Here is a 57671-nt window from a genome sequence, read left to right on the forward strand (position 1 = left end):
TCGCGGCGATGATCACGGCGCCCGTGACGACGACCCCGATGAGTATGCGGTGCGTGCGTGTCAGCTGCATCGCGGCCACCCGCGATCCCCTCCCGACACGCAGAATTGGGCAGGCGGCCTTTGCTGCCTGAGCTTCACGAACGGAGAGGCGACGTGGCGCAGCATCCGTGTCGAACCCGTAGAGGCTGGCCTGCTCCCGTTGAACACGGTGGCGGCGCCGACCACGGACTCGTCGCCCACTGGCGTCTCGCCCGTGAGGAGGCAGGGCAGCGGAATCGAGGCAGGCGACGCCGTCTGACAGGCGAAAGCCGCGTTCACCGTGCTCGGGGCTGTTCCGTTGCGCACACCGTGCAGACTCCGTCCCCAGCGGGATCGGCCCTGCGCGGCGTCGGTCCGGTGCACCGGGTACACGGCGGCCAGCCGAGGCAGGCCGGGCACAGCTCCGATCCAGGGGCTCTGCAGGGACTGCCGCAGCCAGTGCACTCGACCAACGCGCGGTAGGTGACGGCGTCGGGCACCGCGCGGCTCGCGGACGTCTGTCGCTCAGTCCGACCCACACCCCCGTCGACGAGGGGGCGGGAGGAGGCGTGGGGCGGCACCATGGCGCTCGCCGCCCTGAGGCGTGCTGCTACGACCGCCCCGACGGTAGTCCGGACCGGTATCGGCAGCGGACGCGAAGCGACTACGTGCTGCACCTGAGCTGCGGTCCACCCGGCATCGAGAAGTCCGTCTACGACCCGACCCTGGTCGTACAACACCTGCCCGGTCAAAAGAAGCTCGGGGTGCTCGACACCCACCGCGAGCAGAAGCTCGACTCCGCGCGCCGCCGCGGCGGGCTGGCCGCAGCTCCCCATCGGCGCAGGATCTTGCAGCTCCGGGAGTCGATCGCTGAGCGTGTTCGCTCTCTCGCGCGCCCCCTCGTCACGGAGGGGCGGAAGGACGAGTTGGCGGTTGTTGTGGAGAGTCTTCTTGGGGCTGGTGTTCTTTGTAGGCCGATCAGCCAAGCCTGGCCGGCCCAAGGCTGGATTCTCCGATCCAGGCTGCGACCTGCTGTTCTTCTGATTCTCCGCAGGGTCGCCTCCGAGCGCGTCGGCGTTCCCAGCGGTCGGAACGTCCGTGATGGAATAGACCACTTCCCCGAGAGTTCCGTCCGTCCTTCGCACCCTCTCCCGATTCAGGTAGCCAAAGCGCTCTAACTCCTTCAGACCGGCACTGACCGCGTCCCGCCCTTCACGTCCCAACTTCGCCAGGTCTCCCACCGACACCCGCCATCCCTCACGATGCGTCGAAATCAAACCGAAGATTCCCTTAGCCTTGAAGCTGATTCGACGGTCGCGAAAAAGCGCGTTCGCGATCTGCGTGAAATGATCTGCCGCCATCACGCCACGCCGGACGCCCACGCCATGCGCTTTCACGGCATCGCCCCCAAAAAACAGAACAGTCGAACAATCACAGACTCATCGGGCCACCCGAAGTGCCAGAACCACGCGCACGGGCGCACCGACACCACCTCGGGCAGCCCCCCTCCCACGAACGTCAGCCGTTCGAAGCCGGGCACGAAGACACCACCCGCCCCCCCTTCCAACCCAGCCACCGCACACCGCACCTGGGACATGGCCAGGTCTCCAGCAGTCCCGCAGAAACCGGTGGAACCCATAAGGAGGACCGCAGAGACGAACCCACCCTCACAGACACAGCTCCGGCCCCCGGCGCACGGATGGAACGACGGCATGACAGGCCAGAGAAATACACCCAAGCAACTCTCACGCGAAGAGAATCGAAAGCGCCTGCCGGGCATGTCACGCCGGGCTGCCAGCTGCAATGCCCGCAACGCACAACTTGAGCAGAACGAACCACCACCCCGATCACAAAGAGCCGAGGAAGACACCCTCCGGCCCGCGTGCCACAGATCTGCCCATCGAACGTCCGAACACCGTAGACACACCGACCAGAACCCAGCCACCACGCCAGTGCACAAATCCCACACGATCACCTTTAGGACGTGCACACCGCCCCCACACCCCAGGGAACGAGAAAACCCTCACCGCGCCACCCAAGCGATTGCTGCACCTGGCGACTCAGGAACCGCCTACCAGACGCGGGCACAAGGTGTCCACGCTGGCCGACCAACCGCTACAGCGGGATACCGACGGAATCTTCGACACACTCCCCCGGTGCCATGGACCCAAGACAATCGCCGACATCGACAGACGGCCCGAGCCCTCGACCTAGTACTGCAACGGTTCTTTTCGTGACTGTCGGCCAGTGCGGTCGTTGGTCAGGTCCTGGCTGGCTACCTTCGTGATGCCAGGATGTGGGCGACTGAACTGGATGCGGTGCACGAGCGGTCCGTGCACCGGCCTTCCAGTCCAGAGCCGCTGGAGTCCGCGTTGGCCTATATGCGGGGACTGGTCGCTCCGCTGGAACACAAGAACGCCTGGACACTGGCCGAACAGGCAGGTCACGCGGCTCCGGACCATGTCCACCGGCTGCTGAACCGGATCGGCTGGGCAGCTCACGGACATTTCCCGCGCGACGCCTTCAGCTTCCGTGGTTTCCGGCAGGAGGTGTGGTCGGTGAGATGACCGCGTCGCGTTCAAGGCAGCGGCGCAGCCGGCCCTCCCCCGCCTGCACTGCGCTCATCAGGTCACTGCGCAGGGGTTCCGGTATGGTCCCGGTGCCGAGACCTGCGGTGCGGACCAGGCTGGTCAGGGCCTGGCGCTGGCCAACTCTCATCGCACGTCGAAGCTGCGGGTGGGTGAGCGCGTCCCGGGCCGCGTAGGCGTCGGCGTGAGCCATGGCAAGGATGTCCGCCTGCAGCAGGGGAATCCGCTCATCCCGGTGGGATGCTGCCAGGGTCTGCGCGGTGATGCTGGCCCGGGTCCGAAAGACGATCGTGCCGGGGGCGGACTGCTGCTGCAAGGCGCGCACGGCGGTGAGCATGTCGCCTATGCGCGCCACCGGTACGGAACCGGCGTCTCGGTACGCGACGCGCAGCAGGCTCTGGACGGCTTCTTCCCAGGGCTCGGCTAGCCGGCTGTTCTCGATCAGTACGGTCGCCTCGTCGTGCTGTCCGTTCTGGGCGAGGGCGAGGATGGTGATCTGGCGGCCGTCGAGGAGCCGGGTGCCGACGCCGCGGTGGACGGCTGCCGCTGCGGCGGCTTCGCGCCAGCGGCCGGCCTGAGTCAGGGCGCGGGTGCCGTCGGCGAGAAGCGCCGCCCACACCAGGGTGCAGACGGCCTTATGGCCATCGGCGGAGTTGGTAAGCATGTGCAGGTTCACGCTGCGTCCGGCGATCTCGGTGGAGGTGCGGGCACGGGCGGCGCGGAAGAGGGCGTCGAGCATGGCGTGGGCGCTGGTGCCGTCGCCTTCGCGGATGAGTTGCCGGGCGATGTTGAGGAGCGGCTGGAGAGCGAGTTTCACCGCCCAGGCGGGCAGCGGCCGTGCCTGGTCGAACACCTTGTACTGGGACCAGCACAGCTGGCGGGCGAGGTCGGGGAGGGCGCAGTCGGAGGCGATGAGCGCGGCCTTGTTGCAGACCTCGGCGGCGCGGACGGCCTGCTGGTGGATGTCGCCAGCGGCGGGCTGCGCGGCCAGGTCCGTCAGCTGGCGGACCCGGGCCGCGAGAGGGAGCGCGTGCGGGCGGGGCCGCTGGACGAGCGGGAACCAGGCCAGGAGCCGGTCGTTCATGCCGCGGCTCCTGGCGCGCTTGGGTCCTCGCTGGTCGGGTCGGGACCGAAGACGACGGCTTTGGCGCCTGCGGCGAGGATGGCCTGGGCCGCGTGCGGGAGCCCGAGCCGGTTGAAAGCGAAGATGACATGGTGCGCCAAGACCTCACGCAGTCCGCGGTGCAGCCGGCCGGCGGCGGCGAGGGCGGCGAGCTCGCGGCCGGTGGTGGTGAAGGCGTGCGGCCAGGCGGCGGGGACGTTGAACGGGGCGTCTTCGCGGGTGAGCTGGGCGATGTCCGCGATCATCAGATGGCGCAGACCGTCGCGCAGCGTTTTCAGGCGGTCGGCGGGCTGAGGCCGGGGAGGGTCGCGGTGGTCGGCCACGCGTGCCCAGACATCGCCCTGCTCGTACCAGTCGAGGCCTGCGGCGCGGAGCAGCGCGGTGCACAGCAGGATCGACAGCTCGCGGCGGCGCGGCCGGTCGGGGTGGCGGGTGAGGTGGTCGATCAGGTGGCGGCTGTCGAGGTGGAAGAGCCGGTGGGCGCAGGTCATGGCCTCCGGTCCGCCGAAGGCGTGGGTTTCCGGCTCGTAGATCACCGGGGTGACGGCGGTGATGTGCTGGGCGTGCTGGAGGGGGCCGAGGGCTTTGAGGATGTGGGTCTCGGCCGTGGGCTGGTCGCCGGGTGGCTGGTAGCGGATGCGCCAGTGGGGGGCTTTGCGGAGGAAGAACCACGGGCCGATGAGGCGGGCGGCCTCGGCGGTGGCCAGGATCGGGGCAAGGCGGGTGAGGGCTGTGCGCTCGGCGCTGTCCCAGTCGGGGAAGGCGATTGTGATCTGCCGCCAGGGGGTGTCCATACGGGTTCGGCTCCGTCTCGTCTATGCCAGGAGGAGGAAGGTGTCCCAGCCCGATTCCGGGGGCGTGTCGGTGCCGAGGGTGTGCAGGGCGAGCGCGCTGCCGGCGGTGCCGTCCAGGAGTTCGGGGTCGCGCTGCGTGAGGCGGGTGATCTGGCGGGTGAGCCGGTCGGTCAGGCGGGGCAGTTCGGCGGTGAGGGCGGGCGTGGTCGCGTCGGTGGCCATGCGACAGGCGGCCTGGAGCAGTCCGGCGGTTCCGTGGCAGAGCCCGGTCTCGGTGAGCATGTTCAGCTGGGCCGGGTCCTGGAGGGTGGCGAGCATGGCGTGCTCGGCGGTCTGCTGGCGGGCGCCGTCGCCCAGGGCCATGCCGGCGAGTTGCTGGGCGCGGGCGGTGCCGGCGATGCCGTAGCACCACGAGGGCCTCGGCCGCAGCGCCGGATCGACCTGGTGGCGCCGGGCCTGGTCGAGGGTGATGAGGCCGGGCCACCAGAAGCCGGTGGCGTCGTGCTGCAGCCACCGATCCGTCCAGGCGCAGATCCGTTCCACCGCCTCGTGCGTGCCGGGGACGGCCGGGCCGTCGAGAAGGGTCAGGGAGAGCAGAGCGAGGACAGAGCCGATGCCGTGCGCCATGCCGAAGTTCCCGTGGCCACCCGGATAGTCGGGGCTGACCTCGCCGTCGGGCGCCACACCGGTCCACCACGCCGGGAGGCCGTGCTCCGGGGGACGGGGTCCGGTCAGGCGTACCAGGTAGGCGAGGACCTCGGCGGTGATCGGGTGGTCTGGGTGACGTTTGAGGTGGTATGCGCCCAGCCCTGCCAGCCCGCGGATCACGTCGAACTCCTTCATCGCCGGGGCTTCGCCGCTCTCGATGCGGGCGTGGGCCTGGGCTAGGCGCCGGCGGGTGACGGTGATCGTGGCGTCGTCCAGTTTCTTCAGGGCACGCTGGTACCGGCTGGAGTCCCCTGCGGCGGCGTTCATGGCGAACGCCAGGGCCGGGGCTCCCATGTAGAGGCTGGCGTTCGCGGCGGCGGTCAGGTCGCCGTGGGCGGCCGAGGCCAGCCAGTTGTGCACGGTGTCCCAGTCGCCCCGGCCGCAGTGGGCGCGCTCGATGTGGAGCAGGGCGATGCCCGCGGCGCCGCCCGCCAGGGACTGTGGCCACGCCCTTCCGCGCGGCGGCGCCGCATTCCAGGCGGTGCGCGGGTCGGACAGCTCTGTGGCCAGCGTATCGGCCAGGGCCAGCGCCTGCGGTATCGGCCTCACGGCGTTCTTCCCTCTCTGCGGGCGGTCCAGCTGAGGGCCGCGGCGCGGGCCAGGTGCACGCAGCGGCGTTCGGCCTCCATGTCGAGGCCGGCCATGCGGGTGTGGTGCAGGTGCAGCAGCTCCGGCAGCACGACGGTCGCTGTGCCTCCTCCCGCCTTCGCGAGGGCGCGGCGGTAGGCGGCCAGCGCGTCGCGCCGCCTCGTCCACCGGGCGATGACCTCCCCGCCCCCGGGCTGGCGGGCCAGGGCGGTGCGGTCGTGGGGGTTGGCCAGGGTGATCGCCTGGTCGTACAGGCCGCGGTCGGGTGCCGTGCCAGTGGTGCGGGAGCAGTCGATGAGCCACCGCATGGCCTCGCCCGGGTCGCCGATCAGGCCGATGGCCACATCGAGCATGCTGGCTGCGATCAGGGCCCGCTGGTCGGGCCCGTCCTGGGCCGCGCAGGCGGCCCGTTGCGCGGCGGCGGTCATCGAGTCCGCCTCGAAGTACGCCTCGGCGGCCTCCCACGCCTGGGGGCCTCCGAAGCGGGCGGTCTCGGAGAAGTCGGTGTCCCACTGCACCCGGGCCAGGAGCCCGGCCAGGCGCAGCCGCGCCGTCCAGGTGCCGATCGCCGCGGCGGCGTCGGCGGCCTGGCCGTCGGGGACGGTCAGACGCAGCCGCAGGTGATCGTCGGGGTCGCGGTAGGGCAGGAACCACCACCGCGCCTCGTCGCCCAGCCGGTGGAGCAGGTGGGGCAGATGACGGGTGAGGATGCTGGTGTGGCGGTCTGGGTGTGCGTAGAGCTTGATGAAGAACCGCCCGTCGCAGCCGGGCAGGCGGCCCGGCTCGCGCGCCGCCGCCAGGCCGGCGTGCAGCCAGTGCGGTGCCTTGACGGGGCTGTTGGCGGTGGTGAGGGGGATGACGACTTCGTGGCGGCGGCCGTCGATCCAGCCCGCGTCTGCGGCACTCTCGGCACGCAGAACCGCCGTACCGTCCCGCCGAAGCTGGGTGTGCAGCAGGGCCCGGTGCGAGGGTTCGGCCAGGTCTATGCGGAGGCGCTGGTCGCCGTCGCCCAGGTAGACGGTGCTCGGCACTGCGGCCAGCTCGCGCCATGCGGACAGGGACCGCTCCCACTGCCCCCAGTCGGCTGCGGGGTCGGCGAGGCCGGCGGCGGTGAGCCGCCACCGGGCCGGGGACAGGATCGTGCGCCCGTAGCGCAGCGCTGGCAGGAACGGCAGGCTGGCGGCTGCTCCCCAGTCGAAGGTGGTGCACGGGACGCTCAGCGCGTTGGTGGCTTCGGTGAGGAACCGCACCAGCGGATGGGTGCGGCGGGTCGGCTCCACCGCGTTCATGGTCACGAACTGAAGCGGCCGGCGCCGCGAGATCGACATCAGGCACAGGCGGTGGGCGTCCGCGGTGACGGCGACGTCCTCCACGGGCACCAGATCCGTGTCGCCGGGGTCGTGGCACTCGCCGAGGCGGAAGGCGGCGGTCATCACCTGAGGGGTCCGGGCGACGTTCTCGGTGCTGACGTACAGCGGGGGCGCACATGCCTGGACGTTCAGCGCATTCTCGGTCGCGGTGGACGCCGCCGCGTACGCCGCCGCCATCCGCTTGCGGTCGCAGGCGTCGAGCAGGCTCAGGAACCTGCCGGTCGTCGTCCCGGCGGACCGCGACACCCCCACGACCGCCAGCGTGAACTCCCCGGAATCCAGGGCCCGTACGCCGCGGGCCCCCATGCGTACTGTCAGTTCCGTCGTCGGCTGGATGCGTATCTCCGGGCCGGTCTTCTCGGCGAGGTCGGTGACCATGGCGTCGTCCAGCACGATCTCGTGGCAGCGGCGCAGGGCCGCGTTCTGCGCGAGCGTCAGGAGCTTGGTGTCCCGCTCGCTCAAGACGGCGGAGGGCGCGGCCGGTGGGCCGCCGAGGAAGCCGGCTGGGTAGCCCAGGCCCGTGTCGCTGTCCACCGCCTCAAGGAGCGGCACCACGGCGCGCGGGCCGTAGCGTTCCAGGAAGCGGCCGTGCCAGGCAACCCAGCCGTGGGACAGTGCGGGGCGGCCCGAGAGGCGGACGAGAGCGCTGGCCGCCCGCGCGGCCTCGGCCGCGACCGCGGCGGGGAGTGTCACGTCTGCGTCCAGGCGCAGATCGACCGACAGCACCGGCCCGGCCACCGGGCTGACGTCGCGCATCACCGCAGTGATGTCGGCGCGTTCGGCCTGGGCGGTCGACGGGTCGGTGGCGGTGTTGTGCCGTGCCAGCGCGCGGGTGATCTCGCGCAGTTTCCCCGTCGGCTCGGCCGCTGCGGAGGCGCCCTCGGCGGCGAGGACGGTCAGCACATGGGCGAGCGGGTCCGTCGCCGTCATCGGCGGGCGGAGGTTCGTGACCAGAAGCCGCTGGGCGATCAGGCCCGCCAGGAGCCGGCTGACGGTGGGTGCGGGGACGTGGGGGAAGTCGGCGGCCAGTTCGGCCGCGAGCTCCGCGGTGCGGATGAAGACGCGGGCCGCGTCCAGCGCCGCCTTGACGGGTGTGGTGAGGCGGACCTGCACCCGCTCGGGGGTGCCGCCGCCGCTGCCCGCGGGGCGGTGTTCCAGCACCACATGACCGTCCCGCTCCACCGCGAGCGGATGAGCCTGGACCGTTAAGCGGGGCTGGATTACCCGGTCGGCTTCCAGTCGTTCGATCACCGTCGCCAGCCAGGTGGCATCCGGCCTGGCGACGGCCTGGTGACCGGTGCCGATGCGGGCTGCCGACGCGCCGTCAATGCGGGCCGGCCCCACTCCGGCGAAGAGGCCGAAGGGGGTAGCCCGGCTCGAGGCGCGCAGCACATAGCGCAGGAGGGCGACCACCGCTTTGCGGATGGCCGGCTCGGGCAGCTGGCGCCCCTGACAGATCTGCTGGACGCGGTGTGCCAGCACCGGGCTGGCCTGCTCCACAGCGGCGGCGAAGCCGGGGACTTGCAGGGTCTCCTCCAGCCACGGCCGCCAAGATGCCGGGCCGTCGCCGTCGCCGGTCAGGTCGGGCCAGGACCGGATGCGGCGATCCGGTGGCCAGGCCGCCGCACGCAGCATGGCCGCATCGATGGACTCGTACACCAGCCACCCCTCGTATCGCCGCGTGGCGCCGGCCGCGAGCGCGGCCGGACACCACGGGTCTCTGACGCCGGACGGCCTACGGGCAGGTCGTCGAGCAGGCGGACTCGCAGGTCTGGCCGCAGCCGTCGTCGGTCATCTGGATGAGCCGGTCGGCCTCGGGGCCGGACTCGACGATGGAGACATCCAGGTCCCAGTCGTCGACGCTCCCCTCCAGGCCCTCCGCTGCCGCGGGGACGGTAGCCACTGCTTCCTCGGACTGCACGGACACAACAACCTCCATGAGAGTCGGGTGGTGCACACAGCCCCATCCCAGGCGATCTGCCAGGGGCGGGGAGCCTATGACCAGGAGACTTCGACGGCGCCGAGCCGCTTCGCCACGACCCGCTCGGACGGCTCGGCCACTCCCTCGGGCATCGGCACGTACCGGATGCGGGCGGCGCCGCGCCGCCGGTGATCGGTCGCCCACCGCCGCAGCAGTTCCGCGTACCGGGCGGCGACGGTCTCCGCCTCGGGCCCGTGAGCGAACACCCCGCTCTCGAAGCCGCCGGTCTCCTCGTTGGGCCGCTTGGTCCGGTACGCGAAGCTGCCGCCGGCCACCAGAGCCGGGACACCGCGCGTCACCGACGGCGCGAGCACGCCCTGGTCGACCAGGTCCTTGCTGCCGTGCAGCGTCACCATCTGGGGCGTGCTGGTCGCCAGGAACAGCTCCAGCTCGTCGGGCATGTCGAACGCGGCACCGGACCAGACCTCCAGCCGCGGCGCGTGCACAGCGGCGGCCAGGGCCTCGGCGTCGAACTCCTGCCGCTGGTCGTCGACCTGAAGAGCGACCCCGTCCGTGACCGGGAGGAGCCGCTCGGTGTAGGCGCCGCTGCCCTGCATCGGCACGAAGCCGCACAGCCGGTAGCTGGCGCTGACGAGGTCCTTGCCGTCGTGGTCGAACGCGAAGGAGCGGGTGATCCCCCGCATGCGCAGGGGGACGACGATCCTGCCCCGTTCGGACATCTGCTCCCGCCACGCCGGCGGGATGTCCCATGCTCCCGCTGTGACGATGATCCGGTCGAACGGCGCGTGCTCGGGCACACCGCCGTCGGCGTCGGCCAGCACCACCTGGACCCGGCCGTAGCCGGCCGCGTCCAGGCAGGCGCGGGCTCGTTCCACGATCTCCGCGTCGATGTCGGCGGTGACCACCGTGCCCGCCTCCCCGACGAGCTCGGCGATCAGGGCGGCGTTGTAGCCGCCGGAGCCCACTTCGAGCACGCGCATCCCCGGCTCGATCTCGGCCTGCTCCAGCATCACCGCCTGGATGTGCGTGGCCGACAGCGAGCTCAGCGCGTGGCCCTGCTCGTCGCGCTTGATCACCAGGGCCTTGTCAGCGGCATACGCCGCCTCCAGCGGCTCCCCCGTCGCGAACAGGTGCCGGGGCACCGTCGCGACAGCCTTCGCGACCGCCTCGGACTGGAACACGCCCATCTCGTGCAGCTCGCTCACCATGGCCGCGCGGAGCGAGGCCGCCTCATCGGTTTCTCGGACCGTAGTCATGACATCACCCTAGACATCTGTGATCGCGTTACGGGGACGGTTGGAAGAGCCGGATCCCCACTCGTATGGGGCGGCAAGTCCACGAAAGTTGACGCTGCTGTCGAGCGCGGCTGGTGGTGCCGGCCCGTCCCGCCCGGGCCACTGCTCTCCGGGCGGGACGGGACGGTGGTGCAGCCCACGCCGTAGCACGCGGGCTTCGCCGCCCTCGGGGGTAAGGCGGCATGAGCCGGTCCGCTGTCCTTCTTCGCGGGAACCGGACCGGCGTCCGGGGAGTCCTCGGCGGGCGGGGCGTCGAGGGCGACTGTCTCACTCGCTGAGTGCGGGGTCTGGCCGGCGACGATGACGCCGAAACCGAGCAGGTTCGCCGTGAGCAGGACGATCCCGGCGAACACGCCGTCCCCGTCCGGCCTCGGCGGCTTCGGCAGGCGGTGGCGGGCGCTCATTCCTCCACCGCCGCTGCGTCAGCCGGCGTGAGCAGCTCGGTCTCGCGGACGAGGGACTGACGCTCGGTGCCGTTCTCCAGCCGTGCCCACATCAAGGCGCGGTCCGCGTCCACCCCGGCATAGCCGCTGCCGAGCTGGACCACGGTGCCCTCGAACTCCTCCGGCTCCTCCCGGCCCCGCCGCTCGGGCGGCACGTAGGAGGCGCCGCGTACGCGGTCACCGATCCGGAAGGGCGCCGTCTCCTGCCCGCTCACACCGCATCGCCTCCAGCCGCGGCCGGGGCCGGGGTGCCGACGCGCTCCAGGTCGAGGTAGACCTCGAAGTCCTCAGCACTCCACCCGGCCGGCAGGCCGTGGGCCGCGCGGAAGGCGGCGGCCTCAGCGGCTATCGGGGCCGTGGGCTTCCTGCCCGTCAGGCACGGGTGCGTCGTCGGTTCGATGGAGCTGGAGCGCAAGGACATGCCGCCTCCGAGGGGGTAAGCCGCAGCGGGGTGAGTGACCTGCCCCGCTGCGGCAAGGGCGCGGGGCAGGCAGACCTCCTTCGTGCCCGCCGGTGTCCAACTTCCGGAATCCGGGGACCCATTCACCGTGGCCGCAGGCATAGTGGGTCCGCAAGTGAAACCGCACCGAAAACGTCGCTGCGAGGAAAGTGGCACATGCCAGGGCAAGCGCATCGCTGTTTCAGCGGGCGCGTGCCGTGCCACACTCCGCACATCGCAGCGGCAGCGGACACATACGCCGGGGAGGCAAGCGGGTGCCAGCACGAGCCAGACCAACAGCACGGCGCATCGAACTGGGCTACGAGCTGAGAGAGCTGCGCAAGCGGGCCGACCTCACCCTGGAACAGGCCGTCCACGGACTGCCGTTGTCGGACACCAAGCTCTACCGGGTCGAGACCGGGCTTCAGGACCTGCGCAACGCAGGCGATCTGCGCAGACTCCTCGGCCGCTACGGCGTCACCGAGGAAGAGGACATCGAGCGGCTGCTGGCGGTCCAGCGCGCGGCCTCCAGCCGCGAGTGGTGGACCCAGTTCAAAGGATCGATGCCCTCGGGCATGCCGCGCTTCATCGGCATCGAGTCCGCCGCCGTCGAGATACAGGCGTTCCACCCCGTCGTGGTCCTCGGGCTGCTGCAGACCGAGCGCTACGCACGGTCCCTGTACGAGATCGCCAAACAGGTGGAGGACACCACCAACGAGTTCATCGATCAGGGCGTCACACTGCGGATGAAGCGCAAGGAGTACCTCACCCGCGACGAGGAGCGCGGCAGGCTGTGGGCGATCCTGTACGAGCCAGCCCTGCGCTACCTCGTCGGCGGCCGCGACGTGATGCGCGAGCAGTACGACGAGATCACTCGGCTGGCCGCGATCGACAACGTGACCGTCCAGGTCCTCCCGCACACCGTGCGCGGGTACGTCGCGGTGAACGACTTCAGCATCCTTCACCTCGGCGACACGCTGCCGACCACGGTCCAGGTGGACAACGCGTGGGGCGCCTCGTCGGTCTCCGACACCCCGCGCGAAGTCGCGAAGTTCTCGCGGAAGTTCAACGCCCTGGTGGCGTCGTCCCTCCCGCCCGAGGACACCCCGAAGTTCCTGCACCAACTATCGCGAGAGATCACGGAATGACCACACACACCCGCACGCACAAAGCACCCGACCTGGACGGTGTGGCCACCTGGTTCAAGTCCTCCTACAGCAGCGGCTCCGGCAACAACTGCGTGGAGGTCGCCGACCTGACCCACACCGCTCACCGCGCGGTCGCCATCCGCGACTCGAAGAACCCAAGCGGCCCCGTCCTGCTGATCGAGCCCGAGCGCTTCGCCGCCCTCGTCGACGGCGTACGCGACGGCCGCCTCACCGCCTGAACAGTCCGTCCGAACGGGCCGGTCCGAGGGAGTCGAGTGCGCTCGGACCGGCAGGTGGGCCACACCTACCCCTGCCGCATCCCCCGCAACCCTGAGCGCTGCGGGCGGTGCCGACTGTCAGACCCCGCGTCAGGATGGTGTCCACGAACGGCCTCACCAGCCCCGACCAGTGGCAGATCCCGGCATGGTCCGACGCCGTCGGACCATGCCGGGCCACCCTTCTCCACCCCTCCACCACGACCTGCCCGACGACATCATTAAGTACCCGGAAGCCGGCCTGAACAAAAACCTCAGCGAGAGCAGTCCACTCGTTGAACACGGCTGGCAGTAGCGCGAGTTCTGGCGGGACGCACACGCGTCTAGCCAGAACACCCGGAGCTATGCGGAGGACGAAGCAAGGCGCTGCAGAAGCCTGTGAACGACGCGCTGATCATTCTGGAGCGCGACGGAGTCCTGTGCCTCGCCGAGCGGCAGGGCACCGGCTACGCCGACGGGATGCTGAATCTGCACTCCGGGAAGCAGGACCCGGACAAGCATGTGTTCGACCCTGCGATCAGAGATCGTTCGAGGAGACGGGCGTCAAGGTCAATCGCGACGCCCTGCGGATCGTCCATGTCATGCACTTTCGCAACCCAGAAGGGAAGCCCCAGGTCGGCTGGTTCTTCGCCGCCCGCCGCCGGTTCCACGACTGCGTCGTCCCCACCCTTGATCGGTACACGAGCAGCACGGCGCGACACCGCCGCGACGGATACTCCGGCAGCGCACATTTGACCGCGCACGCCCCCAGACGCTGCCTTCCCCCGCGGCAGCACCGGACTGCTCGGCGACCACACAGATGCCGAGCAGACCGGCTCCCCCTCGCCCTGCGTGGTCCGAAGAACGGCGGATCTGCGACCCGGCTTGGTAGACAGCGCTGGCGGGGTGTTCCCCTCGCCCGGTTCCGTACGTCGTCGACCGCGATGGTCTCGTACGGGCAGGCGGCAGCCATCAGCGTGTCGAGCCGGGAGGTCACGAGCGCGGAGTCGGACGCGGGCGGCATCGTCGAGCGCCTGGTGGGACGCCTCGGCACCCTGCTCGGCTTCGCCCTGGTCGAAACAGTACGGCGGCCGGGCACGCGGTCCGTCCATTCCGCGGGCGTGCTCGAAGCCGGGCCGCCCGCCGCCCGGGCTCTTGGCGCGGGCTCACTTGGTGTGCGCGATGATCCCGGCGACAGCCCATACGGCCCAGAGGGCGGGGATGAGCGCTATGTAGGCCAGCGGGCGTTGGACGACGGGCTTGCCCTCGTCGAGTTGCTGCCGGTGCGCGTCCGGCTCCGGCCGGGGGAGCCTGCCGAGCCTGATGTGGGCGATCAGATTCGAGATCAGCGCGAACGGGGCGAAGAGGGCGAGAGAGAACGGGCTCCACCAGCCCTGCCACAACGTGCTGGTGGTCATCGACCGGATGAGGGCCCGGCCGCAGGTGCGGCAGAACGGGCCGTCCATCTTGCGGAACTTCATGAGGAATATGAGGGCCTGGTGCGCACGGACGGCGAGGTCCAGAGCGGGCTGTGCGCCGCAGACCCGGCACCCGAGGCCGAGCGGCGGCGCGGAGGGCAGCCGCTCGCCGTACGCGTAGTCGGCCTGCCCCGACCCGAGACCACCCGGCTCCGCGGTGCCCGGATGCCCTCCCGGCGCCGCATAGGGGTTGCCGTGGGACGGGAGCGAAGCGCCGTGGTTCGTCGGCGGAGCTGTCATGAGCGGGCCTCCATGGTGTTCGTCGATCGTGGTTCTGTGGTCGGACGGAAGTCGTCCTCGAAGGACGGGTGTTGAGAGAAGGCGCCGGCTGCCACGCATCGGAGCACCCAGCCCAGTGTGTCGATCTGGCCGGTGAAGTAGTCGCAGTTCATGTCAGCCGCACGCTCGTGCTTCTCCTCGAACTCGGTCAGCAGAGTATCGAGGACGTCGGCCAACGCCCTCTCCACGGCGGCACTGCCGTCGGCTTCGAGGCCTGTTATGCATCGTCGGAGGAAGGCGGCGAGCATCCGGTCGCGTTCCAGGAGGGCGCGGGGGTCGGCGGCTGCAGGGATGAACTTCAGTGCGCTCATGCACGTCCTTGCCTTCCCGGCGGCAGGCCGCCTGTTGACGCTGTCGGCTCGTGCTGTTCAGGGGGTTGCCTGGCGGGGTGTGTAGAGGCCGAGGGTCTCGACGGTCCGGATAACGCGGCAGTCGTCGTTGATGGCGCGTGTGCCGTCGGCTACCAGGAGGAGCCGCCCGGCCGCCGCGCCTGCTGTCACCGGGGCTCCGGGGCGCAGCGGGCTGGTGGCGGCGACGGTCGGCAGGGTGGTGATGAGGCGGAGCAGCTTGGCGTCCAGGGCGCCGTCATGCGGGGGGATGAGGGTGATCTCGGTGATGCGGGCGCGGCGGGTCGTGGGGTTGGGCGGGGCGAAGCCGCCTGTCGCGAGGATGTGGGCGGTGTCGCGGACGGGGTCGTGGCCGGTCGCGTGGCGCAGCACGTCAGCTGCGAAGGCGGTGTGGGGGGCGGTGCTCAAGGAGAGGAGCGCGGGGCCGCGGTCCGGGATGAACGTCAGTTGAGTTAGGGCGGGTCCGTGCTGGACGCCGAGGGCGGTCAGTGCACGTGCCAGATAGAGGGACAGCGCGCGGGCCAGCAGGCCGTTGCTGTTCATGAGGTCGGCGCGGTAGGGCTGCAGGGTGTCGGTGTGGGTGTCGGACCAGATGGCGGTGATGGTGTGCGTGGGTTCAGTGCCGGGTGCGGGTCGGCTGACGGTGTGGACGCGGTAGCGGGTGCCGGGCAGGTGTTCCTGGAGGACGAGGGGGCCGGGTGTGCCGGCGCGGGCGTTGCGCTGCCAGGCGGAGCGGATCTCGCTGTGCGTGCTGCACAGGCGTCCGGGCGCACGTGTGGCGTCGGCGTGGCGGAGTACGGTCTGCGGCAGTCGGCAGAACGCGGCCCAGGCCAGGGCTTGGCTCAGGCGGGTGGTGCGGATGCTGCGCGGTGCGGTGATCCCGGCGTCGGCGAGGGCTGCGGCCGTCCATCCGACGTCGCTGCGTATGTCGGAGGTGGCGGGCTCGTTTCCCGGCAGGCGCAGACTGTGCGCGAGCTGGTCGGCGAGCGAGGCTCCGGCGGCTGATCCGGCGATGACCGCGCTGACGCCCAGGGCGCGCAGTGCTCTGGTGGTCCGGCGGACGCTGCCGTGGTGCGCGACGTTCAGGGCGTACGGCGGGAGGTTCGCGCCTGAGGGGGCGGGGGCTTCGCACAGGGTGACGGCGATGCAGCTCCAGCCGTGCCGGGCGAGCGCCGGCACGTACTGGTCGCCGGCTGTGCTGGGGGCGATGACGGCGGCAATCCCGTTGTGGGCTGGGGGCGGGCCGGGCGTGGCGGGGGCAGTGAGGGCGAGGGCCATGGGGGCGGTTCCTGGTCGGTGGTCGGTCACGGCGTGCGCGTCGAATCTGCAGTCGTCGAGCGGCGGTTGATCAGGGGGAGGAGCGGCAGGCACAGCACGGCGCCGAGCAGTCCGGCCGTGAGGGCGGTCAGGGCAGCCAGTGCGTCGCCGCCGGTCGTGAGGGACCAGGTGGCCAGGACGGGCGCGAGGATGACTGCGCCGGCCAGTGTCGCGCCCCAGATTCCGGCGTACATGCCCCGGGAGTGCTCGGGCGCGATGCGCGTGAGGACGTCGGAAGCCGCCACGAAGAAGACGACCTCGCCGGGGACTGCGATCGAGACGGCGAGGCTGTAGCCCCACGTCGTGTCGGCCAGCCCGGCGATCCCCATTCCGGTGCCGAGGAGGAGCGAGCTGACGGCCAGCATGCCGATCATCGGGTGCTCGGCGCCGCTGCGCCGGCTGAGCCATGGGGTCAGGACGGGCGTGATCGCAAGGACGACGGCTGCGTTGGCGCCATGGGTCCATCCGTACGCTGCCGGGCCCAGGCCGTCGTCGGCCATGAGCATCGGAAGGCCCGTGAACATTGTCGCGGCGCAGGTGAGGGACAGGAGACTGGCCAGCCACAGGAGCCACAGGCGCCGGTCGCGCACGACCACCCGCCAGCGGGACCCTTCCGTTCGTGCGTTCTGCTCGGGGGCTGCGTCGTCCTCCATGCAGCGAAGCGCGATGAGGCCGAAGACGGCGCAGGCTGCCGCGTTGAGGAGGAACAGCGCGGGGATGCCCGTCTCTCCCGCGAGTATGCCGCCGGCGGCGCCGGTGAAGGCAGCGCCGACGTTCACAGCCCCGTGGCGCCAGCCGTTCGCCTCCGTGCGCCGGGACTCGTCGGGTATCAGGTCAGCGATGCAGGCGGACACGATGGGCCGGGGCGCGTCGTAGACGATGCCGGCGATCAGTGCCGCGGCGCAGACAGTCCAGAACGAGGTGGCCTGGGCGAGCAGGGGCAGGGTCGCCGCGGCGATCACCATGGCTGCGAGCAGCGTGCGGCGCCGTCCGATCCGGTCTGCTGCCCATCCGCACGCCAGCTGTCCAAGGGCCCAGCCGATTCCGAAGACGGCCAGGACCTGGCCGATTGCCTGTGTGGTGAAGCCGATTCCGTCGAGGTGATAGCTCAGAAAGGGGTAGGCGAAGCCGAGCCCGCGGACCACGAGAGTTCCGGCCAGCAGTGCCCAGATCGCGGCAGGCCAGCGTCGGTCGGTTTCAGCGGCTGGTGCGGATAAGGCAGTGGCTGGGGGCGTGGGAAGAGCAGTGCTCGACACAAGCGCTTCAGGCGCGCGGCTGTTGGTCGGCGCGTGCACTGTCGCGTCCGAAGGCGGAGGGGTGGGGGTGGTTTGGCGGACTTCACGAGAATCGCCGATTACCACTTGGGTCATGTCTGTCAGCTCTCAGCTCTCGGGATTGATGCGACGTCAACGGCCGCAGGGAGCAGCACGAGAGCACCCCGCGGCGCTGGTGGCCCGGTGGGGTGGAGAAAAGGAGGGCATGGCTCCGTGCGGCGGCCGTCTCGAAGGGGAAGCCGAGGGGAGCCGCTCAGTGCAGGTGGGCGGCCCCCCTTGGCCAGACCCGGTCGGGACGGGGGAAGTCCTCGACCGGGTGTCCAGCGGTGTGCCCCGGAAGGTGTGCCTCTGCTCTGGGGGTCGTGCGTCGGTGAGCGGCTAGTGCACCGTGCGGGTGCCGGTCAGCTCCCACTTCTTCTCGGGCTTGCCGTCGTCGGCGATGTCGAACCAGGCCGTGGCGTCTGCCGTCCAGTTCGTCGCCTTCGTCTTGACGAAGGCGACGCCGTACCCGCCGGCGTCGCCGCGGAAGGTCTTGGTGCCGTTCTCCGCGTTGTTGATGGCGTCGGCCAGGCTGTTCATCTCGCAGACGCTGGGAGAGCAGTTGTCGACGGCGGTGCGTCCGTGCTCTGCCCGGGAGAGGAAGTCGATGCTGTTGAAGCGCCTGCCGCCGGTGTAGAAGCTGGTGCCGTCCCAGGAGACCTTGCTCAGCCATGCCCGGTAGTAGCGGTATCCGCCGGAGACCCCGGCGCGCTTGAGGCAGATGGTGGCGGTCACCTTCACGTCGGGCTTCTGGGGGAGGTTGAACGTCTTGCTGGTGGTCGAGCACTGGGTGGCGGGGGCGGCCTGGGCGGGGGCGGCGGTCGCCAGGATGGTGCCGGTCACCGCGGTCGCAGCAAGGAGCGCGGTCACGGCGGATCGCCGGGTTGCAGACATGCGTGAGGAGCCTTTCCGTCAGGTAAGCCGTATTTAGGGCGCCGATGGGCGCACGAGAGCGCGGCACGGCTAGGGTGCTGCCCCGGGCGGCAGAGATGGGGGTGAGCTGCCTGGCGTGATCGGCAGCCCAGGCGGTTCGGTGCCGCGGCACGGCAGGGGGCGAAGGCAGCGCGAGTCAGCCCTGTCGGTCAGGGCGCGAGGCGGCGTGCCCCGTGGGGTGCGCGCGGGGGTGCGGCACCGACGGGAGCTGCCGCTGGGGTGGCAGCTCCCGCCGGTCGCCGCTCGCTCAGGGGAGGTGCTGACTTCCCTGGCGATCGTTCCGGTCCGGGCGCTAGGTCCGGACCGGCGGAGGAGTCGCCGAGCGGCTGCCGGCCGCCGACGACTGCGAGGTCACAGGCCATGCCCGATCCGCGGTGCCACGGAATCGGGGACGGCGGCCGCGCGTCCGGCGGCTGCAGAAGTGCAGCTGCGGCGCGGACGAGACGAGACGCCTCACGATGGCGGTTCCCCTCTGCGTCAGAGGGCTTGCTGCTCAGGGCCACCAGGCGGACAAGGCGTCGTCCGTACTGTTCCCGGGAAGGGCTGGTGGTCTATCCTGAGCGCCGCCGACGTGCTCCAACACGCTGGTGACAAGCCCCAGTGGATTGATGGATCTGCTGGTGGTGACTCCGCACGAGTCATAGGCGCCGACCTCAGGTCGACACCGCGGGCGCCTTCGGACGCCCGGTGCCGGGAGGGCTGACTCCAATCAGCCCTTCCGGCCTCGCCTCACGGCGGCGCATGGCTGTGGTGAAGCGCCCCTCCCCCGCGTGTCTCCTGGCCGGCGACGAAGACCTGCGCCGCTCTGTGTTCGATCCGCGCACCCGCTGTGCACGGCGAACTCGACGCCCTCCAGTCGAGCGGAGGCTCGGGGAGCCCAGTCTGCGGGCAGAGCTGCGGCTCGAGTCTGAAGCCGCCGTCGGCACCGGTCCCGCCACGAGGCAGCGCCGAGTTCACTGCCCGATCGAGGCACCGCCCGATTCTTCGTCGATCAGCCGACGGCGTGTTCAAGAAGGTGATTTCATACTCTGCTGCCGCGTCGGCCAGACGGTTCGCCTCTTCGCCGGAAAGCCGGCCGATATGCAGCCAGAGGGACCCGACGGGAAGGAATGGCAGGACGTACGGGACGATGACGGCAGAGAGCACGCGCGGGGTCGAGAAGACCGTGATGGTGATCGCATTTCGAGTGAGCCGCGCTTCCCATTCAGGCCCCGCAGCGACCATTTCGGCGAGGATTTCCGCCTCCCGTTCACTGCAGTCGACGGGAACCGTCCAGGTGTCGACGGACACGTCGTCCGCGGACAGTTCATCGTGAACTGGCAGGACGTCACGCGTCGACCCGAGCACGGTCACGCGGAGCACTGTCATGTCGCCAACCTCGACTCATGGGGGGCTCGTTGAATGGGTCTCACGCTATGCAGTGGCGTCCGGGGCGTGCTACGGCGTGAGTGCACAATCTGCGGCTCGCCTTCCTTCGGGTGTGCACACAGAGCGCGTCACCGTGAATGCGCGGTGCACAGTCCGCCGCTTCTCGGCCACGGCCGTGCACAACTACGCAGAAGGCCATGGCAGGTTGAATCGAGGGAACTCCGAAATCGTCATGGCTCCTTTTGAAGGTGAGTCGCCCGGATGCCGGCGGCTATGCCGAGACGAGGGACGGCGGCGCGATGCTCGGTCTCCCGGTGCAGATGTGCAGGGCGAGAGTGAAATCTCGGACGTCGGCGAACACGGCGAGGTCCCGGCCGGTGAGCCGGCCAACCGTCCGAAGGTGGTCTCGGACGGTCACCTCGGAAATCCCCAGGGCGCGCGCAGCCGCCGTCGCAAGCGTCTCGTGCTCGATCCATGCCTGCACTGTGCGGACGAGGTCGCGGCGTTCGTCCCGCAGTGGCTCCAGGAGCGCCTCCGCCCACGCACGTATGGGTGAGACGTCCAGCAGTTCGGCCAGCCCAGGTTGCTCGTCCGCGGCAGCATCGGCGTCCTTGGGCTCTGCGGGAAGAGCGGCGACGTCGAGGGCCAGGCTCACGGTGACCTTGTTCCGCACCAGAGCGAGATCGAGGCCGAGAAGGGAGGCCGCCTTGGTCACCCGGTTCGTCAGCGTGTTGCGGTGGACGCCGAGGTCGCGGGCGGCCGCGGTATGCGGAAAGCGCAGTGCGCGCGGCAGCGTGCGCTCCAACTGCTCGGCTTGAGCGGGTGGAAGCTGCTTGAGGGGCGCCAGCACGCTGCGCGCCCACCGGCGGGCCGCGACAGGATCGAGCAGGTCGACGAGCTCGGTCTCGCTCAGCGCCAGGACGACGGGGTCGACGGTGTGCTCGGTGATGCCGAGCGCCGTGACGGCCTCCTCGTAGGCACTGCCGACGTGGGCGAGCGGGCGGCGGCCGCTGCCTCCCAGCCGGTGCTGTCGGCCTGCGGGAGATAGGACGAAACGCTGCAGCTCGCAGGCGATCCCGGCCGCAGCAGAAGCCGCAGCCTCAACGGGCTCGACGACGACGACGTGCCGCGGCACGGTGGGGCAGCGGATGACCAGCGCCTGGCCTGCGGCGGCCGTCTCGCAGTGGCGCGCCGTCGCCGCGCGCTGACGGGCTGAGCCGCAGTCGATGACGTACACGCGGGCCCTGTCGGCGGAGAGAAGCCCGGGGGCGAGACTGGCCAGCACTCGCCGCGCTTTGACCGGCTCGCCGCTCATCAGGAGCTGGAAGGCCACTGCGCGCGCCTCGCGGGCGGACTGCGCCGCCGTCTCGTACTCCCGCTGTGCCTGGTCGACCAAGCCGAGGAGCTTCGCGGCGTGCTGGATGAGGGTGGCGTCGGCTTGGTCGTAGGGCCGGCGGGCGGCGACCGCGAGGACGGCTTCGGCTCCGGTGGCGGGCGCGAGGGAGACGAGCCGCGTGTGAACCCTCGTGCCGTGCGTGTCAGGCTGCGCCGGCCTCGGGTGGACGGCCTGGCTGATGACCGCGCGAGCCAGCTGGGCAGGCGCGGTGTCGGGGGCGGCGGCGAGAACGCCGCGTTCCGGTTCGCTGACCAGCACCTGTGCCTCGAGTGCCGAAGCAAGCCATTCCGCGATGCCCTGCATCGCTTTGGGGTCGGCCAGCTGGGCCGGCAGCCGATGGAGGAGTCCGGCAAGGTTGTCCACCTGGCGCTCGGCGTGCTGCGCACGGCACTGCTGGATGCCGTGGTTGAGGTCCTGCCATGCCGCTGGCGCGGCTGTCGTCGTCAGCAACGGGACCCGCAGGCGGCCGGCGATGGCGCGCGTCCCCGCAGGGTAGGCGTGCAGCTCGTGAGCACGGGCGGTCACCACCAGCCCGGCTGCCTTGTAGCGGCCCAAAGAGCTCAGCATGCGGTCGACGGCGGCCGCCACGGCTCCCTTGACGCCGCCCGCGGCGAGCGCGAGAAGGACGAGAGTCCCGGGAGGCTGGGCGAGGTCGCATCGATCGGCGAGCAGTTCCTCCTGACTCACGACGACCATCGCCGCCACCTTCGTCTGTGCGAAGGAGGCCGAGCTCCCCTCCACGAACCGCAGTTCCAGCTCTGAGAGCTCCTGGACCAGGTACCCGAGAGTCGGCATGTCTCTCCTCGCCTCGCATGCGGATCACCCCGTGCCGATCGGGGATGTGGGCCAACGGACGCTGGCAGCAGAGCCGTTCGGGGGCGCTGCAAGGTGATCGACGACGGAGACCGATCCTGATACAGCACCACCACCCTGTCAACAATTGTGGAAATAGCGGCGAGTCGTGAGCACGCCCACGGATACGCCAGGCCGTCGCCATCACTATTGTGGACACCGGTGTGTGACGTAGGGTCGAGTGACCGCTAGCCTTCGGAATCAGTCGCGCGCCGCGGCCAGCCCAACCGCCTACGGACCAGGAGACTGCCCGGCCATGGACTCCGCCCCCGACGCGTCCCAGGTGGATGATCTTGCGGTTTCCGTCGCGTCGATCGACGAACTGCTTGACGCGCTGGGTCTAGGTCGCGACGTCATCGACATCGACCAGATCTCGCACGAGACGGGCATCGCCGCCGATCGGGTGCACGCCCTGCTCGACGGGTCGGAGGCGGAGCCGGAAGACCCCAGCGAGGCGTTCCAGCGACGCCTGGTCTTCCTGCGGGAGACGCGCCTCAAACCGGGCGGGCAGCGCTACACCCTCCTCGAGATCGGCGAAGGCGCAGGCATCTCCAAGGGCATGGTGGACTACCTCCTAAAGGGGCAGCGCAGCCCAGGGCTGACGATCCTTGCGCGTCTGGAGACGTTCTTCGCCGTCCAGCCCGGCTTCTTCACAGCCACCGAACGCCAGGCCCTGCACAGGGCGCTGCAGCCGATCCACGACCAGCTGACGCACCTGGCGTTGCTCAAGGGCGAGGGCATCTCCCAGCTGGCGATGCGCAGCGGCGCCGCGAGGGGCCGGGACGGCAGGCTCAGCGCGGAACTGCGGGCGGCTCTCACGACAGCCCTGAATCAGCCGGCGCCAGACCCCGAAGTACGCGAGCTCACCGACACGATGCTCTCCATGCCCTCCAGGAAGCGACGTCGAATCCTTCCGCAGATTCAAGGACTGCTGGGGCTGGCCCGGGCCGAGGACCCGTAGTCGCCGCCAGGGAGCTCCGGCGAGGCTGGCCGACGCCCACGCAGGCTGCTCCCATGACGGCCGGCCATCCGCGACTGCGGAATGATCAGTCATATTCCTGAGGCGAGGGACTTGCCTCCCCGTCCGAGGGCGTCCCCGCTCGGCGTGCCGTCTCGGACCGCTCGAAAGCCCGCCCGAGGGCGAACTCGCTCTGGACGCCGTACAGTTCGAAGAGCGCGCGGAGCTCCGCGCGGACGGTGCGCTCGCTCAGGCCGAGGTCCCGTCCTATCCCCGTCTGAGTCTTGCCTGCCGTCAGACCGATCATGATCTCGCGCTGGCGCTGCGAGATGACGGTCTTGGGGAGCCGGATGTCGTGGCCGCTGAGCCAGGGATCCGCGTCGCGCCACTGCATGCCGTACACCTCCACCAGGAAGGCGATCACCTCTGGATGCGTGACGAGGACTGCGGCGTTGCGGCTCGGCTCTCCATTGGCCGCGAGGTCGAGGTAGTTGCTCACGAGCACCGTCGAACCGTCGATGATGACCATGCGGAGGAACGGCTTCGATGTGGTCCGGACCTCGGCTCCGGCCTCGGCGACGGCAGCCGCCCACTCGGCCTGGTGCGGGCGGGTGCGGGCGCTCTCCTTGTAGATGGTGCGCAACGCGATGCCGCGCTTGATGTTGGCCACGTCCTTGGGAGTGCGAGCCTGCATCGTCTTCACGGGCCGGTCGATGGGCTGGGCCGTCCAGATGTACTTCGTCGCAGCGGCTTCCGCCCTGAGCATGGCCTGATTGGCCTCGTCCTTGTCGTTGAGGATGCGAATGCCCCCCTGTCCGCCGTGCTGCCTGGGGAGCATCGCCAGGAGACGTGGAAGCTGCTCGATGCGCTCCACTGCGGCAGTGATCTCGTCGAGGCCTCGTGCCACCTGTTCGCGCCAGACGTGTTGCGGGTCGTGGAGGAACCACTTGCCCTCGTAGGGGTCCCTCACCACCAGTCCGAGGGCCCGAAGCTCCGACAGCTCCGCCCCGTGCTCCACCTCGTCGATCAAGGCGTTCGGTTCGCGCTCCATCCGTGCACACAGTTCGAGGGCTCGCGCGGACAGCATGAAGCCGCCCGTTTTCCTGCGACCTATGTCGGGTGTGCCCATCTTTGCTCTCTGCCTCTTTCGGAAGTGCCGGATCCGGGTACTCTCGTTGCTTGATCCTGAATATAGGCATCGTTCAGCCTTCAGAGAGTGACTCCCGGCGTACACGAGACCCGCGAGGCGAGTCGGAGGCAGAGGTCCATCGCCTCCACTCTTCGTCGCTGCTGTACGGGAGCTGTGCTGCGGGGCGCCGGGGGCGACAGCCCAGAAGGAGACATATGAGGGGCATACAGAAGGCCCTCGCAGCAGTGGGGTTCGCAGCCGCAGCAGTGTCGGTCTGTCTGTGGGGAGCGGCTGGGGCCGCGAAGTCGGGTGACCCCACCTGGGACAGCAAGCCTCACACCGTCGCTTCTCAGACCGCGAAGCTGACCGACGCTGGACTTCCGCGCGACCCAACCTGGGACTAAGACACCAGCGGACAAGGTCCGCGCCACCGTTCGGCTGGGGCATGGAACGGACTACCAACGGGGGGAAATCGTGATCATTTCAGGAAGCACTGCTGGGCAACGGGCCCGTAGTGCCGGGGGGGCAGGAAACCTGGCATCACCGCACGAGGAGCGGTGGGACGGTCGACGGCCGCGAGGCGATCACGCTCTGCGCGGCCGTCGACGCATCACGGTGCGGAGACGGGCTGCGATGAGTCATGTCTGATACATCGAGGAGCAATCCTGCGGCCGGCGGTGAAGCGCACCAGCGCAGTCAGCGGGGCCGCCGCACGTCACGATCGCCGCTGTGGGCCTCGGTCAGAGAGCAATCGGCGATCCTCTTCGCCACTTGGTCGACCACCCGGCTCATACGCCGCGATCTCGGCCTCTCGGGCGTGCGGAGCATGCAGGGGCTCGTCGACATCATCGCCACGCGACGCGGCAGGCCCATCACCCTCACTGAAGCACCCCTTCCGCCGGAGGTGTCCGGGTTCTGCGCGCGGGGCCGGGAACGCGACTTCATCGTGGTCGACGCCAACGCAAGCGAGCTGACACGCCTCCACGCCAGCCTCCACGAACTCTGCCACCTGTGGGAGGAGCATCCGTCGGACGACAGCGCCCAGCAGCCCATGACCGAGGACACCGTCCGCCAGCTCCTGCCAGGGCTCAAGGCCGGCCCCGTCCTGCAGGTCCTGACTCGCTCGCACTACGACAGCGCTCACGAGCGGAGAGCAGAGGCCTTCGCCACCGTAATGCTCCAGCGACACCTTCAGCTGCGGCGCGATCAGAACAACACCGGGTTCCTCACCTCGGCCCTCGCTCACAGGAGGTCCGGTGTCTGAGAGCGCCTCGACCGTCGTCTACCTGATCATCGCGGTGATCACCTTTGCCATAGCCGGCTGGAAGTTCCTGGCGCTCCTGCGTGACCCCACGCCCACCCTGACCCTGATCGCATCGACGTTCCTGTGCTCCGGAGCGGTCTACGTCCTGGCGGCTCCCGCCGTGTATCGAGCCCTTGGCGAAGCGCTCGGCCAGCCCAGCGTCGCGACCCTGCCGGTGTACGTCGGCATCCTGTTCTGCTTCGCCCACCTTCACCTGCTCACGCTGCTGTGGAATCCGCAGCTGCAGCGGTCGCCGACCGCGCTTCGCCGACGGCTCACCGCTTGGGCCGTGGCCTACACCGCGGCCGCCGTCCTGATGGTCGCACTGTTCTGCTCAGCCGACCTTTCCAGGCCGGCGGACCCCCTCCAGTTCAACACCGTCTACGCACAAGATCCCGTGGTCCTGCTGTTCCTGGCAGTGTTCCTGGCCACTTTGACCAGCAGCACGCTGAGCACCTTCCGGCAGAGCCGCAGGATGTCGCTCGAGGACTCCCGGCTGCAGCACGCCGTTCGCTCCTTCGGGATCGCGATGCTCTTCGTGTTCGGCTACGTCGTGTGCTGGGTGCCGGCGATCGCACTGGCAGCCTTCGGCAACCACGCCCTGGACGGCGTCGGCGTGTTCGGATCGTCCTTCGGTGCGACCGGCGCCCTGATCGCCAGCTACGGCCTGTCTGGTGCGGCAGTCAGCTCGTGGCTGCGCGAACGTCGCGACATCAGGGCGCTGCAGCCCCTGTGGGACCTCGTCGTCGAGCAGGTCGATCAGGACCTCGCCTTCAGCGCGAACAGCGCCCGAAGCAACCGCCTGGCAGCGAACGTCAGCTTCAACCTGCACCGGCGGGTGATCGAGATCCTCGACGGAATGCGAGCCCTGCGCCCGTGGGTCTCGGCAGGTCCGGCGCAAGCCGTGTACTCCTTGCAGAAGCGCAGCGACGCTCTGCAGCGCCCGTCTGTGGACGAACTGGAGGCGATCGCCACCGCGGCAGCCCTTCGCGATGCGGTCGAACGCCTGCAGCACACGCGGCGGGAGACCGCGCCCGGCAGCCGTTTCGCCCCCCAGCCCGACGGCCCGCCCTTCCCCCTCCCCGGCGAGGGCACGCGTGCCGCAGACGAGCGCGAGCGCCTGCTGCGCGTGGCCCAGGCTCTCACTCACCCTCTGGTCGCCGAAGCCTTGAGCAAGACGGCAGGGAACCGCACCGAAGTGCTGCCCGACGGACAATAGAAACCCGAGCCCACCCGTTGCCGATCACGGCGGTGTCGTGAACCGACGACCCCAACAGCCTCCCCCCGGGTGGAGCGGCAAGATAGGGTCCCAGTGTCGCCCAGCCGTTCGAAGCACGACACCGGAGCAGCTCGGATCCGAGGCAACCCGTCGTCAGTCAAATGGAGTTCGTGTGCGTCGAGCCATAGTCCTGGGCGGCAGCTTTGCCGGATTGCTCGCTGCGCGCGTCTTGAGCGACCACGCCGACGAAGTAGTCGTGCTTGAGCCCGACGACCTCGCCACAGACGGCACCGGCCCCGGCGCGCCCCAAAGGCAGCAGCTCCATGCGCTGCTGTCCATGGGGCACACGCTGCTCGAAGGCTGGTTTCCCGGCATCACCGCGCAGCTCGTAGACGGCGGCGCCCACGTGGGCACCGGCTCCGCCGTCCAGTTCTTCGTGGACGGCATCCGAAAGGCCGGCGTCTTCGACAGCCAGATGGTCGGCGCGACGCGCCCGTTCCTCGAACAACACGTCCGACAGCGCGTCTCAGCCCTGCCCAACGTGACCATCCGGCAGGGACGAGCAAGCGGCCTCGTCTTCAGCGGCAGCCGCGTCTGCGGCGTCCGCTTCTCACCCGCGGGCGACGGCACCGCCTCGTCCACCACCGACGGCCAACTGGACGCCGACCTCGTCGTCGACGCCATGGGACGCTCCAGCCGGCTGAACGCGTGGCTGCTCCGCAGCGGCTGGGATCAGGCTCCGCTCGACCGCATGAGGGTCGACCTGGGCTATGCCACGGCCTTCTTCCGTCGCGGTGACGAACTCTCCGACACCGTCATCGCTCACTCGACTCCGGGCCCAGCAAGCGACTACCAGCCTGCCCTCAGCGAACCCGGGGCGCTGGCAGCTGTAGAGGGAAACCGCTGGACGGTCGTACTGGCCGGCTACACCGACTACCGCCCCGGGCGCGATCCAGAACAGTTTCGAACGCGGATGCGTTGTTGCATCGCCCCCCTGCGGAAGATCGCAGACCAGTGCGCCATGGACGGGGACGTCGAAACCTTCCACTTCCAGGAGAGCCGACGACGTGACTTCACCCAGCTCGCACGATTCCCCGGCGGTCTAGTGGCAGTCGGCGACTCCGTCGCCTCAGTGAATCCGATCTACGGCCAGGGCCTGACACTGGCCGCACTCCAAGCTTCCTGTCTCGTCGCCCACCTGCGCACCGGAGCGTCCCCGCACGAGGCAGCCTGGGGATACTTCCGCCGGGCCAGCGTGGTCGTCGACGCCGCGTGGCAGCTGTCCACCACTGCCGACCTCGCCCAGCCCCACGTGAGAGGACCCTATCCCCGCGGGTACCGGCTCATCCGCTGGGCCGGCGACGCGATCACCGCCGCCTCGGTCATCGACCCGGTCGTCAACAAGTGGTACATGGACGTCGTCCACATGCGCGCGCACCCCAAAACGCTCACGCGGCCGCGCGTACTTCTCAGAGCGGCACGCGTCCTGTCAGCCCGCTAACGGCCCCAGCCCACGACACTGCACCCGCCTCGGGACTCAGAGGAGGTAGCACCCCATGCCCAGGTGGTCACGCACTCTCAACCTGGCATCGATCACAGACGCGTCGCTGCGCCGCGACTACAGCGAGATGCGCCGCCTCGTGGCGCGCTTCGCCCACGCCGAGTACGCAGCGGCCCGTCTTCTGCTGCCCGCGTATCTCGTCCCGGACGTCATCGCCGCAGTCGCATTCATGCACGCCAGCGATGACCGCATCGACCAAGGCCCCCTCGATCAGCGCCTCGCGGCGCTCGCCGACTGGGACATGCAGGTGCGGTCAGCGCTGGACGGCGGCCCGACCGACCAGCCAGTTCTCCGCACCCTGATCCACACCATCAGCAGGCGCCCGCAGCTACGCAGGCACGTCGAGGACTTCCTCGCCGGCGCCCCCTCGGAGGTGCAGTGGGAAGGCTTCGCCACCGAGGCCGACTTTCAGGACTACGTCGACGCCTACTCGCATCCCGCCTTCATGCTCATCGCCTGCCTGCTCGCGCCCCCACCCCCGGCGGACTCCTACTCGGCGAGCTGCCGAACCTTCATCGAGGCCAGCCAACGCCTCGACTTCCTGCAGGACATCGCCGAGGACCTGCACAACGGGCGCCTCGGCATCCCGCACGACGCACTCGCCCAGCACGGCGTGACACCAGACCAGCTGCGCACGGGCCACGCCTCCGACCGCCTCAGCGAACTCGTAGATCAGCAGACTGCGCAGATCCGCACAGGACTGGCTGCCTCGCACCGGCTCGCGGATCTGGCAGAACCGCATGGCCAGCACCTCCTCCGCGCTCTCGTCGCACTCCAGGAACTACGCCTGCGCACGGTGCAGCGAAAGGGGCCAGCACTGCTTCGCAGGTCCCCAGGGACTCCCGCCGCTGCAGCCCTCCGCGTTCTAGCCCGGGAGTACCAAGCAGCCCGCCGCCAGAACAGCGCAGCCTGACACGCCGCGAGGAACGCAGAGCTCCACCATCCGGGCCCGGGCAGGTCGCGGGGCGTGCAGCATGTCGACATTGAGGCGCAGATAGGTGGTGACGACGTCGTGGATGTGCGGGGCGGGAATGGGCATGCTGCGCTCCTTCGTCACCTTCCCGCACGACCACGGCTGACGGCCGAGCGGTGGCACGGGATCCTCGGCCAAGGGCTCGGCGCTCCGAGCTGGTGCGGAACACGATCCGCGACCTCCACCCTCATGGGCGCCCGGCACTCGGTGCCGAAGGTGCTGACGTTAGCTGCCGGTCCGCCTCCTCGTGGTCTGCCACCCCGGAATCCGACCCGGCCGCCGTGCCGATCCGGGCAGATCAAGCCATCTCTCGATCCGCCCAACTACGGGAGTGAGTCGCCCGGTTCGAGAATCCTTTCTTCGTGCTCCGCCCCACGCCATCCGGCCGGATCGAGGACCTCCGCACGCCCCCGGGAGAGCCGCTCGGATTGTCCGGATCCTGGCATCGCACCCGCCTCGTTGTCAGTGGCGTGCCCGAGGGTTCCGTCGCGGCCCCCATTCACGCTTCACCAAGGAGACCGGTGCTCTCGACGCCTTCGCGCAATCCCCCACCCGGGTTACGCCTTCGAGACTGCCCCCTTGACGAGTGAATCGAACGAGCTGGGGCACCGACCGCGCTTGCCCCAGCCGCCGCATCTCGAACCTGCGCTCGACACGTCGCCCGGCCTGACCCGTATCAGCCGTGTGATCAGCGACGTTGTCCGTGTGCTCTACCCGATCCCTACCGAGGAGAACTCCGTGAATCCCGTACGCCTTCTTCCCGCCACCTTTCCCGCGTTCGAAATTCCTCCCGCGCAGCCCGTCAAGGCCGCGCCGCTCCAGCGCTCTGCCGAGGCGCGGCGTGCCCCGTTCGCATCCGCATCACGACCGTCACCGATGTGGGGGGGCATGAGCGAGGCGAAAGCCCTTCCACCGGGCGTACGCGACTGGGCCGAGCGACGGATCGGAGCCGTCGCCGCAGTCCGGGACGCCTCGCATCCGCGGGAGAACTCCCGGATCTGGGAGCTTGCCCGGCACGACGGCCGCCGGTTCTACCTGAAGATTTCCCCCAAAGCGCGGATGTACGAGAGGGAGACGTTCGCCCTGCGGCACGCGGCACCCGCGATGGGAGCCGGCGGTGCGCCTCAGCTGCGGGCCTCCAACGCCGAGCACCTGGTGCTGCTGGTGACCGCTGTGCCCGGCCGTCCGGTGAAACCCTCCCGCTCACCGACTCCGAGGAGTACGAGGCCCACCGCCAAGGCGGTCTACTCCTGGCCCGACTGCACCCAGCCGGCGAACTGACCGGCCGCTGGCGCGTCCAGGCCGAAGGGGCGCTGCGCGCTGCAGAACAGCACGCCGAGCACCACCTGGCGGAGGCCGGGGACCGGCTGTCCCCGGCGGAGCACACGCGACCGGTCCTGGCGCCGAAGTCCCCGGCGACCTGACCGGCCTGCGGGTCCTAGACCTGTGCTCCGGCTTGGGCAAGCACGCCAACCACTTGAGGCGGCGTACGGAGGCGTCGGAGTTGATGCACACGATCTGCACATCGCCCAAGCGGCGGACCTGGTCCAGCAGGGAGAGGTGCCCGACGTGCAGGAGGTCGAAGCAGCGCCGACGCCTTGCCCGGCCTTGCCGCCATGATCCACTGCATCGTCCCCCTCCTCCCGGCCGCGATGCGCCACGAGCCGGAGGAGGAATCCACACGATGACCATCTTCACCCGGTCGCCGGTAGCCCTCGTGCCGCCCCCGGACCGGAATCTGCCCCCGCAGGCCAGCAGAGTGGAAGCCGGACGAAGGTACAGCAGCGGCGGCACTACTGAACTTGATTGGGTGATGTCGGAGCCGTTCGCCTGACGACGGCCAGTCCGCTCCAGTAGCCCTGGACCGTGAGATACGCACAGGGCGGCGGGTTGACCGACGCCGGGAGGGCCGCGAGGGAGCGGGTCCGGCTGCAGGCCGTGGAACGCTTCGAGGACGGGCAGAAGAACGGGGAGATCGCTGCCGCGTTGCGGGTCAGCGAGCGGTCCGTGGAGCGGTGGCGGCACCAGTGGCGCGAGCGCGGTGAGGCCGGGGTCCTGTCGAAGGGATCGCCTGGGCGGCCGAGGCTCAGTGAAGCGCAGATCGCCATGCTGGAGCAGGAGTTGGAGCGTGGACCGCTGGTCCACGGCTGGGCTGACCAGCGGTGGACGCTGGCTCGGATCAAGACGCTGATCGGCCGGCTGTTCCACGTCAGCTACACGGTGGAGGGCACTTGGCAGCTGCTGAAGCGGCACGGCTGGTCGTGGCAGCAGCCCGCCCGGCGGGCGGTCGAACGCGACGACCAGGCGGTTGAGGTCTGGAAGAAGGAGACCTGGCCGCTGGTAAGAGCACCGCGGCGGCGTGCAACGGCTGGATCGTCTTCGAGGACGAAGCCGGACAGTCGACGACGCCGCCGCGAGCGAGAAGCTGGGGACGCAAGGGCTGCACGCCGGTGGTCCGGGTCCGTGGCCGGGGCTCAGGCCGGGTGTCGATGGCCGGGCTGACCTGCTACAAGCCGGGGAAGCGGTCCCGGATGTTCTACTCGGTCCGCGAGTACCGGGGCCGCAAGGGCGAGCCGAAGGGCATCGGCTGGCGAGACCTGCGCGACCTGCTGGTCAGGGCACACATCCAGCTCGGCGGCCCGATCGTGCTCGTGTGGGACAACCTGCGCATGCACCTGGCCGAACCGATGCGCGAGTTCATCGCCGACCACGCGGACTGGCTCACCGTCTTCCAGCTTCCGAGTTACTCACCGGACTTGAACCCGCAAGAGGGCATCTGGTCGCTGGTCAAGCGCGACATCGGCAACCTCGCCGCAGCCGACCTCGGCCAGATCACCCGCGCTGTCAAGCGCAGGCTCAAGCAGATCCAGTACCGCCCAGACCTGGTCGACGGGTGCCTCACCGGCACCAGACTGATCACGGATGGCTGACCGACATTGAGCGGCCATCGGCGGGTAATGATGTGCGGGTGATCATTGCCCGCCGAGAGTGTATCGACTCAGCCGATTTCAACATTCCAGCCCATGATGACGGTGAGGGAGGATGCCACCACCAGGACTCCGATGAGAGCGACGGTCACTCGGCGAACCCTGCCAATGGCGTCTTCTGTCGAACCGGTGTCCCCGAGGTACCGCCGCGCGGAACCGAGCAGGCATACGCCCATGGCGATGAACCAAGGCTCATAGAACAATATGTTCCACAGGTTCATCGAGGTCACATTCAGGGTTACCCAGTCATCCGGGTAATCGATCTCGATGGCGCCGCACAGTTCGAGCAGATGTGTGAAGGCTCCAGCGACGCCGTGCGTCACGCTGAAGACTCCGCCCAGCAGTACCGGGCTCAGACATGCGGCCAGCATGAGGGGCTTGGGTATCTGTTTCCCGGGGAGGACCGGTGACTTATGGGGAATCGTCCGCACGCGCGGTTGGGTGAGGAAGAGGCAGGCCACTCCGCCAAGCAGGATGATCAGCCCGGCCACGTAGTTGGCCATGTACCAGGAGGGGAGGCTCTCTGGCGTGGAGGTCCCCGGCACTCCGATCGTGCCGCCCGCTCCCTGATAGAAGCGCACGAATACGGCGTATCCCACGGCAAGGCCGAAGCCCCAGTAGCCGGCCCGTGAGCCCCGGACGCCCGGCTGCCCGCCTTGGACGGATTCTGTCGTCTCGCTCACCGCTGACTCCTCGATTAAAGGGCTGTTGACGGCATCTGACTGGGTTTCGGCAGCCGATGGCGCCCGCAATAGCTGCCCGCCTGACGGTAAGCGGGGGCTGATGTGCAACATGCTGGATTCGGTGCGTCGACGCATGTCGTTACTCTGCCGAGGAACAAGGGGGCCGCGCATCCACCCAGGGGCGCAAGGTGTTCCTCCCCCATCCGGGGGAGACATGGAACCACCAAGACCCCAGCCCACCCCAGTGACACCTACCGACTCGGCCAGCCCTCTCGGGCTCGGTCAAGCCGCCGCCCTGCGCGCATCTCACAGCCACAAGGCAAGACCCACACACCGTCAGGCGAACGGCCCGACATCACCCAATCAAGTTCAGTAGCGTGCCTTTCCTGTCGGAGTTATGCGACGGCGTGCAGCAGATCAGGCACACCTTCCGCCGTCCGGTATGGAGTGAAGGCGGGAGCCAGATCGCGGACGAGCTGAACGCACCGCGGGGCTCCGATCCGTTCGGCCAGGTGGAACGCTTCGAGAGCATCGGCAGCTGCGGCTTCGGGGTCGCGGCGGCTGAGGTGACCCTGCGCCCGGTATGCGAGGAAGATGCCGCGGGTCTTGTCTCGACTGGTCGGCAGGAGAGCTTGGCCTTCGGCGATGAGGCTGTGTGCCTGTGTGGTGTCGCCGAGGTCGAGCAGGCAGCGGCCCGAGTCGACCGCGAGGTCGGCGTGCGACATCCACGAACACCAGGCAGGGATGTCGCCTGCGTCCCCGTCACCGAGCAGGCGTTCTGCCGTGTTCAGGGAGTGCAGGGTGGCGCGGCGTTCGCCAAGCGCGGCTTGGGCGCGTGCCAGGCGCAGGTGCAGCAGCGAGTTGGCTGCGGGGTGGGTGGTGCGGCGGAGGGCCTTGGTGAGGATGCCGGCGGCGGTGGTGGGGTCGTTCCGCCAGGAGGCCTGGTAGGCGAGGTCGCTGAGGAGTGCCGCGCCCATGTCCCGGTCGTTGCCGGCGTGGGCGTTGTGCAGTCCGGCGATCCAGTACCGGCTGGCGGCGCCGTGCTGGCCGTGGTCGAAGCGGATCCAGGCGACCGTCTGGGCGAGGCTGGCGGCGAGCTTGTGCAGGCGCGCTCCCAGGGGGCGGGAGTAGCGCTGCTCGTCGATCAGGTCAGTAACGCGGGCAAGATGAGCGTCGTAGAGGGGCGCGATGTGCTGGCGCTGTTCGGTGGCCAGTGCGTTGAGGCGAGCGCTGGTCTCCTCCAGAAAGGCTACGACGTCCTCGCCCACCGCGGCGCCCAGGCGCGAGGAGCCGGCCGCGAAAGCCGCGGGCTGGGTTCCGGCCCAGCTTCCGGCCAGGATGACGAGCGCGGATCCGGGGATCGCGCTGAGGAGGGTTCGGCGGTCCACGGTGTGCAGGGCCTCTCGCAGAGCGGGCACGATGTTGGCGGGACCGAGCGGCACGACACCCTGGTCGACGCGAGGAAGCCAGGCAGGCCAGGCGGCATGGTCAACGTCACCGGCCGGGATGCCCAGGACCTCCGCGATGTAGGTCTGGGAGACGGCGTCGGGCCGTACTCCATTGACCTCCCACTTGCGCACCCGGGCCTTGTCGACGCCGGAGCGAAGCCCGCGACGGCGAGCAGCGCCGTGCATCGCCTCGGCGAACTCCACACGGTTGAACCCGCGCGCGATGCGGACCGCCGCCAGCGGGTGGGGTGTGCGCTCATCCTCGTCCACGACGAAATCCAATCAGACAGGCACGGCCTGAGCGTACCGCCGCAGGCGACGAGACTCCCGCGAGACTCCCCTCAACCCCTGTGGCAGCACGCACAGTTGGCCGACACTCGATCACCCCAGCGATCCTTCGGTCGCTGCGGCGCATCACCCCGGCTCCGTCTGCACGGTGCCCCTGTGCGCACCCGGCTGCGTCCTTCGACGCCGAGCAGGTGCTTCGCGAAAGGACTTCATCAGTGATCAAGCAACCCTTGACGATGGACGAAGTCGTCAGCGGCGCGGCCGACCGCTATGCCGCTCTCGGATTCCAGACCCGCCCCGACCTCGGGCAGCACTTCCTGCGGACCCCGGATGCCGCGCACGCCCTGCTGGAGCGGGCCGGCATCCCGGCCGGAGCGGACGTGCTCCAGGTCGGTGCGGGGCTGGGCACGCTCTCCCGGGCGATCGCGGCCGCCGGACACCGCATATGGGCGGCGGAGAAGGACGAGCGGCTGCGGGAGCACTTGACCGAGCAGCTCGCTCCGTTCGGGGCCCGGACCCGCGTCACCGTCGACGACGTACGCCGCGTCGACCTGGTCGGCCAGGAGCCCTTCCTCCACACGGCCGCCGGAGAAGGCGTGGAAGGCGCTGCCGGAGAAGAAGTCACCGGCGTCAGCACCGCCGAGGGACAGAGGCCCACATGAGCCCGAACGGTACCTATTGGATGAACTACGCCATTGGCGTCGCACAAAGGGCGCCGCGATCAGGTCGGCGGGTCGGCGTTGCGCTCGTTTCTGAACACAACGAGTTGATTTGTTCCGCCTTCGAGGGCGAAGTACGCGGCGCATCCTGGTATCGCATTCTGCGGCGCAGGATGCAAGAACTTGGAACTTCCAGCGCACACAGCGTATATCTGACGATCAACACCCTGTCAGCGGCCTCGTCGTTTGAGCTCGCCGAGCTCTTGAAGGACGTGCGGATCGACAGGGTCTATGTCGGTCTGCCAGACCCCGCGCTGACGAGGTACCTCGATGACGATCCCGTCACTGCACGAGGTCATGTACACCGCTTCCCCGACGATTTGCAGCGCGAGATCCTCGAGCAGAACCGACACCTCTATGCAGTGAGCGAGCAGAGTATCGAGTGCAACCCCCACTACTCCACACATCGCATTAGTGAGGCCGTCTCCACCGGGCTGAGGTCGAGGGGGTTCGCGCTTTCCAGGAGTGATGTCAATGCGAACAGGGGGAGGTTTGCGCTTGCTTCTCTCATCTGCAAGAGGTATGGGATCGAGCACAAAGAGGCTGATCGCGCCGTAGGCGACGCACTGTCCGAAGCGTTTGACGCGAAGTACGGCACCTATGACTACGCGTACGACGCTCGTGCCGCCGACTCGAGGTGGGCCGACGACTTCATGTCGGTTTACAGGAGGTCGTCCACACGGCTTCTACCTGCCGTCAACATCCTCAACGTCGGCGTCGGAGCCGGTCACGAAGCAGCAGCTTTGTTCTCAGATTGCCCGCAGATCACCTTCGTTGATATCGCGGAAGGTGGCCTTTCGAATATAGGCGGACGCATTCCGTTGTCGAGGACTGTCGTCTCCGGCGCTGAAGACCTGTCTGCCCTGCCGGAGGACAGTTTCGATCTGTATGTGTCATTGAGGACGTACAACTCGTCGTTCTTCGACACGTCCGCAGCGGCCGCAGAGGCGCACAGAGTACTGAAGCCCGGTGCGGTGATTGTCGTCTCCGTGGCCAACGGATTTCTGTACACTCAGCGGGGCTGCGTCGTGCCAGGTCTGATCATCCCCGGCACTGACTTCGTCGACCTCTATCGCGGGATGGACACAGCCAATCTGATTGGCGCGGAGCTCGACTGTGCCGGATTCAAGGATATTCGAATGTTCCCAACGAGTACCGAGATTTACCTGTCGGCCGTCACCGCCTAACGTTTCCACCGGCCCTCCGGCCAGCCACGTTCACGACGTCCCAACAGTTCCGCAGGAAGGCTGAATCGCAGACGGCCGGGAGCGACGGGACTGTCCAGAGGGGTCGGCGCGAAGAAAGGACTTCTGCCATGACCGGGCGAACGACTGTTGCCCATCGGATCCTGCAGTTCAACGAGGAACTCGTGGAAACGACGCTTGAACTGCCTCCCGGATTCACGGTCATCAACCCGTTCAACGGCCCCCAGAAGGAGCGTGTCCGCGAGGTCACGACGGCGTTCTACCACAAGTACTACGACGACGATAAGCCGCGCCGTCTAGTACTGGGGAGCTCGCCCGCCCGACGCGGCACGGCCGTGACCGGGGTCCCGTTCGAAGATGCCAAGCTCCTCGAAAGCGAAACAGGAGTCGATGTCGACGGCTATGCGGTGAGCCAGCCTTCCGCCGGGTTTCTGCACGACGTCATCAGGCGCTACGGAGGCCGCGACAAGTTCTATGCCGACTTCGTCATGAGTTTTGTGTGTCCCCTTGGCCTGGTGAGAACGGGCCCCAAGGGAAGAGAGGTCAACTGCAACTATTACGAGAACAAGAAGCTGCTGGAGCTCCTGCGCTCTTTCCTCGTGGACACCCTGGAACGACAGCTGGCATTCGGAACTGACACCTCGGTGTGCTACTGCATTGGCAGTGGCGAGAACTTCAGGTTCCTCTCGAAGGTAAACGAGGGCCAGCGCTTCTTCCAAAGGATCGTGCCCTTGGAGCACCCGCGTTTCATCACTCAATACAACCGGGACAGGGAGGAGGAATTCGCCGAAAAGTACCTCAGCGCTCTGCGCGGAGAAGGCGATTAGTCGTGGCGTCCTCCGGACCGCTTCCTCTCAGTTGATTCGACGAAGGCCGTAGGCTCCCAACGCGCTGGAACGAGAAGAAAGAGAACAGTACATTGGCGACAGAAGGCAGGTTCCTGGTCCACTTCGACTCGGAACGCGTGAGCGTTTTCCGCTTCCAGGGCGGCAAGTTGAAACTGCTTAAAAGGGGGCGGCTCGCGTTCGGAGACAGCCGCGCCCACGAGGTGCTGGCAGGCAGAGTCGGCGATTTCTGCGCCGGACTCACGGAGTTCAACGAGGTCGTCGACAACAAGACAACGCGCCTGTACGCCACCGGGGCCTTTCAGCGGCTCCCGCAGCCGGAAGCGGCCGCACTGGTCAACAGCCTCTATGTCGACACCGGCCTCTATTTCAACATCGTCGGGCCTGAGCTGGAGCGGTTCTACCTGGAAACGGGCATGTCCGCGTGCGGATCGAACGGCATGATGGAAGGCCTGATCCGGCGGGAGTTCCGGAATGCTGTCGTCTGCGGCAGCTTCCAGCAATCTCTGGGGTACATCGAGGACACCATCGCCTGTCTGCGCGAGAGCGGCACCGTAGTGCTGAGCCCGCGGAGCACAAAGATCAAGCCGGAAACCGCGGGCACCGACTTCATCCTCTTCGACTACCAGGACTTGTTGAAGAACGAACGCGACACGTGGCGGCACAAGTACGTGCACATGGACGCGTTCCGGCAGGCCGACGCTGTTGTCGTATGCAACCCCGGCGGTCTCGTCGGAAACGGCACCATCTTCGAGCTCGGCTTCATGTCCGCGCTTTCCAAGAGGGTCGTCTTCACGGAGGAGCCCCTGGGCGTTTCTGTCCTGTTCCCCTGTGAGGTCGGCCTGGAATCCTGAGCACACCCGCCGAGGGCCTCAGCATCCCACCCCGTTCTTGCATCCCCGACCGGAACGAAGCGGCGTTTCAGCAAACGACACAGGGCCGGGACAGGTCTCCGGCTCATCCTCGCTCTCGTCCACCCAGATCTCACTTCTCGGCTACGAAGATACGGAAAGGACCGTCACAGGTGCGCGATGCAGAACCCATCGACATAGTGCGCGACAGGCTGCGAGAGATCGTGGCCTCTGTCCTCGAAGTGGATAAGGAAGACATCGAGTCCGGTGCCCTGTTCTACGAGGAGCTCGGCATCAGCTCCTTGGAAAAGGTTGCGATCGCGGCCGCGATCGAGCGCGAGTACGGATCCCTGTCCGCTGAAGAAGCGGCAGCCCTCACCAGCCTCGACGCCGCGGTGTCCGTGCTCGGCGAGCGGGCGACGAGCCCCCAGGGTGTCGACCTCATCGACCGTCTGGTGGCGGGTCATGTCTCCGCCGGCCGGGGCGAAAGGACCAGCTACCTCGACCCCCAGGCCGGGGAGATCACATACGCCGACCTTCTGGAGGCAGCACGCGGGTACGCGGGGGCCCTCAGAGCGGCAGGCGTGCCCGAGGGCGCCCGCGGCCTCCTGGTCGCCGACGATTCCGTGGCGACCGTGGTCGCCGTCCTCGGCCTGTGGTGGCACGGCTGTGTCCCCGTGGTGATCAGCCCGGTGCTCACGGACGACGAAGTCCGCTACATCGCCCCAGACTGCGCCGCCGCGATGGTGCACCTCGACGCACCTCCCAGGCGGCAACGTGCCCTGGAGGAACTGTTCGCGACGACAATCCGGTTCGCCGGCGCTGACGTCCGCGCTGCCCTGGCGACGGCCGAGCCCGGCCCCGCACTCCGCCCGCAGGAGGCCGGGGCCCCGGCCGCGTGGAGCGCGGGGCGTGAGGCGCTCGTGCAGTACACCTCCGGAAGCACCGGCATGCCCAAGGGGGTGCGGCACTCGGCGGGTGCGATCGCGGCCATGGCCGACGGCATCGGCACGGTCCTGGCGCTCACTCCCGAGGACACCGTGCTGTCCAGCGCCCGGATGTCCTTCGGTTACGGCTTCGGCAGCTCCGTCCTGTGCCCTCTGGCGGCCGGCTCCCGCGTCGCGCTCATCAGCGGCACGGTCGACGTTCACTCGCTCACCGCCGCGATGCAGCGCCACCGGCCCACCGTGCTGTTCTCCGTCCCCCGGCTGTACGCGGCGCTGCTGAACGCTTCCGGGACGGCGCTCGCCTCCGACTGCGTCGACTCCGTGCGGCTGTGCGTGGCGGCGGGCGAGAACCTGCCGGCCCCGCTCAGCGAGCGGATCCACACCGCCTTCCAGGCCCAACTGCTCAACGGCCTCGGGGCCACCGAGGTGCTCTACATCGTCGTCGGCACGCCGCCTGGGAAAGAGCGTCCGGGAACCTTCGGGGTCCAGGTGCCCGGGATCACCGCGACCGTCCGCGCCGGGGACGGCACGCCCGTCGCCGACGGCCAGGAAGGCCGACTGCACATCGCCGGCCCGACCGTCGCCCTTGGCTACATCGGCCGGCCGGAGGCCGCAGCGGTCGCCTTCGCCGACGGCGGCGCCTACACCGGCGACGTCGTGCGCCGCGCACCGGACGGCACGTTCACCCATCTCTGCCGCGCCGACGACCTGCTCAACCTGGGCGGCTACAAGGTCGTGCCGAGCGAGATCGAGAGCGTCGTCCGCGATGCCGAAGGCGTCCAGGACTGCGTGGTGGTCGGCGGCCGCGACGCCGACGGCCTGGAGCAGGCAGTGGCCTATCTGGTGGCCCGGCCGGGATTCGACACGGCCGTGGTGCGGCGCACGGTGACCGCCACGATCCGTGGCGGCCTCGCCGCCCACAAGCGGCCCGCCCGTCTGGAGTTCCTCGACAAGCTCCCGACCACGTCGACCGGCAAGCTGGCCGCCTTCGAGCTCAGGAAGGCGGCTGCACAACCGTGACCTGGGACATCACGGGCATGGCCGCCGTCGCCAACATCGGTGCCAGCCCCCGCGAGATATTCGCCGCGCTGTGCGCGGGCCAGGAGAGCCGCAAGCCCCTGAAGGCGTTTGACCCCGACAAGTACAGGGCGGCCTACGCCTACGAGATCGACGACCGACCCAAAGGCGGCGACATACCGCGCCGCGCCACCCGCTGGCTCACCACCGTCGTCCGCCAGGCAGTCGCCGACGCGGGCCTAAGCGACGACCTGTCACAGACACCCGTGCTGGTCGGGACCACCATGCGCGAGCAGCGCAGCCTCGAACTGTGGTGGCGTGACCACGCCGAAGTCGCCCTCGAAGACCTGCACTTCGGCACCGCCCTGAAGGAGACCTTCGGCGCGTCCACCACGTACACCATCGCCAACGCCTGCTCAGCCACGCTGTACGCGCTCGCCATGGCCACCGACATGATCGACCTCGGCATGGCCGACACGGTCGTCGTCGCCGGCACCGACGCCGCAACCGAGAGCGGCTTCGGCACGCTCGACCGGGTGCAGAACGACATCCCCGACGCGCTCCGCCCCTTCGACGCCACGCACAAGGGCATGCTGATGGGGGAGGGCGCGGCCGCCGTCGTCGTCCAGCGCACAGGCACCAGTAACGGGCCCGTGCACGCCCGGGTGCGCGGTGTGTCCATGAACTGCGACGCCCACCACGCCACCGCGCCCGACCCCGACGGCATCACCCGCGCGGTTCAGGACGCCTACAGCAGTGCAGGGGTGCGGGCGCAGGACATCGACCTGGTGATGCTGCACGGCAGCGGCACCCCCCGCAACGACACGACGGAGGCGAGCGTCCTGCGCCGCATCTTCCAGGGTGCCGGAGCCGGTCCGCGGATGACCGCCATCAAGGCGATGACCGGCCACACCCTGGGCGGTTCGGGACTCCTCAGCCTCGTGATGGCGGTGCTCGCCATGAAGGAGGGGACGGTACCCCCGGTCCTGGGACTCGCCGACCCGATCCCCGAGACCGCAGGACTGGGCCTGGTGCAAGGCTCCCCCGCAGCCGGCGACCTGTCCATCGCTCAGATCGATGCGTTCGGCTTCGGCGGGATCAACGCCGTCGCGATCGTGGAGGCAGCCCGATGAGCGCGACGAACACCGCACACAGGAAGAACCCGAACACCCGCGAGGTCGTCGTCACGGGCATCGGACTGGCGCTCCCAGGTGTCGCGACGTACGGCGACCTCCTCGGCCCCCTGCCGGGCGAAGTCGGCTTCGACCCGGCAACCGGACTCATCGGACGCAAGCTGCGCCACAAGGACCGTGCGTCCCGGCTCGCCCTGCGGGCCGCTGAGTTCGCCCTCCACGACGCCGGTCTGACCGACGCCGACGCCACGTTCACGGGCGCGGCTGACTCGACCGCCGTCGTGGTCAGCACCAACCTGGGCAACGCGGACAGCGTCTGCGGAGCCACGGACACGATCGCCAGAGCAGGCGTCATGGGACTCAGCCCCCTGGGCCTGCCCCAGACCTCAAGCAACGTCATCGCCGGCTGGGTTGCCATCCGCTACAGGCTGTGCGGCCCCAACCTCACCCTCTGCAACGGCGTCACGAGCGGCCTGGACGCCCTGGCCTGGGCCCGGAACCTCATCGCGGCCGGACGCGCCGAAGCAGCCGTCGTCGTCGGCGTCGAACCAGCCAACGACGTGGCGACGAAGGTCCTCGGCAAGCAGTCCACCGACGCGGCGGTCGCGGTCGTACTCGAACCGGCGGACGCAGCCGCTTCCCGTGGCGCACGGCCCCGCGCCACGATCACCGGATACGCACGGGCCCGGAACCTCGCCGCGGCGCTGGCCTCCGCCGGCGTGACCGAGGAGCAATCCGTCGGACTGTGGCTCGTCGACGAGGCGGATGCCGGGGCGGGCCATCTGCTCGCAGCCACGCGTCGGATCGACCTGGAATCCCAGCTGGGCCCGCTGTCCGGGGCGCTCGGCGTCCTGCAGTGCGCTGCCGCGGCTGCCCATCTGGAGAGCGGCGCCACCGGGAACGTCCTCGCCACCGCCGGAGGCCCTCGCCACGACGCGACGGCCGCCCTGCTGCTGACCCCGTGGCCGGCCACTTGCCCATCCACGCAGGAACGAGGACAACACCCATGACCACGGCGACCGTGACCATCGAGGAGCTCCGCGCTCTGATAGCCGGAGCACTGGAGACCGAGCCCCAGGAAGTCACCGACGAGGCGCACTTCGCCCACGAGCTCGACATCGACTCGCTGCTCATGCTCGAGATCTCCACCCGCGTGGAGACTGCGTACGGCGTCCCGGAGAACACCGTGGCCGTCAGCGGTGCCACCACCCTCGCTGAACTGCACGCCTTCCTCACCTCCAAGCTCGCCGGCGAGACGTCGGCTTGCCCGCTCATCCGCCCGAGGCCGCTGAGCGACCCAGCAGCGCGCCTGTTCCTGTTCCACCACGCCGGCGGCTCACACCTGCTCTACCGGGGCTGGGCGGAGCACTTCCCCGAGGACTGGGAACTCTGCCTCCTGGAGGCCCCCGGCCGAGGCCACCTGCAGACACTGCCGCTGATCGACGACTGCGACCGGCTGGTCGACTACTTCCACACCGCTATCGCTCCACTGCTCGAACGGCCCTTCGGGTTCTTCGGCCACAGCATGGGCGCACTCATCGCCCACCAGCTCACTCGCCGACTTCTCCGCCAGGGGGACCCGCTCCCCACCTGGCTGGGGGTGTCCGCCTACGGCACCCCGCGAGGCGAGGCCGAAGCCGACAGCCACCCTCACCTGATGGCCGACGACGAACTGCGCCGCTGGCTGCGGAACGTGGGCGGCAGCCCACCTCACCTCCTCGACAACGACGCCGTCTGGCACAAGTTCGCCCCGGTGTTCCGCAGCGACTTCAAACTCCTGGACACCTGGGCCCCTCCCCGCAACCCCGAGCCGCTGCCCGTTCCACTCTCGGTGTTCGCGGGCCGCCACGACAAGCTGATCGGCGAGGACCGCCTGCTTGCCTGGCGAGCGTTCACGACGCACTTCCGCGGACTCGAGAATTACGAGGGCGACCACTTCTACTTGATGAACCACCAGCAGCCTCTCGCTGCCGCCATCACGGCCGCGATGCATTCCGCCGCTGCATGAGCTCGCCTTCAGCACCACGCCACCCGCTGGGTGATCAATCCCAACGGGGTGCCCGCGGAGGGCGCGGTGGTGGGCTCTCAGGCGTCGGGGTCGACTTCGGGGTGCGTGAACCGCACGGGTCTGCCCAGCGACCGGGCGTAGGCGATCTCGGCCCGGGTGCTGTCTCCGATGTAGTCGCCGACCACGAGCGCCTCATCAGCGAGCAGGATCTTCGACCGGTGCAGTTCGTCGAGCCGAACCTTCAGCGCCTCAGCCTCGACAGGATCGGACCAAAGCTCATGCGAAGACTTCAGATCGCAACCCGGCTTGACGACAATCCTCCCAGCCTTGGTCTCCCGCAGATCGGCCTCGGCCATCTCGGCCATGAATCGAGTGGAGCCGCAGATCACAACAATACGAGGGAAACTCAGCTGCTTCTTCGCCTCGGCGAGCTTCTCCACGGGGGTGATCACTTGCGGGGACGACACTGATTCCTCCTGGTGGTGCGGCCCGAGGGATGCCTGCGGAGACGAGAACGAAGGCGCCCAAGATCATCCCTTGGCGAACGACGTGGACACCCGCACGCCCGCACTTTATGCGACGAGCATCCCCACCTGGCGCCGCAGCGCCCGCCGGTCGGCCCTACGCCCCGCCCGTGCGATGCCGAACCGGTCACCCTCGCCACGAGAAGCCGGTGTCGGTCGCCGCGTTCACAGCCTCGAACAGCCGAGTCACGCGGCAGGGCGCCGCGGTGTCGGCTTGGTCGGCCGGTCCCCTTCCGGCAGCTGGTGGCGGTGCCGGGTCGGGCTCGAGCTGCCACAACCCGAACGAGGGAAGCGCGATCAGATGACCGCATTGACGGAGCGTTGTCCGTGGGCGAGCTTGCGGCCCCGCTGCACCCGGCGCGGCCGGCCGCAGCCCGCTGAGCACCTGGCGGCCACGGTCCGTGCCCGCCTCCCGATCGACCCGACCACCTGCCGTCCTCGCACCATCTGACCACCATCGCTGGGCGCTTCGACGAGGAGACCATGTCCACCCCATCTCACCAGCCCGCCCCCAAGCCTGTCGCCGCGCCTTCCACGCCTGGCCGCACCGCGGAAGGGAGGCAGATCATGGCGGTCGCCGACACGCTGGTGCTCGCGTACGGGCTGCACCCGGCAGACATCACGCGTATCCCGGAGGGCACCGCGACGGACAACTACGCCGTCGTGGACCAGGCGGGCCGACGGCACTTCGCCAAGGTCTACCGCACTCGAGAGCACTTGGATCTGGAGCGGGCGTCGGTCGAACTGTCCGAGTACTGCGCCGACGGAGGTGTCGCGACCGCGCGGGCAACCCGCACGCGCGAGCACGAACTCATCGCGACCCACGGCCCCCTGCCGATGTCCCTGTGGTCGTACGTGCCGCACACCGCGACCGCCGAAGGCGGCCTGAGGGGTGCACGGTGGGCAGCCGTCGGCACAGCGATGGGCCGCCTCCACAGTCGACTCGCCGCTCACCCCGCCGCCGCACCCACCCTGAAACCTGGCGCCGCGGTGTGTGACGTGGCTACCGCACGAGACCGCTATGAGGGTCTGATTCTCGCGTTCCAGAGCAAGCCCAGGCTTGGGGAGTTCGAGGCATGGTCGCTGCAGGCGACGTGTGAACGGCAAGCTCTCTTGGGCGGCGTCGAGCGCATCCTTGCTTCGCTTCCACCGCTGACGGCTCAGATCCTGCACGGCGACCTGTCCGGCCCCAACGTCTTGTTGAAGGACGACGATGCCGCCGCGTTCGTGGACTTCCGACCGCCCACACCCGGGTACCTCGCCTGGGAGATCGCGCGTCTGGGCTGTGACCCCAGCAGCGTGCTGGCCAACAGTGTGGAGGGCTGGCTCACCGGCTACACCGATCTCACCCTGGCCTACTGGGACGCCAACCCCAAGGCGTCCGCGAACGACCTCGTGTCATCGCTCCGTGTGGGCTGTGCAGCCGTGCTCTGCTCGACGTTTCCGTTCTCGGCACCAGTGAAGCGTCCGCACATCGTCGACGCCGCACTTGAGTCCTACGGCAGGGCGCGGCACGAGGCCGATCTGATGCTGCTGGACCAGCTACCTGTCTTGGAGGAGGCCCTGCGTGCCACTCTTCGCTGAGTTCATGACCCTTATGGCCACGCAAGCCGCAGGGCCGGCCCTGGCTGGCGGCCTCGGCGTCCCGCACCGGGCCTACACCCCCGCCCAGCAGACCGCCCAGTTCGACACGGTCAAGGACACCGCCGTCCCGGACACCGCGCGGCCGGCCACCATCGGCGGTGGCGGCCGGCTGCGCGGCGGCCGCGGTCACCGGCGACTGGAGGGAGCGGGCCGCGTGATCGTCGACCACGGGGTCGACGCGCGTCGTGGACGTCGCCCACGGACGCGTGGGGACACCACTGTCGGCGATTCGGCCAACCGCTCTGCTTCACAGACCTGTTGCGGGGATTGGGTCCGTGCATTCTCCATACGGTCCCAGCCGCTCTATCTCGGGAAATCCGAAGCGACTCAAATACACCAGTTCGATATCTCGGCGTGGTCGTTGAGCCTCACGAACAAGCCGGACGACCGTTTAGGGGGACCCGCCTTGACCTCGGCCGCAACGAACGAACAGCAGAAGACCATGCCTCCGCCGCCCCTGCCAGCGGAGATCACGTACAGCGGGCAGTACTCCGTCAATCCGCTCGCCGCGGTCTCCTTCCGGCGGATGTGCGCCCCGGCCGTCCTGGGCCGGATCGCGCGGCTGTCGTGGCGGACCGACCGGCGGGCCGTGCCGCTCCTGCTCGGCTGCCAGGTGGTTACAGGCGTCTCTGCCGCCGTACTGCTGGCCGCCACGGCCCGCGCCATGGCACCGGTCCTCGGGGACGGCACCGCCAGCGAGCGGCTGCGCGGCACCCTGCCGGCGCTGCTGGTGGTGGCGCTCGCCGCCGCGCTGGCACGCGCGGCGGGGGCGGTCGCCGCGTACGCCGAGCGGCGGATCACTCCGCGGCTGACCACGGAGACGGACACCGCGCTGGTCGAGGCGGTGTGCCGGGTGGAGGCCTCGGCCTACGCGGAGGACGGCTTCTCGGACCGGCATGAGGCGGCCGAGATGGGGGTGATCGGTACGCACGTCATGGTCACCGACGGTCAGCGGTTACTGTCCGCGCTGATCCGCATGGTCACCGCAGGCGGCGTGCTGTCGGTGCTGAACCCGTGGATGTTGCCGCCGCTCCTGCTCGCCGTGCTGCCGGCCGGCGTCGGCGCGGTGCTGACCGCCCGGGTCCACTACGAGATCCACTACGCCAACATCGCCGACCGCAACGTGCGGGGGATGATGCGCTGGGCGACCGAGTCGAAGTACGGCGACGAGGTCCGCGCCAACTCGATGACGAACTACCTCATCTTCTGGTACCGGGCCCTGTCCGACCGGTGCGACCGGCGCACCCTGGCCGCCGCGCCGCAAACCCTGCGGATCGCCCTGCACTCCGCGCTGGCCGGCGGTGTCTTCCTCGTCGCGACCTGGGGCGCGTTGGCGTGGCTGGCGGTCTCCGGCCGGCTCGAGCTCGCGGTGGCGGCGACGGCGGTCATCGCCGTGCAGACCACGCTCACCGCGCTGTCCCAGGTGGTCATCAACGGCGCCGCGGTCTTCCACACCAGCCTGTACCTCGTGACATGCAGGCCTCCTCGACGATGCCGCCGCCCGCGCCCCCAAGCGCGGCCCCCGCGCGCATGCCGCGCCGACCGAGGAGATCCGGCTCGAGGAGGTCGTCTACCAGTACCCGGGCAAGGACAAGCCCGCCGTGAACGGTGTCTCGCTCGCTCTGCGGCGCGGGCAGATCCTCGCGATCGTCGGCGCGAACGGGTCGGGGAAGTCCACGCTCACCCGGCTGCTGACCGGGATCTACCTGCCCGACAAGGGCAGGGTCACGTGGAACGGCACGACCTTGCCGAGATGGACCCCGCAACGGTGTGGGCGAACACCGGCCTGGTGCCGCAGATCTTCGCCCAGTGGCCGCTGCGGGTCCGCGAGAACGTCACCCTCGGCCAGCCCCGCACCCACGACGACGCCCCCGTGTGGGAGGCCGTCGACGCGGTCGGCCTGCGCGAGGCCGTCGAGGACCTGCCCGCCGGTCTCGACACCTCCTGGCCCGCGACGTCTTCGGCGGCTCGGAACTCTCCGGCGGGCAGTGGCAGCGCATCGCCTGTTCAAGAAGTTGTCCGGAAACAACGCGTTGCTTCGTAGTCCCCATGATCGTTGATCTTGCGTGTTCATATCCAAGTCGGCGTCCCGCCAACTCGCAGCGCGATTGGGCGCGTTGCTTCCACATCTCAACGAGAGGCAGCGGCGCCTTCTGCTGGCTGCCGAGGCCCGCGAGCTGGGGCATGGCGGAATACGCGCGGTGTCCCGAGTGGCAGGTGTCAGCGAAACAACGGTCCGCAAAGGAATCGCCGAACTCGCCGAGGAGCCGACGCCCTTTCCGGCAGGTCGCATTCGGTGCCCGGGAGGCGGCCGCAGGAAGGCGACCGAGAAGGACCCCAAACTTCTGCCCGCCCTGTTGGCGTTGGTCGAGCCGGACGAGCGTGGCGATCCCATGTCTCTTTTGCGGTGGACTACCAAGTCCCTGCGCAACCTCGCCGCCGAGCTGACCGCGCAAGGTCATGCGGTGTCCGCGACTACGGTCGGAAAACTGCTGCGCGAGAACGGGTTCAGCCTTCAAGGCAACGCCAAGACTCTGGAAGGAAAGCAACACCCCGACCGGGACGCCCAGTTCCGCTATATCAACGACCAAGTCAAAGAACATCAGGCGGCCGGCGAGCCGGTCATCAGCGTGGACACGAAGAAGAAGGAAATGATCGGTGCCTACCACAACGCGTGACGCGAGTGGCGGCCCAAGGGTGAGCCGATCAACGTGGAGGACCACTCGCTGTTCTTTCCCGGGGACATTCAGCAGGCCATCCCATACGGAATCTACGACATCGCGGCCAACACTGGCTGGCTCAACGTCGGCGTAGACCACGACACATCGGCCTTCGCCGTCGCCTCGATTCGCCGGTGGTGGGAGAAGAGAGGCCAAGACGTCTACCCGCGCGCCAAACGCCTCCTGATAACAGCAGACTCCGGTGGATCGAACTCTCCTCGATACCGACTGTGGAAATCCGAGCTGGCGGCCCTCGCCGAGGAAACCGGTCTGGCCATCACCGTCTGTCACTTCCCGCCCGGAACATCGAAGTGGAACAAGGTCGAACACCGGCTCTTCTCCCACATCACGATGAACTGGCGTGGACGCCCGCTGACCAGCCACGAGGTCGTCATCAAGAGTATCGAGTCCACGCGCACCCGCTCCGGGCTGCGCGTCGAGGCCGAGCTCGACACGGGTGAGTATCCGACCGGGATCACTGTGAGCAAGGAGTATCTGGACTCCCTGCCGATTCAGCCGCATGAAACCCGCGGTTCCTGGAACTACACCGTTCAACCGCACGGCCGCTGCACTGCCGCCCAAAAGGGAGGAAGCGGCCCCAGAGTGATCCCGTCGGAAGTACTGGAGATGCTGTCCCATCCGGTTCTTACAGGGATGAGCCGCGAAGAACTGGACCGCCTGATCGAGCTTCTCGCACCGGCCCAGGCGGCCAAGGCTGAGCAGCGGGCCTACAACCGACGAGGCGGAAGAAGACGACGAGCGAAGGGCGCAGCGGATGGACGGTGATGACGCCTGAAGCTCGGATTGTGGCCACCCTCATCTACGGCCGCGAAATCTGCCCGATGCCCGTGCTGCAGGACTTGCTCGGAGTTGCCCGAAGTGCCACGCAGAAGGCCACTCGTGAGACACGAACTCTCCTGGCGGAACACAACCATCCAGTGCGAGCCATCGCACTCAGACTCACCACCGCGCAGGCGGTCCGAGATTACTTCGCCTCCGCCGGCTCCCTTCGGGAGGTCGACCCGCAAGAAGCATTGCGGCATCCGGCGCTGACCGGCATGAGTCGTGACGAACTCGACGCCATTACCGCCCGCCTGGCTACGAGATACCAAGCTCGTCTGCGGGAAATTCGACGCAAGCATCGAGGCGCTGAGCTGAAGAAGGACCCGGGACTGGTCGTCTACAGGAAGATCACCGACGAGGGTCGCGTCCTGGCCGCGATTCTCGCCATGCGCCAGATCGCCACCCGTCCGACGATCGCCGCCCTTTTCAACGTGAGCCCCCGGACTATCGGCAACGCACTTGTGGAACTCCGTCCTCTCCTCCAGGAAGACGGGTACAACCCCACCCCAGTCCACAGAACACAACGGCTCTACAGCGCAGAAGAAGTCCTCCGCTACGTCGAGTTCATGAAGGAATCGAATGCCCATACGGAACCGTGAGGTTATTTCCAGACAGCTTCCAAGGGCCCTGTACAGGCACCCGGGGCTGCTGATCCTCGACGAGCCCACCTCCCATATGGACCCCCGCGGCGAGCACCAGATCTTCAAGCAGATCAAGGCCATCGCCGCGGACCGCATCACGATCGTGGTCACCCACCGCCTGGAGAACGTGAGTTCCCTAGGGGTTCGGACCTGTTGCCGTAGCAGAACCTCACATTGATGCAGCTCAACAGCGTTGCTGCCAAGCCTACTCATCACAACGGGTGTGGTGCCATCACCGATACGGGTGATCAGGTAACGGCGGTCATGGCTGAATGACGGGGTGAGCGCAAGCAGGACGTCACTCGTCTGATACAACGTCAAGGAACCGCGCCCGCACCAACCTGAGCATCGTGCGAGGCAACTCACACTGCGCCATCTATCCGCTTGCTACCCATTCGCATGCCTGTGTGCGGCCATCACCCCTACCGGTTGCGCCCCTGAGTTCGGTAGCCGAAACTGACAGAGAAGTATGCCGTGTCATCGGCAGCACTCCAGTAATTCGCCGCCACCGCCGCGCAACTAGCCAGGAGCCCCAGGCGTTGTCGTCCAGGTGATCACCCTGCCGATAGAGGCTTTCAGAAGGTGATGACAGTGACGAAAGACCACAGCCAAAACGAAGGCGCCGCCCCGCGTGCCGAAAATCAGACAGTTTCCGGTACAGGTTCTACGCGTTCCGTCATATTGGTTGCCGGAGACATCACCATCGATTGGGGTGTTCGCCTTCCTAAAGGCGGCCCGCCTGGACCGGAGGAGCGGTTGAAGGCGACGAGCTATCCGTGCTGGCATCAAGGTGGTGCAATTCTGTTGCGAGCCCTTATCGAAAAAGCCACCGATAATCGACCTCTAGTGGTGGGGCCACCGTATCGGACAGATTGCCCTACCCCTAGCGATAGCACCACGCACCACTCATTCAACACTCTAGCTCCGTACGGAGAAGAGTCAATTGCGGCGCCAGAAACACGCCCGGGTTCACAACGCCGACCCGAATCCAGCATGGATGAAATTCCCTGGCGGATCCGAAAGTATTTGGGAATCAGCCGTGGAACAAATTTGCAAAAGGACTACGAGCTCCAGCCATCCCAACAGCCCTGCCTGATTGCAATCGATGACGCATGCCTCGGCTTCAGCGATGACGCGGATCTATGGGAAGACCTGATCGAGAAGTTCCAACAACAGGACGAGGCAACACCGTGGCTGCTAATAAAGCTAAAAGGAGAAAGCGTTGCAAGAAGTAAGCTATGGAAAAGACTTTCAGAATGGCTTGAGAAACGAGGCAGCTGTCCCGAGCGTCTGATCGTCCTGACCCATGTTGATAGCCTGCGGGATGCAGGCGCCGAGGTGAGCCGCGGACTGTCATGGGAACGATCGACCCAAGATGTACTAGCGGCGTTGAAGGGGGATTCCCCGGTCCGAACACTGGGCCTATGCCAGAGGCTAATTGTCTCCTTCGGACCCGTTGGCGCCATGCTAATAGAACAAGAGGCGCGCACACGCACTGCTACTCTTTTCTTCGGCCCTGAAATGGTAGAGGGGACTTGGGAAAGGCGGAATCCAGGTGGGTGGATTTTTGGATACAGCCAGGTACTCGCGGCCGCCATAATAAAATCAATGAAAGAGGCGCAAATCCTCGAAGGTCGCACTTCTGAAATCAATCTTCATGAAGTCCTGTCATCAGGGATAAGGCGCGGAATCAGCGCCATGCGCAGTGCTTACACAGATGGCTTCAGTGCACATCCAGACGGACAGCTTAAGTTCCCATTGCACTGCTTGAATGCCGGAGAGAGCGTCCTGGGGGAAGTGCACACAGAAGACAGGCAGGCGAACCCTAAGCTTCAGTGGTCCATTCTCGGAGATTCCCTTTCCGGAGAAGACGCCGATCCCTACTCTAAGGCGGAATCGGTTGCCAAGAAAGGTCCGGGGGCGCCGGCTCTACAGAACATTCCTCACGGGGAGTTTGGGGCTCTACTTACGGTTGATCGTGGAGAAATGGAAGGACTCCGCACTATACAAAACCTCATCTCCGAATATTGGCAGGCGCAGAACAAACTGAAGCCACGATCAATTGCAGTCTTCGGCGCGCCTGGCTCGGGCAAGTCATTCGCTGTCAAGCAAGTGGTTAAGTCGATGCAAGGCGAACCCAAGGAGCCGCTCGAGTTCAACCTATCCCAGTTCGACTCAGTGGATGAGTTGACAGACGCATTCCATCAGGTTAGGGACCGGTGCCTAAAGGGCGAAGTGCCTCTTGTTTTTTGGGATGAATTCGACACTCCATTTCACAACGAGCCGTTGGGGTGGGTGCGACATTTTTTGGCGCCGATGGCGGATGGCGAGTTCCATTCGGGAGAATTGACCCACCCCATTGGGCGCTGCATTTTCGTTTTCGCAGGCGGAACCTTCGAGAAGTACGCCAAGTTTGAGGCCGAAGTACTCCGCCCCGAGCAACGAACCACCAAGGGGGCAGACTTCCTGAGCCGCTTGCGTGGATACATCGATGTAGTCGGCCCCAACCCGCCGGGAAATAGCCCTGTAGGGCCGGAGCAACTAATGCATCGCGCACTACTCCTGCATCAATTCTTGAAGGGTTCGCCTGTTGGGGATTCTGCTTCAGCAGAAAAAGACATCGATTCGGGAGTTCTGCGTGCATTTCTGACAATCCAGAAGTATAGGCACGGAGCGCGCTCCATGGAGGCAATAATCGATATGAGCAGTTTGCATCAGGGTGGCAAGTATGATCGATCATGCCTGCCCCCTGAAAGTCAGCTCGATCTGCATGTCCATGCAGCAGAGTTCCTGCGTATCGCCCGTTACGGAAGGAACGAAGATTGGTCGGTTAAATGGCAAGTGCATCACAAAGTCTGGCACCGCACGCCAACCGGGAGAAGAGGTAAGAAGCACAGTCGGCGGTGAAGTCGGCCGAGTGCCGTTTGAGGAAAGATTCGATCCCTGGTCGGTTAAACTTCGGTGCATGGGAGGGCATCTGGACCACCGATGGCACCCGGATAGGTGGAGTTCAGCGGTCTCCTGGGGGGTTCTGGTTCAGTAGCCGGGTTAGCTCCCGGTTGGCGGCTCGGGCGGCCTCAAGTTCCTCCGTCCGCTCTACAAGCTCTCCCTGCTTCTCAACGAGTTCCTACTCCAACAAGGCCACGTGGCGCTGAAGTTGATCGACATCTGGTGGGGCTCCCAGCCCAGATTCGCTCCAGGCGTGCTCTCCCAGTTGCTCAGAGAACCGCTTCTCCAACTGACGTACGCGTGCGGCAAGACGCATGTTCCGCCCCAGCGCATTGGCCAGGTCGACCTGTAGGGAGGCTCGGCTGACGGCGGCCAATCGCCCCTCTTCGACAGGCGTGTTGGCAGCGACGTGAACGCGTTCGAGCAAGTCACGGTCCGGCTGTGGGACGTGGCCACAGGCAAGCGCCGCGCGACCCTCGCCGGGCACTCCGGCACGGTGTTCTCGGTGACGTTCAGCCCCGACGGCCGCACCCTCGCCACCGGCAGCGCCGACCGCACGGCGCGCCTCTGGGACACGGCGACGGGCAAGACCCACGCCACGCTGACCGGACACCGCGACCAGGTGTACACGGTGGCCTTCAGTCCCGACCGCCGCACCCTCGCCACCGGCAGCTGGGACTCCATGGTGCGGCTGTGGGATGCAGCTGGCGGCGAGCTCCGCACGGCCCTGGACGAACATGACGGTCAGGTGTACTCGGTGGCGTTCAGCCGCGACGGCCGCACCCTCGCCAGCGGCAGCACCGACGGGACGGCGGTGCTGTGGGACGTCCGCGCGGGCACCGCCCGCTCCACTCTGGCCGGACACGCCGGCGAGGTGCTCTCCGTGGCCTTCAGTCACGACGGCCGCACCCTCGCGACCGGAAGCGGCGACCACAGCGTGCGGCTGTGGGATCTCGCCACCGGCGCCACGCTGAGCGCCCTGATCGGACACGCCAGCATGGTGTATTCGGTGGCGTTCAGCCCCGACGGCACCACGCTCGCCACCGGCAGCCGCGATAAGACGGTACGGCTGTGGGACGTCACAGACTCCGGTGCGACGCGCACAGTCCTGGCCGGACACGCCAGCGGGCTGTCTTCTGCGGCATTCACCCGCGACGGGCGCACCCTCGCCACGGGCAGCTACGACAGCAGCGTGCAGCTGTGGGACATGGGCTCCGGCACCCCACGCGCCACCCTGACCGGACACGCCGCCGAAGTGCAGTCGGTGGCGTTCAGCCCCGACGGCACCGCGCTCGCCACCGGCAGCACCGACCAGAGCGTGCGGCTGTGGGACGCGGCCACCGGCACCGCAGGCGCCACGCTGGCCGGGCACGCCCACATGGTGCATTCGGTGGCGTTCAGCCCCGACGGCACCACGCTGGCCTCCGGCAGCGCCGACGGCACCGTACGCCTGTGGGACGTGAGCACCCGCACGCCCCGCGCCACTTTGACCGGACGGTCCGACCAGGTCTATTCGGTGGCGTTCAGCCCTGACGGACGTACCGTGGCCGCTGCCAGCGCCGACGGGAAGACACGACTGTGGGACGTGGCGACCCGCAAGGTCCGCAGGACCCTGTCCGGACACGCGAACCAGGTCCATTCCGTGGTGTTCAGCCCCGACGGCAGAACCGTCGCCACTGGAAGCGAAGACCGCACCGCCAGGCTGTGGGACGCGGCCACCGGCGCCAGGCGTGCCACCCTGACCGGACACGCCGCCACGGTGAACGCGGTCGCGTTCAGTCCCGACGGCCGCACCCTCGCCACCGGAAGCAGCGACTGGAACATGATGCTGTGGGACGCGGCCACCGGCGCGGCCCGAGCGTTCCTGCCCGCGCACACCGCTGACGTGCTCTCGGTGGCGTTCACCCCCGACGGACACACCGTCGCCACCGCCAGCCTCGACAAGACCGCACGGCTGTGGAACGTGGTCCTCCCCCGGCCCGCCGAAGCGGTCAAGAAGATCTGCGGCGCCGTCAACCGCGACCTCACCCCGGAGGAACGCTCGACGTACCTGCCGGACCAGTCAGCCAGCCCAGTGTGCCCGGCAGACTGACCGGCACGACGCAGCCTCGAAACCGGACGTGCCGATGTCGCCGTCAGCACGCAATTCGCCATTGCGGCCGAGGTGAGCCGCGGCGAGAGCCTTCGCGATCTCGCCCGCCGTACGCGGTGGCTCGTCCTCGGAGCTGAGTTGCGCGTGCATCAGATCGGCGAGCGCCGGGCCGTTCCCGTCGGCCGCCTTCGCCGCGGGCTTCGATGCGGCCGTCTTCGCCGCAGGCCTCTTCGCCGTGGCCGTCTTTACAGCGGGCCTCCTCGCTGCTTCCTCGGCCGCCGGGGCGGACGAGGGCTTCCCGCCGTGGCGCGTCGCGAGAGTCTCGCACTGCGGGAGCAGGTGGTCCTGCTCCAGGGTTCCGATCCGCGTGCGCAGGGCCTCGAGCTCCGCGCGGGACGCGTCCTGTTCGGCCGTATTCTGCTCCAGGTCGGCGGCGACCTTGTCGGGTACCGGGTGCGATCATTTCGCTGGACTGCAGGTTCGTGGTGTGGTCGGGGGCCGACGGTGCCGGATAGGGCGCTCAGCCGCAGTTGCTGTGATCCGGCTGCCCGACCGCACCAATACGGGACCCCTACGCTGTGGCCGAACCGTCGTCCCTGGCCAGCTCTTCCCGCCACCGGGCGAGCTCATGCCGAACGGCCAGGGCATGAGGGTGGTTCGGACCCAGCACCCGCAGATAGTCCTCCAGCAGCTCCTCGAGGGCCTCCGCCGCGCCAGCCGCATCCCCGGCGCTCCCCCGCCACCAGGCAAGGCTCCGCCTCGCGGCCAGGGTATGGGGGTGCTCGGGGCCCAGCACGCGGGTCCGGTCGTCCAGCAGATCGGTGAACGCACTCGCGGCCCCGGCGGCATCACCAGCAGCCCCTCGCCACCGCGCAAGCTCATGCCGAACAGCCAGAGTATGAGGATGGTTCGGACCCAGCACCCGCAGATAGTCCTCCAACAGCTCCTCAAGGGCCTCCGCCGCGCCAACCGCATCCCCCGCGCTCCCTTGCCAACGGGCAAGGTGACCACGGGTGGTGAGAGTGTCAGGGTGCTCGGGACCCAGCATGCGGGTCCGGTCGTCCACCAATTCGGCGAGCGCACTCGCCGCCCCGGCGGCATCACCAGCAGCCCCTCGCCACCGCGCAAGCTCATGCCGAACGGCCAGAGTACGGGGGTGGTTCAGACCCAGCACCCGCAGAAAGTCCTCCAGCAGCTCCTCGAGGGCCTCCGCAGCACCAGCCGCATCCCTCGTGCTCCCTTGCCAACGGGCAACGCTGTGCCTCGCGGTCAGGGTGCAGGGGTGGTCGGGCCCAAGATGCAAGCGGGAGAGATCGGCCAGCTGGCGGTAGTGGGCGACAGCGGCAGTGAACTGTCCTGATTCGCCGAGGCTGTCGCCAGCGTGGTGCAGCACCGCATGTGCGTCGGGATGGTACAGGGCGTCTTCGGCACAGGTGGCGAGGGCGGTGGTGTTGGCGCGCAGGACCTGGGCGAGAGCGGTGTCGCGTTCGATCTCGGGCCATGCGGCGAGCAGGGCGTCGGCGGCGGTCCGGGCGGCCTGCTCGTGCTGGGCGGGCGTGAGGGTGTCGCGGGTGGCGCGCTGGACGAGTTGGTGGACGCGGACGGCCTGGTGCGGGGTGTCGGGAGCATGGCCGATGAGGCTGAGCCGGTGAAGAGCCCGCAGAGCGCGCACGGCGTCGCGGGCAGAGACCAAGTCCGGTTCTTCGGCGAGGCCCCGGCCGGTCCGGGTGCGGTGTGCGGTGAGGTGAGCGAGCGCGGGGGCACTGGTCAGCACGTGCTCGGGGATGCCGTTGGCATCGAGCAGGGCGATCAGGTGGAGCAGGGGGCGGGCCAGGCCGACGGGGCGGAGGGTGTCGGCGCGGCCGATGGACAAAGACCAGGCGGCGCTCAGCGGCAGTACCTGTTCGTCCGGCAGCGCGTCGGGAGCGGCATCGGCGAGGGTGGTGGCGCGGTCGGCCAGCAGGGCGCGGTAGGCGGCCACGTCGTCGCCGGAGTCGATCAGGTAGGCGGCGGCCTGGGCCAGAGCCAGGGGCAGATATCCGAGGTCGGCGGCGAGCGCGGCGAGCTGGGCGGCGGGCTCGCTGCGGCGGTGCGCGGCCAGGGACGCGGTGAGGTAGGCGAGGGCCTCCTCCTCGGTGAACAGGCCGACCTCGATCCGGCGGCGGCTTTCTCCGGTCAGGGCGGCATCCCGGCGTCTGGTGGTGACCAGGGTCCGGCCGTGTCCGCTGGCGGGCGGCCACAGGCCGCGCAGGTCGTCGGGGTCGGCGAGGTCGTCCAAGACGATCAGCCACCGGCACGGTTGCGCTGCGGCCTTCGGGGTCAGCCAGGCCAGGAACGAACCTGCGGCCTGCTCGGGGTCGCCGGGGTCGGCCCGACACAGCTCGACGCCGGCCTGCGCGTATCCGGTCACGACCGCCGAGCGGGTACTGGCGGTAATCCAGACCAGGACGTCCAGGGCACCGTCCGCCCAGGCGGCGCGGGCGCAGTCAGCGGCGAGTTGGGTCTTGCCCACTCCGCCCATGCCGGTCAGAACTCGTCCCGGCACGCCCCCGCCAGCTGGGACTTGGTGCAGCACGGCGGTCCCGCCGCCGCCGCCGCCGCCGCCGATCGCCGCCCGCAGCGTCTTTGCCTCGGCACGGCGCTGAAAGGCGCTCGCCGGGGGCGGGATAACGCCGACCTGGTGCGGCCAGACGGCTGGCTCCTGCGGTCCACGCCGCTGCTGCACCACTGTCATGCTGCCGCTGACAGCCGTCGCGCCCGGCCCCGTGGCGGTCGCGGCCCCCGTCCGGGACACGGTCACACCGGCCACCGGGGCCAGCCCACGGTGGCCGCTCACCGCTGCCGCTCCGGACTCTGCCTGCGCCGCACCGGTGGCTGTGGCAGCCGCCTCGCCGTCCCGGCCCTCCACGACCACGACACCCTTGCGCCTACGCCATCTCACCGTGCCCCGCGCACCTGCTCTCCCCGTAGCCGCCCGTCCCGCGGTCCTGT

General features: G+C 68.6%; 43 protein-coding genes and 5 pseudogenes (1 of these 48 running past the window's edge). 25 read left to right on the forward strand and 23 right to left on the reverse strand.

Annotation, left to right across the window (positions count from 1 at the left end; translation table 11 throughout):
• Together AB0M39_RS21570 and AB0M39_RS21575 are read left to right on the forward strand one after the other, a co-directional pair.
• Positions 1 to 298 (forward strand): hypothetical protein (locus AB0M39_RS21570; RefSeq protein ID WP_365366783.1); only part of this gene is annotated, 298 nt, incomplete at its 5' end.
• A gap of 2014 nt (positions 299 to 2312) precedes the next feature.
• Positions 2313 to 2516: pseudogene (locus AB0M39_RS21575) on the forward strand (IS701 family transposase); the annotation flags it as partial.
• 25 nt (positions 2517 to 2541) lie between these two features.
• On the opposite strand, the gene AB0M39_RS21580 reads toward AB0M39_RS21575, so the two are convergent.
• From AB0M39_RS21580 to AB0M39_RS21615, 8 genes are all read right to left on the reverse strand, one after another.
• Positions 2542 to 3690 carry a hypothetical protein gene (locus AB0M39_RS21580; RefSeq protein WP_365366677.1) on the reverse strand — a complete coding sequence of 383 codons (1149 nt, stop codon included), beginning with the start codon at positions 3688 to 3690 and terminating at the stop codon, positions 2542 to 2544.
• A complete protein-coding gene (locus AB0M39_RS21585) occupies positions 3687 to 4523 on the reverse strand; it encodes a thiopeptide-type bacteriocin biosynthesis protein (protein WP_365366679.1) in 837 nt (278 codons plus the stop codon). Before AB0M39_RS21585 ends, AB0M39_RS21580 begins: the two co-directional genes overlap by 4 nt.
• Positions 4524 to 4544: 21 nt before the next feature.
• Entirely contained in the window at positions 4545 to 5780 is a 1236-nt protein-coding gene (locus AB0M39_RS21590; RefSeq protein ID WP_365366681.1) for a lanthionine synthetase C family protein, read from the reverse strand.
• On the reverse strand, positions 5777 to 8848 hold the full coding sequence (locus tag AB0M39_RS21595; RefSeq protein ID WP_365366683.1) for a lantibiotic dehydratase: 3072 nt from the start codon (positions 8846 to 8848) through the stop codon (positions 5777 to 5779). Before AB0M39_RS21595 ends, AB0M39_RS21590 begins: the two co-directional genes overlap by 4 nt.
• 76 nt (positions 8849 to 8924) lie before the next feature.
• Positions 8925 to 9116 (reverse strand): FxLD family lanthipeptide, encoded by a 192-nt coding sequence (locus tag AB0M39_RS21600; protein ID WP_365366685.1) that lies wholly within the window; start codon positions 9114 to 9116, stop codon positions 8925 to 8927.
• Between the two features lie 68 nt (positions 9117 to 9184).
• The gene (gene fxlM / locus AB0M39_RS21605) at positions 9185 to 10387 is read right to left on the reverse strand and encodes a methyltransferase, FxLD system (protein WP_365366687.1); all 1203 of its coding nucleotides are present in this window, start codon (positions 10385 to 10387) and stop codon (positions 9185 to 9187) included.
• Positions 10388 to 10826: 439 nt separating this feature from the next.
• Entirely contained in the window at positions 10827 to 11084 is a 258-nt protein-coding gene (locus tag AB0M39_RS21610; protein WP_365366689.1) for a hypothetical protein, read from the reverse strand.
• The gene (locus AB0M39_RS21615; protein WP_365366691.1) at positions 11081 to 11290 is read right to left on the reverse strand and encodes a hypothetical protein; all 210 of its coding nucleotides are present in this window, start codon (positions 11288 to 11290) and stop codon (positions 11081 to 11083) included. The genes AB0M39_RS21610 and AB0M39_RS21615 overlap by 4 nt, the downstream gene beginning before the upstream one ends.
• Before the next feature lie 293 nt (positions 11291 to 11583).
• Between AB0M39_RS21615 and AB0M39_RS21620 the strand changes: the two genes are divergently transcribed.
• Together AB0M39_RS21620 and AB0M39_RS21625 are read left to right on the forward strand one after the other, a co-directional pair.
• Positions 11584 to 12456: a helix-turn-helix transcriptional regulator gene (locus tag AB0M39_RS21620; protein WP_365366693.1), complete on the forward strand. Its 873-nt coding sequence runs from the start codon at positions 11584 to 11586 to the stop codon at positions 12454 to 12456.
• On the forward strand, positions 12453 to 12695 hold the full coding sequence (locus AB0M39_RS21625) for a DUF397 domain-containing protein (RefSeq protein WP_365366696.1): 243 nt from the start codon (positions 12453 to 12455) through the stop codon (positions 12693 to 12695). Before AB0M39_RS21620 ends, AB0M39_RS21625 begins: the two co-directional genes overlap by 4 nt.
• A gap of 1181 nt (positions 12696 to 13876) precedes the next feature.
• Here the strand turns inward: AB0M39_RS21625 and AB0M39_RS21630 are convergent.
• The 7 genes from AB0M39_RS21630 to AB0M39_RS21660 all read right to left on the reverse strand — a co-directional run bounded on the left by AB0M39_RS21630 (position 13877) and on the right by AB0M39_RS21660 (position 21936).
• Positions 13877 to 14428: a hypothetical protein gene (locus tag AB0M39_RS21630; RefSeq protein ID WP_365366698.1), complete on the reverse strand. Its 552-nt coding sequence runs from the start codon at positions 14426 to 14428 to the stop codon at positions 13877 to 13879.
• The gene (locus tag AB0M39_RS21635) at positions 14425 to 14778 is read right to left on the reverse strand and encodes a hypothetical protein (RefSeq protein WP_365366700.1); all 354 of its coding nucleotides are present in this window, start codon (positions 14776 to 14778) and stop codon (positions 14425 to 14427) included. The genes AB0M39_RS21630 and AB0M39_RS21635 overlap by 4 nt, the downstream gene beginning before the upstream one ends.
• 57 nt (positions 14779 to 14835) lie before the next feature.
• Positions 14836 to 16092: a glutathione synthetase gene (locus AB0M39_RS21640; RefSeq protein WP_365366702.1), complete on the reverse strand. Its 1257-nt coding sequence runs from the start codon at positions 16090 to 16092 to the stop codon at positions 14836 to 14838.
• A gap of 26 nt (positions 16093 to 16118) precedes the next feature.
• On the reverse strand, positions 16119 to 17501 hold the full coding sequence (locus tag AB0M39_RS21645; RefSeq protein ID WP_365366704.1) for an MFS transporter: 1383 nt from the start codon (positions 17499 to 17501) through the stop codon (positions 16119 to 16121).
• Between the two features lie 282 nt (positions 17502 to 17783).
• The gene (locus tag AB0M39_RS21650) at positions 17784 to 18338 is read right to left on the reverse strand and encodes a hypothetical protein (RefSeq protein WP_365366706.1); all 555 of its coding nucleotides are present in this window, start codon (positions 18336 to 18338) and stop codon (positions 17784 to 17786) included.
• A 768-nt stretch (positions 18339 to 19106) separates the two neighbouring features.
• The gene (locus tag AB0M39_RS21655) at positions 19107 to 19730 is read right to left on the reverse strand and encodes a hypothetical protein (protein WP_365366708.1); all 624 of its coding nucleotides are present in this window, start codon (positions 19728 to 19730) and stop codon (positions 19107 to 19109) included.
• Positions 19731 to 20016: 286 nt separating this feature from the next.
• Entirely contained in the window at positions 20017 to 21936 is a 1920-nt protein-coding gene (locus AB0M39_RS21660; RefSeq protein WP_365366710.1) for a helix-turn-helix domain-containing protein, read from the reverse strand.
• A gap of 313 nt (positions 21937 to 22249) precedes the next feature.
• On the opposite strand from AB0M39_RS21660, the gene AB0M39_RS21665 reads away from it, so the two are divergent.
• Complete coding sequence (locus AB0M39_RS21665) at positions 22250 to 22954, forward strand: helix-turn-helix transcriptional regulator (RefSeq protein WP_365366712.1); 705 nt, start codon at positions 22250 to 22252, stop codon at positions 22952 to 22954.
• Between the two features lie 85 nt (positions 22955 to 23039).
• Here AB0M39_RS21665 and AB0M39_RS21670 read toward each other — a convergent pair whose 3' ends face one another.
• Positions 23040 to 24002 (reverse strand): LuxR C-terminal-related transcriptional regulator, encoded by a 963-nt coding sequence (locus tag AB0M39_RS21670; protein ID WP_365366714.1) that lies wholly within the window; start codon positions 24000 to 24002, stop codon positions 23040 to 23042.
• Positions 24003 to 24897: 895 nt separating this feature from the next.
• Between AB0M39_RS21670 and AB0M39_RS21675 the strand changes: the two genes are divergently transcribed.
• Together AB0M39_RS21675 and AB0M39_RS21680 are read left to right on the forward strand one after the other, a co-directional pair.
• Positions 24898 to 25344, forward strand: a complete 447-nt coding sequence (locus AB0M39_RS21675; protein WP_365366716.1) for a hypothetical protein — start codon at positions 24898 to 24900, stop codon at positions 25342 to 25344.
• A complete protein-coding gene (locus AB0M39_RS21680) occupies positions 25337 to 26602 on the forward strand; it encodes an MAB_1171c family putative transporter (RefSeq protein WP_365366718.1) in 1266 nt (421 codons plus the stop codon). The genes AB0M39_RS21675 and AB0M39_RS21680 overlap by 8 nt, the downstream gene beginning before the upstream one ends.
• 157 nt (positions 26603 to 26759) lie before the next feature.
• Here the strand turns inward: AB0M39_RS21680 and AB0M39_RS21685 are convergent, their stop codons facing one another.
• Positions 26760 to 26927 carry a hypothetical protein gene (locus tag AB0M39_RS21685; protein ID WP_365366720.1) on the reverse strand — a complete coding sequence of 56 codons (168 nt, stop codon included), beginning with the start codon at positions 26925 to 26927 and terminating at the stop codon, positions 26760 to 26762.
• Positions 26928 to 26939: 12 nt separating this feature from the next.
• On the opposite strand from AB0M39_RS21685, the gene AB0M39_RS21690 reads away from it, so the two are divergent.
• The 3 genes from AB0M39_RS21690 to AB0M39_RS21700 all read left to right on the forward strand — a co-directional run bounded on the left by AB0M39_RS21690 (position 26940) and on the right by AB0M39_RS21700 (position 30417).
• Positions 26940 to 28103: a hypothetical protein gene (locus tag AB0M39_RS21690; protein ID WP_365366722.1), complete on the forward strand. Its 1164-nt coding sequence runs from the start codon at positions 26940 to 26942 to the stop codon at positions 28101 to 28103.
• 55 nt (positions 28104 to 28158) lie between these two features.
• Positions 28159 to 29076 (forward strand): squalene/phytoene synthase family protein, encoded by a 918-nt coding sequence (locus tag AB0M39_RS21695; protein ID WP_365366724.1) that lies wholly within the window; start codon positions 28159 to 28161, stop codon positions 29074 to 29076.
• Positions 29077 to 30024: 948 nt separating this feature from the next.
• Entirely contained in the window at positions 30025 to 30417 is a 393-nt protein-coding gene (locus tag AB0M39_RS21700) for a hypothetical protein (RefSeq protein WP_365366726.1), read from the forward strand.
• Between the two features lie 195 nt (positions 30418 to 30612).
• On the opposite strand, the pseudogene AB0M39_RS21705 reads toward AB0M39_RS21700, so the two are convergent.
• Positions 30613 to 30723, reverse strand: a pseudogene (locus tag AB0M39_RS21705) (adenylyltransferase/cytidyltransferase family protein); the annotation flags it as partial.
• Positions 30724 to 31002: 279 nt separating this feature from the next.
• Here AB0M39_RS21705 and AB0M39_RS21710 point away from each other — a divergent pair.
• Positions 31003 to 31539 (forward strand): annotated as a pseudogene (locus AB0M39_RS21710) (winged helix-turn-helix domain-containing protein); the annotation flags it as partial.
• Positions 31509 to 32066 (forward strand): transposase, encoded by a 558-nt coding sequence (locus AB0M39_RS21715; protein WP_365366781.1) that lies wholly within the window; start codon positions 31509 to 31511, stop codon positions 32064 to 32066. The pseudogene AB0M39_RS21710 and the gene AB0M39_RS21715, both read left to right, overlap by 31 nt.
• A gap of 68 nt (positions 32067 to 32134) precedes the next feature.
• Here the strand turns inward: AB0M39_RS21715 and AB0M39_RS21720 are convergent, their stop codons facing one another.
• Together AB0M39_RS21720 and AB0M39_RS21725 are read right to left on the reverse strand one after the other, a co-directional pair.
• Entirely contained in the window at positions 32135 to 32806 is a 672-nt protein-coding gene (locus tag AB0M39_RS21720) for a hypothetical protein (protein ID WP_365366728.1), read from the reverse strand.
• Between the two features lie 395 nt (positions 32807 to 33201).
• Positions 33202 to 34524: an XRE family transcriptional regulator gene (locus AB0M39_RS21725; RefSeq protein WP_365366730.1), complete on the reverse strand. Its 1323-nt coding sequence runs from the start codon at positions 34522 to 34524 to the stop codon at positions 33202 to 33204.
• A 233-nt stretch (positions 34525 to 34757) separates the two neighbouring features.
• On the opposite strand from AB0M39_RS21725, the gene AB0M39_RS21730 reads away from it, so the two are divergent.
• The 8 genes from AB0M39_RS21730 to AB0M39_RS21765 all read left to right on the forward strand — a co-directional run bounded on the left by AB0M39_RS21730 (position 34758) and on the right by AB0M39_RS21765 (position 43267).
• A complete protein-coding gene (locus AB0M39_RS21730; RefSeq protein WP_365366732.1) occupies positions 34758 to 35204 on the forward strand; it encodes an rRNA adenine N-6-methyltransferase family protein in 447 nt (148 codons plus the stop codon).
• 20 nt (positions 35205 to 35224) lie between these two features.
• Positions 35225 to 36448 carry a class I SAM-dependent methyltransferase gene (locus tag AB0M39_RS21735; protein WP_365366734.1) on the forward strand — a complete coding sequence of 408 codons (1224 nt, stop codon included), beginning with the start codon at positions 35225 to 35227 and terminating at the stop codon, positions 36446 to 36448.
• 128 nt (positions 36449 to 36576) lie between these two features.
• The gene (locus AB0M39_RS21740) at positions 36577 to 37293 is read left to right on the forward strand and encodes a uracil-DNA glycosylase family protein (protein WP_365366736.1); all 717 of its coding nucleotides are present in this window, start codon (positions 36577 to 36579) and stop codon (positions 37291 to 37293) included.
• 137 nt (positions 37294 to 37430) lie between these two features.
• Complete coding sequence (locus tag AB0M39_RS21745; RefSeq protein WP_365366738.1) at positions 37431 to 38165, forward strand: hypothetical protein; 735 nt, start codon at positions 37431 to 37433, stop codon at positions 38163 to 38165.
• A gap of 170 nt (positions 38166 to 38335) precedes the next feature.
• A complete protein-coding gene (locus AB0M39_RS21750; RefSeq protein ID WP_365366741.1) occupies positions 38336 to 40129 on the forward strand; it encodes an AMP-binding protein in 1794 nt (597 codons plus the stop codon).
• A complete protein-coding gene (locus tag AB0M39_RS21755; RefSeq protein WP_365366743.1) occupies positions 40126 to 41259 on the forward strand; it encodes a beta-ketoacyl synthase N-terminal-like domain-containing protein in 1134 nt (377 codons plus the stop codon). Before AB0M39_RS21750 ends, AB0M39_RS21755 begins: the two co-directional genes overlap by 4 nt.
• Positions 41256 to 42269, forward strand: coding sequence for a beta-ketoacyl synthase N-terminal-like domain-containing protein (locus tag AB0M39_RS21760; protein ID WP_365366745.1), 1014 nt, complete (start codon positions 41256 to 41258; stop codon positions 42267 to 42269). The genes AB0M39_RS21755 and AB0M39_RS21760 overlap by 4 nt, the downstream gene beginning before the upstream one ends.
• Positions 42266 to 43267 (forward strand): thioesterase domain-containing protein, encoded by a 1002-nt coding sequence (locus AB0M39_RS21765; protein WP_365366747.1) that lies wholly within the window; start codon positions 42266 to 42268, stop codon positions 43265 to 43267. Before AB0M39_RS21760 ends, AB0M39_RS21765 begins: the two co-directional genes overlap by 4 nt.
• A 77-nt stretch (positions 43268 to 43344) precedes the next feature.
• Here AB0M39_RS21765 and AB0M39_RS21770 read toward each other — a convergent pair whose 3' ends face one another.
• Positions 43345 to 43734, reverse strand: a complete 390-nt coding sequence (locus tag AB0M39_RS21770) for a hypothetical protein (protein ID WP_365366749.1) — start codon at positions 43732 to 43734, stop codon at positions 43345 to 43347.
• Positions 43735 to 44358: 624 nt separating this feature from the next.
• Here AB0M39_RS21770 and AB0M39_RS21775 point away from each other — a divergent pair.
• The 5 genes and pseudogenes from AB0M39_RS21775 to AB0M39_RS21795 all read left to right on the forward strand — a co-directional run bounded on the left by AB0M39_RS21775 (position 44359) and on the right by AB0M39_RS21795 (position 54680).
• Positions 44359 to 45375, forward strand: a complete 1017-nt coding sequence (locus AB0M39_RS21775; RefSeq protein WP_365366751.1) for a phosphotransferase — start codon at positions 44359 to 44361, stop codon at positions 45373 to 45375.
• A gap of 466 nt (positions 45376 to 45841) precedes the next feature.
• Positions 45842 to 47451, forward strand: a pseudogene (locus tag AB0M39_RS21780) (ATP-binding cassette domain-containing protein); the annotation flags it as partial.
• A gap of 92 nt (positions 47452 to 47543) precedes the next feature.
• A pseudogene (locus AB0M39_RS21785) lies at positions 47544 to 49597 on the forward strand (ISAzo13 family transposase).
• A 1035-nt stretch (positions 49598 to 50632) separates the two neighbouring features.
• Complete coding sequence (locus tag AB0M39_RS21790) at positions 50633 to 52546, forward strand: hypothetical protein (protein WP_365366753.1); 1914 nt, start codon at positions 50633 to 50635, stop codon at positions 52544 to 52546.
• A 451-nt stretch (positions 52547 to 52997) separates the two neighbouring features.
• The gene (locus AB0M39_RS21795; RefSeq protein ID WP_365366755.1) at positions 52998 to 54680 is read left to right on the forward strand and encodes a WD40 repeat domain-containing protein; all 1683 of its coding nucleotides are present in this window, start codon (positions 52998 to 53000) and stop codon (positions 54678 to 54680) included.
• Between the two features lie 571 nt (positions 54681 to 55251).
• On the opposite strand, the gene AB0M39_RS21800 is transcribed toward AB0M39_RS21795, so the two are convergent.
• Both AB0M39_RS21800 and AB0M39_RS21805 read right to left on the reverse strand, forming a co-directional pair.
• Positions 55252 to 57621 carry a tetratricopeptide repeat protein gene (locus AB0M39_RS21800; RefSeq protein WP_365366757.1) on the reverse strand — a complete coding sequence of 790 codons (2370 nt, stop codon included), beginning with the start codon at positions 57619 to 57621 and terminating at the stop codon, positions 55252 to 55254.
• 49 nt (positions 57622 to 57670) lie between these two features.
• Position 57671: a 1-nt sliver of a hypothetical protein gene (locus AB0M39_RS21805; protein WP_365366759.1), read on the reverse strand. Its footprint extends 353 nt past the window's final position; just 1 of its 354 coding nucleotides falls inside the window; its start codon lies beyond the right edge, outside the window; its stop codon straddles the right edge of the window (only 1 of its three bases is visible, at position 57671).

The sequence above is a fragment of the Streptomyces sp. NPDC051907 genome (assembly GCF_040681075.1).
GTDB lineage: Bacteria > Actinomycetota > Actinomycetes > Streptomycetales > Streptomycetaceae > Streptomyces.

What these genes read in the sequence shown, in the direction of transcription:
- AB0M39_RS21665 (WP_365366712.1), top strand. Translation starts at nt 22,250, where the DNA reads ATGGACTCCGCCCCCGACGCGTCCCAGGTGGATGATCTTGCGGTTTCC.
- AB0M39_RS21735 (WP_365366734.1), top strand. Translation starts at nt 35,225, where the DNA reads ATGAACTACGCCATTGGCGTCGCACAAAGGGCGCCGCGATCAGGTCGG.
- AB0M39_RS21645 (WP_365366704.1), bottom strand. Translation starts at nt 17,501, where the DNA reads ATGACCCAAGTGGTAATCGGCGATTCTCGTGAAGTCCGCCAAACCACC.
- AB0M39_RS21670 (WP_365366714.1), bottom strand. Translation starts at nt 24,002, where the DNA reads ATGGAGCGCGAACCGAACGCCTTGATCGACGAGGTGGAGCACGGGGCG.
- AB0M39_RS21790 (WP_365366753.1), top strand. Translation starts at nt 50,633, where the DNA reads ATGGATGAAATTCCCTGGCGGATCCGAAAGTATTTGGGAATCAGCCGT.
- AB0M39_RS21660 (WP_365366710.1), bottom strand. Translation starts at nt 21,936, where the DNA reads ATGCCGACTCTCGGGTACCTGGTCCAGGAGCTCTCAGAGCTGGAACTG.
- AB0M39_RS21585 (WP_365366679.1), bottom strand. Translation starts at nt 4,523, where the DNA reads ATGGACACCCCCTGGCGGCAGATCACAATCGCCTTCCCCGACTGGGAC.
- AB0M39_RS21765 (WP_365366747.1), top strand. Translation starts at nt 42,266, where the DNA reads ATGACCACGGCGACCGTGACCATCGAGGAGCTCCGCGCTCTGATAGCC.
- AB0M39_RS21580 (WP_365366677.1), bottom strand. Translation starts at nt 3,690, where the DNA reads ATGAACGACCGGCTCCTGGCCTGGTTCCCGCTCGTCCAGCGGCCCCGC.
- AB0M39_RS21775 (WP_365366751.1), top strand. Translation starts at nt 44,359, where the DNA reads ATGGCGGTCGCCGACACGCTGGTGCTCGCGTACGGGCTGCACCCGGCA.
- AB0M39_RS21615 (WP_365366691.1), bottom strand. Translation starts at nt 11,290, where the DNA reads ATGTCCTTGCGCTCCAGCTCCATCGAACCGACGACGCACCCGTGCCTG.
- AB0M39_RS21695 (WP_365366724.1), top strand. Translation starts at nt 28,159, where the DNA reads ATGCCCAGGTGGTCACGCACTCTCAACCTGGCATCGATCACAGACGCG.
- AB0M39_RS21630 (WP_365366698.1), bottom strand. Translation starts at nt 14,428, where the DNA reads ATGACAGCTCCGCCGACGAACCACGGCGCTTCGCTCCCGTCCCACGGC.
- fxlM (WP_365366687.1), bottom strand. Translation starts at nt 10,387, where the DNA reads ATGACTACGGTCCGAGAAACCGATGAGGCGGCCTCGCTCCGCGCGGCC.
- AB0M39_RS21690 (WP_365366722.1), top strand. Translation starts at nt 26,940, where the DNA reads ATGGGGCACACGCTGCTCGAAGGCTGGTTTCCCGGCATCACCGCGCAG.
- AB0M39_RS21650 (WP_365366706.1), bottom strand. Translation starts at nt 18,338, where the DNA reads ATGTCTGCAACCCGGCGATCCGCCGTGACCGCGCTCCTTGCTGCGACC.
- AB0M39_RS21635 (WP_365366700.1), bottom strand. Translation starts at nt 14,778, where the DNA reads ATGAGCGCACTGAAGTTCATCCCTGCAGCCGCCGACCCCCGCGCCCTC.
- AB0M39_RS21740 (WP_365366736.1), top strand. Translation starts at nt 36,577, where the DNA reads ATGACCGGGCGAACGACTGTTGCCCATCGGATCCTGCAGTTCAACGAG.
- AB0M39_RS21640 (WP_365366702.1), bottom strand. Translation starts at nt 16,092, where the DNA reads ATGGCCCTCGCCCTCACTGCCCCCGCCACGCCCGGCCCGCCCCCAGCC.
- AB0M39_RS21760 (WP_365366745.1), top strand. Translation starts at nt 41,256, where the DNA reads ATGAGCGCGACGAACACCGCACACAGGAAGAACCCGAACACCCGCGAG.
- AB0M39_RS21625 (WP_365366696.1), top strand. Translation starts at nt 12,453, where the DNA reads ATGACCACACACACCCGCACGCACAAAGCACCCGACCTGGACGGTGTG.
- AB0M39_RS21685 (WP_365366720.1), bottom strand. Translation starts at nt 26,927, where the DNA reads ATGGAGCTGCTGCCTTTGGGGCGCGCCGGGGCCGGTGCCGTCTGTGGC.
- AB0M39_RS21700 (WP_365366726.1), top strand. Translation starts at nt 30,025, where the DNA reads ATGAGCGAGGCGAAAGCCCTTCCACCGGGCGTACGCGACTGGGCCGAG.